This window comes from Bradyrhizobium neotropicale (genome assembly GCF_001641695.1).
GTDB lineage: Bacteria > Pseudomonadota > Alphaproteobacteria > Rhizobiales > Xanthobacteraceae > Bradyrhizobium > Bradyrhizobium neotropicale.
The window spans coordinates 87,222-129,562 of the sequence record NZ_LSEF01000064.1; the positions used below are offsets into that span (position 1 = coordinate 87,222).

38 protein-coding genes and 2 pseudogenes (1 of these 40 only partly in view) are annotated in these 42,341 nt (G+C 64.7%); 14 read left to right on the plus strand and 26 right to left on the minus strand.

Features of this window, described 5'->3' with window-relative positions; translation table 11 throughout:
* Both AXW67_RS22765 and AXW67_RS22770 read left to right on the plus strand, forming a co-directional pair.
* Window positions 1-652, plus strand: the end of a protein-coding gene (locus AXW67_RS22765) for a bifunctional diguanylate cyclase/phosphodiesterase (protein WP_063679682.1). Its footprint begins 2,066 nt before the window's first position; 652 of the gene's 2,718 nt are visible here — the last part of the coding sequence; the start codon falls outside the window, past its left edge; the stop codon is at window positions 650-652.
* 315 nt (window positions 653-967) lie between these two features.
* Window positions 968-1,723, plus strand: coding sequence for an SDR family oxidoreductase (locus AXW67_RS22770; protein WP_063679646.1), 756 nt, complete (start codon window positions 968-970; stop codon window positions 1,721-1,723).
* A gap of 78 nt (window positions 1,724-1,801) precedes the next feature.
* Here the strand turns inward: AXW67_RS22770 and AXW67_RS22775 are convergent, their stop codons facing one another.
* Complete coding sequence (locus AXW67_RS22775; protein ID WP_027550716.1) at window positions 1,802-3,139, minus strand: S41 family peptidase; 1,338 nt, start codon at window positions 3,137-3,139, stop codon at window positions 1,802-1,804.
* Between the two features lie 294 nt (window positions 3,140-3,433).
* Between AXW67_RS22775 and AXW67_RS22780 the strand changes: the two genes are divergently transcribed.
* The 3 genes from AXW67_RS22780 (at window position 3,434) to AXW67_RS22790 (ending at window position 5,584) form a co-directional block, all read left to right on the plus strand.
* Entirely contained in the window at window positions 3,434-4,567 is a 1,134-nt protein-coding gene (locus tag AXW67_RS22780; RefSeq protein WP_063679647.1) for an alpha-hydroxy acid oxidase, read from the plus strand.
* 14 nt (window positions 4,568-4,581) lie between these two features.
* Window positions 4,582-5,205, plus strand: coding sequence for an HAD-IA family hydrolase (locus AXW67_RS22785; RefSeq protein ID WP_063679648.1), 624 nt, complete (start codon window positions 4,582-4,584; stop codon window positions 5,203-5,205).
* A gap of 169 nt (window positions 5,206-5,374) precedes the next feature.
* The gene (locus AXW67_RS22790) at window positions 5,375-5,584 is read left to right on the plus strand and encodes a hypothetical protein (RefSeq protein WP_035683996.1); all 210 of its coding nucleotides are present in this window, start codon (window positions 5,375-5,377) and stop codon (window positions 5,582-5,584) included.
* Window positions 5,585-5,702: 118 nt separating this feature from the next.
* Here the strand turns inward: AXW67_RS22790 and AXW67_RS42085 are convergent, their stop codons facing one another.
* Both AXW67_RS42085 and AXW67_RS40715 read right to left on the minus strand, forming a co-directional pair.
* Window positions 5,703-6,314, minus strand: a complete 612-nt coding sequence (locus AXW67_RS42085; protein ID WP_063679649.1) for a hypothetical protein — start codon at window positions 6,312-6,314, stop codon at window positions 5,703-5,705.
* 2 nt (window positions 6,315-6,316) lie between these two features.
* Complete coding sequence (locus AXW67_RS40715; RefSeq protein ID WP_161491279.1) at window positions 6,317-7,519, minus strand: hypothetical protein; 1,203 nt, start codon at window positions 7,517-7,519, stop codon at window positions 6,317-6,319.
* A gap of 220 nt (window positions 7,520-7,739) precedes the next feature.
* Here AXW67_RS40715 and AXW67_RS22805 point away from each other — a divergent pair, with 220 nt between their 5' ends.
* The 4 genes from AXW67_RS22805 (at window position 7,740) to AXW67_RS43265 (ending at window position 11,807) form a co-directional block, all read left to right on the plus strand.
* The gene (locus tag AXW67_RS22805; RefSeq protein WP_063679651.1) at window positions 7,740-8,867 is read left to right on the plus strand and encodes a helix-turn-helix transcriptional regulator; all 1,128 of its coding nucleotides are present in this window, start codon (window positions 7,740-7,742) and stop codon (window positions 8,865-8,867) included.
* Window positions 8,868-8,994: 127 nt separating this feature from the next.
* A complete protein-coding gene (locus AXW67_RS22810) occupies window positions 8,995-10,206 on the plus strand; it encodes a molybdopterin molybdotransferase MoeA (protein WP_063679652.1) in 1,212 nt (403 codons plus the stop codon).
* A 175-nt stretch (window positions 10,207-10,381) separates the two neighbouring features.
* Window positions 10,382-11,080, plus strand: coding sequence for a transcriptional repressor LexA (lexA, locus tag AXW67_RS22815; protein ID WP_063679683.1), 699 nt, complete (start codon window positions 10,382-10,384; stop codon window positions 11,078-11,080).
* A 295-nt stretch (window positions 11,081-11,375) separates the two neighbouring features.
* Window positions 11,376-11,807 carry a hypothetical protein gene (locus AXW67_RS43265; RefSeq protein WP_063679653.1) on the plus strand — a complete coding sequence of 144 codons (432 nt, stop codon included), beginning with the start codon at window positions 11,376-11,378 and terminating at the stop codon, window positions 11,805-11,807.
* Window positions 11,808-11,818: 11 nt separating this feature from the next.
* Here the strand turns inward: AXW67_RS43265 and AXW67_RS44225 are convergent.
* The 3 genes and pseudogenes from AXW67_RS44225 to AXW67_RS22830 all read right to left on the minus strand — a co-directional run.
* Window positions 11,819-12,064 (minus strand): annotated as a pseudogene (locus tag AXW67_RS44225) (ComEC/Rec2 family competence protein); the annotation flags it as partial.
* Between the two features lies 1 nt (window position 12,065).
* Window positions 12,066-14,094: pseudogene (locus AXW67_RS22825) on the minus strand (ComEC/Rec2 family competence protein); the annotation flags it as partial.
* A 93-nt stretch (window positions 14,095-14,187) separates the two neighbouring features.
* Entirely contained in the window at window positions 14,188-14,421 is a 234-nt protein-coding gene (locus AXW67_RS22830) for a DUF2171 domain-containing protein (protein ID WP_027550707.1), read from the minus strand.
* 386 nt (window positions 14,422-14,807) lie between these two features.
* Here AXW67_RS22830 and AXW67_RS22835 point away from each other — a divergent pair, with 386 nt between their 5' ends.
* Window positions 14,808-16,130, plus strand: a complete 1,323-nt coding sequence (locus tag AXW67_RS22835; RefSeq protein WP_063679654.1) for an MFS transporter — start codon at window positions 14,808-14,810, stop codon at window positions 16,128-16,130.
* 158 nt (window positions 16,131-16,288) lie between these two features.
* On the opposite strand, the gene AXW67_RS22840 is transcribed toward AXW67_RS22835, so the two are convergent.
* Complete coding sequence (locus AXW67_RS22840) at window positions 16,289-16,651, minus strand: SPW repeat domain-containing protein (protein WP_063679655.1); 363 nt, start codon at window positions 16,649-16,651, stop codon at window positions 16,289-16,291.
* A gap of 240 nt (window positions 16,652-16,891) precedes the next feature.
* Between AXW67_RS22840 and AXW67_RS22845 the strand changes: the two genes are divergently transcribed.
* Entirely contained in the window at window positions 16,892-17,074 is a 183-nt protein-coding gene (locus AXW67_RS22845) for a hypothetical protein (protein WP_027550704.1), read from the plus strand.
* Window positions 17,075-17,241: 167 nt separating this feature from the next.
* Window positions 17,242-18,672 (plus strand): type I glutamate--ammonia ligase, encoded by a 1,431-nt coding sequence (glnA, locus tag AXW67_RS22850; RefSeq protein ID WP_063679656.1) that lies wholly within the window; start codon window positions 17,242-17,244, stop codon window positions 18,670-18,672.
* A 72-nt stretch (window positions 18,673-18,744) separates the two neighbouring features.
* Here the strand turns inward: glnA and AXW67_RS22855 are convergent, their stop codons facing one another.
* From AXW67_RS22855 to AXW67_RS22865, 3 genes are all read right to left on the minus strand, one after another.
* Entirely contained in the window at window positions 18,745-19,131 is a 387-nt protein-coding gene (locus AXW67_RS22855; protein ID WP_063679657.1) for a nuclear transport factor 2 family protein, read from the minus strand.
* Between the two features lie 19 nt (window positions 19,132-19,150).
* Window positions 19,151-20,830, minus strand: coding sequence for a glutamine--tRNA ligase/YqeY domain fusion protein (locus AXW67_RS22860; protein ID WP_063679658.1), 1,680 nt, complete (start codon window positions 20,828-20,830; stop codon window positions 19,151-19,153).
* A 78-nt stretch (window positions 20,831-20,908) separates the two neighbouring features.
* Window positions 20,909-21,496: an NAD(P)H-dependent oxidoreductase gene (locus AXW67_RS22865; protein ID WP_063679659.1), complete on the minus strand. Its 588-nt coding sequence runs from the start codon at window positions 21,494-21,496 to the stop codon at window positions 20,909-20,911.
* 67 nt (window positions 21,497-21,563) lie between these two features.
* Between AXW67_RS22865 and gltX the strand changes: the two genes are divergently transcribed.
* Both gltX and gltA read left to right on the plus strand, forming a co-directional pair.
* On the plus strand, window positions 21,564-22,991 hold the full coding sequence (gltX, locus tag AXW67_RS22870; protein ID WP_063679660.1) for a glutamate--tRNA ligase: 1,428 nt from the start codon (window positions 21,564-21,566) through the stop codon (window positions 22,989-22,991).
* Window positions 22,992-23,133: 142 nt separating this feature from the next.
* The gene (gene gltA / locus AXW67_RS22875) at window positions 23,134-24,438 is read left to right on the plus strand and encodes a citrate synthase (protein ID WP_063679661.1); all 1,305 of its coding nucleotides are present in this window, start codon (window positions 23,134-23,136) and stop codon (window positions 24,436-24,438) included.
* A gap of 94 nt (window positions 24,439-24,532) precedes the next feature.
* On the opposite strand, the gene AXW67_RS22880 is transcribed toward gltA, so the two are convergent.
* The 16 genes from AXW67_RS22880 to AXW67_RS22955 all read right to left on the minus strand — a co-directional run.
* Window positions 24,533-25,315 (minus strand): glutathione S-transferase family protein, encoded by a 783-nt coding sequence (locus AXW67_RS22880; protein ID WP_245315683.1) that lies wholly within the window; start codon window positions 25,313-25,315, stop codon window positions 24,533-24,535.
* A 71-nt stretch (window positions 25,316-25,386) separates the two neighbouring features.
* Complete coding sequence (gene lpxB / locus AXW67_RS22885; protein WP_145927795.1) at window positions 25,387-26,571, minus strand: lipid-A-disaccharide synthase; 1,185 nt, start codon at window positions 26,569-26,571, stop codon at window positions 25,387-25,389.
* A complete protein-coding gene (locus tag AXW67_RS22890) occupies window positions 26,568-27,425 on the minus strand; it encodes an LpxI family protein (protein WP_063679684.1) in 858 nt (285 codons plus the stop codon). The genes lpxB and AXW67_RS22890 overlap by 4 nt, the downstream gene beginning before the upstream one ends.
* 19 nt (window positions 27,426-27,444) lie before the next feature.
* Window positions 27,445-28,236: an acyl-ACP--UDP-N-acetylglucosamine O-acyltransferase gene (lpxA, locus tag AXW67_RS22895; RefSeq protein ID WP_027550689.1), complete on the minus strand. Its 792-nt coding sequence runs from the start codon at window positions 28,234-28,236 to the stop codon at window positions 27,445-27,447.
* A gap of 185 nt (window positions 28,237-28,421) precedes the next feature.
* Window positions 28,422-28,883, minus strand: coding sequence for a 3-hydroxyacyl-ACP dehydratase FabZ (gene fabZ, locus AXW67_RS22900; RefSeq protein WP_027550688.1), 462 nt, complete (start codon window positions 28,881-28,883; stop codon window positions 28,422-28,424).
* Window positions 28,880-29,947, minus strand: a complete 1,068-nt coding sequence (lpxD, locus tag AXW67_RS22905; protein ID WP_063679664.1) for a UDP-3-O-(3-hydroxymyristoyl)glucosamine N-acyltransferase — start codon at window positions 29,945-29,947, stop codon at window positions 28,880-28,882. Before lpxD ends, fabZ begins: the two co-directional genes overlap by 4 nt.
* Before the next feature lie 125 nt (window positions 29,948-30,072).
* On the minus strand, window positions 30,073-32,628 hold the full coding sequence (gene bamA, locus AXW67_RS22910; protein WP_063679665.1) for an outer membrane protein assembly factor BamA: 2,556 nt from the start codon (window positions 32,626-32,628) through the stop codon (window positions 30,073-30,075).
* 176 nt (window positions 32,629-32,804) lie between these two features.
* Window positions 32,805-33,956 carry an RIP metalloprotease RseP gene (gene rseP / locus AXW67_RS22915; RefSeq protein ID WP_027550685.1) on the minus strand — a complete coding sequence of 384 codons (1,152 nt, stop codon included), beginning with the start codon at window positions 33,954-33,956 and terminating at the stop codon, window positions 32,805-32,807.
* A 43-nt stretch (window positions 33,957-33,999) separates the two neighbouring features.
* Window positions 34,000-35,223, minus strand: a complete 1,224-nt coding sequence (gene dxr / locus AXW67_RS22920; RefSeq protein ID WP_027550684.1) for a 1-deoxy-D-xylulose-5-phosphate reductoisomerase — start codon at window positions 35,221-35,223, stop codon at window positions 34,000-34,002.
* Between the two features lie 4 nt (window positions 35,224-35,227).
* The gene (locus tag AXW67_RS22925) at window positions 35,228-36,070 is read right to left on the minus strand and encodes a phosphatidate cytidylyltransferase (RefSeq protein WP_145927797.1); all 843 of its coding nucleotides are present in this window, start codon (window positions 36,068-36,070) and stop codon (window positions 35,228-35,230) included.
* Window positions 36,067-36,825: an isoprenyl transferase gene (locus AXW67_RS22930; protein WP_027550682.1), complete on the minus strand. Its 759-nt coding sequence runs from the start codon at window positions 36,823-36,825 to the stop codon at window positions 36,067-36,069. The genes AXW67_RS22925 and AXW67_RS22930 overlap by 4 nt, the downstream gene beginning before the upstream one ends.
* Before the next feature lie 10 nt (window positions 36,826-36,835).
* A complete protein-coding gene (gene frr, locus AXW67_RS22935; RefSeq protein ID WP_063679666.1) occupies window positions 36,836-37,399 on the minus strand; it encodes a ribosome recycling factor in 564 nt (187 codons plus the stop codon).
* A 65-nt stretch (window positions 37,400-37,464) separates the two neighbouring features.
* Window positions 37,465-38,181: a UMP kinase gene (gene pyrH, locus AXW67_RS22940; RefSeq protein WP_027550680.1), complete on the minus strand. Its 717-nt coding sequence runs from the start codon at window positions 38,179-38,181 to the stop codon at window positions 37,465-37,467.
* Between the two features lie 60 nt (window positions 38,182-38,241).
* A complete protein-coding gene (gene tsf / locus AXW67_RS22945; RefSeq protein WP_063679667.1) occupies window positions 38,242-39,165 on the minus strand; it encodes a translation elongation factor Ts in 924 nt (307 codons plus the stop codon).
* Window positions 39,166-39,299: 134 nt separating this feature from the next.
* Entirely contained in the window at window positions 39,300-40,289 is a 990-nt protein-coding gene (locus AXW67_RS22950; protein ID WP_027550678.1) for a 30S ribosomal protein S2, read from the minus strand.
* 209 nt (window positions 40,290-40,498) lie between these two features.
* Window positions 40,499-42,341 (minus strand): caspase-like domain-containing protein (locus tag AXW67_RS22955; RefSeq protein WP_245315684.1); only part of this gene is annotated, 1,843 nt, incomplete at its 5' end.

The following is a 42,341-nucleotide window of genomic DNA, read 5'->3' on the forward strand; positions in this document are numbered from 1 at the left end:
CGAGTTCATCCCGATCGCCGAGGACACTGGCCTGATCAACGAGATCGGCGAATGGGTGCTGACGACCGCTTGCCGCGAGGCCGCGAGCTGGCCCGACGACATCCGCCTCGCCGTCAACGTCTCGCCGGTGCAGTTCAAGAGCGGCACGCTGGTGCTGAAGATCATGGCGGCGCTCGCCGCGTCCAACCTGCCGGCGAGCCGGCTCGAGCTCGAGATCACCGAGGCCGTGCTGATCCGCGACGACGAGACCACGCTTGCGATCCTGCACCAGCTCCGCGCCATCGGCGTGCGCATCGCGCTCGACGATTTCGGCACCGGCTACTCGTCGCTGAGCTATCTGCACCGGTTCCCGTTCGACAAGATCAAGATCGACCGCGGCTTCGTCAGCGACATCGCGGGTCCCGACGGCTCGTCCAGCATTGTGCAGGCCGTCGTCAACCTCGCCAGCGCCCGCCGCATGACCACCACGGCCGAGGGCGTCGAGACCGAGGAGCAGCAGCGCCTGTTACGTACGCTGGGCTGCTCCGAGATGCAGGGCTATCTATTCAGCGCGGCAAAGCCGGCCGACAAGGTCGTGGAGCTGTTCGCGCTGCACCGCAGCCGCCTCGCCCAGCGCCGCGGCCACGAGGGCCGCCGCCGCGAGGCGGGTTAGAGACCCTTGCGCCACCGGGACTTGACGATACTGACCTGCCGACGTATTTCCACGCTTGCAGCTGTCGTTATGTCGCTGCCGTAGGCGTTACCGTCATCCAACGCGTCCTTTGTCGAGAGGATCCCAGCAGGGAGATCTCGATTCACGAGACGCCACGGTCATGCCATCACTCTCCCGTCCTCGCGGTCATTCACTGGTCCATCACGTCCATTCCCGCGGCGCCTGCCCGCGCCGGAATGCATGCCGTCGTGCCAGGATTGTCCGCGCTCGCGCTTGCTGGATTGCCGTGGCTCCCAACTCCATTGAGACGCAACCATGAAGATGACTGGCAACACGATCCTCATCACCGGCGGCACCAGCGGTATCGGCCGCGCGCTTGCTGAGGCCCTCCACGACCGCGGTAATCGCGTCATCATCGCGGGACGACGGCAGGCCCTGCTCGATCAGATCACGGCCGAGCGCCCCGGAATGGTCGGCCAGCCGCTCGACCTCGACGATCCCGCGGCGCCATCGCGCCTCGCGACTGAAGTTCGTGCGCGCTTCCCCGAGCTCAATTTTCTCATCGCCAATGCCGGCATCTCCAAGGCGGAGGACATGACCGCGGATGGCTGGAACGTCTCCGATGCGGAAGCCATGGTGGAGACCAACATTTTGGGCGTGCTCCGCGTAGCCGGGGCATTCCTGCCCATCCTGAAGACGCAGCAGAATGCGACGATCATGGTGACGAGCTCGAACCTCGCCTTCGTGCCGCGCGCCGACTTTCCGACCTACTGCGCCAGCAAGGCGTTCCTGCACTCATGGCTCCAGTCGCTGCGGCATCAGCTGCGCAACATCCCCATCGAGGTGCTCGAGCTCGCGCCGCCTTACGTGCAAACCGAGCTCACCGGCGCACAGCAGGCGAGCGACGCGCGCGCCATGCCGCTTACTGCCTATGTCGCGGAGGTGATGCAACTCCTGGAGCTCGCGGTTCATCCCCGCGGCGAGGTGCTGGTCGAACGCGACCGTACCCGGCGCTGGGCCGAGCGCGAGGGCCGCTACGAGGCAGCCTTTGCTGCGATGAATCCGAGCTGAGATCCTCCCAAAACGAATTCGCCCGGGAGTGGCTATCCACTCCCGAGCGATGCCGGAGGTCACAAGGACGGATAGAGCTTAGTTCGGCACCGCGGTCTTCGGTGCCGGCTTCGCAGCCGCGGCGTTCACGGTGACGCCGTGCAGGAAGTCGAAGGCCGCGTGCAGGGCCTTGTCGTCCTTCTCTTCCGGCGGCACGTAGGACTGCGAACCAGTCTGCTCGGTGCCGTCGGCAGCCGAGAGATGCCCGCGCATCGAGGCCTCGCCCATGGTGTCGACGCGGCCCTTCAGCTCGGCCGGCACGTCCTGGAGAATCTCGATGTCGGGCGCGATGCCCTGGGCCTGGATCGACCGCCCCGACGGCGTGTAGTAGCGCGCCGTGGTCAGCGCCAGCGCGCCATTGCCAGAGCCGAGCGGGATGATCGTCTGCACCGAACCCTTGCCGAACGAGCGCGTGCCGATCAGCGTTGCGCGCTTGTGGTCGTGCAGCGCGCCGGCCACGATCTCGGAGGCCGAGGCGGAGCCGCCGTTGATCAGGACGATCAGCGGCTTGCCCTTGGTGAGGTCGCCGCCATGCGCCGTGAAGCGCTGGGTCTCTTCCGGATTGCGGCCGCGGGTCGAGACGACCTCGCCGCGCTGCAGGAAGGCGCTCGATACCGAGACGGCCTGGTCGAGCAATCCGCCCGGATTGTTGCGGAGGTCCATCACATAGCCCGCGAGCTTCTCCGGCGGGATTTCCTTGGAGATCGACGCGATCGCTTTCTTCAGGCCGTCGGTGGTCTGCTCGTTGAAGGAGGTGACGCGGATATAGCCGATGTCGCCGTTCTCGACGTGGAACCGCACCGGGCGCACATGGATGATCTCGCGCGTGATCGCAATGTCGAGCGGAACATCCGCACCCTTGCGCACGATGGTGAGCTTGGTCTTGGTGTCGACCGGCCCCTTCATCTTGTTGACGGCCTGCTCGAGCGTCATGCCCTGCACGGCCTCGCCGTCGATCTTGCTGATGAGGTCGCCGGACAGAATGCCGGCCTTGGACGCCGGCGTGTCGTCGATCGGCGAGACGACCTTGACGAGGCCGTCCTCCATCGTGACCTCGATGCCGAGCCCTCCGAACTCGCCGGAGGTGGTCTCCTGCATCTCGGTCCAGGACTTGTCGTTCATGTAGCGCGAATGCGGATCGAGCGAGGTCACCATTCCCGTGATCGCGCCTTCGATCAACTTGGCGTTGTCGGGCTTCTCGACGTAGCTCGCCTTCACGCGCTCGAACACCTCGCCGAAGAGGTTGAGCTGGGAATAGGCATCATCTGCAGTTACCGCCGCCCGCGCCGCCCAGTGTCCGCCTTGCGGACCGGTCATCAGAAGGGTCAGACACGCGCCGGTGAGCGCGCCGAGGGGAAACAGCAGGGATTTCCGCATGGATGGGGTGGCCTTTTCGCTTGGGGCTTGGGAGGCGCCATGCAAATGGCGATCCAGCCCGTTTCTCACAATACCATTCTGGTTTCTTCAAGGCCGGCCTGCGACGCCGGCCGGTACACCGTAAAATCCGCTTCGTGGTGGCCTAAATTTTTGGCAACGTTCCGACACCGTTTCGCGCCAGGCGGGACTCGGTCGGCCCGCCCACGCCTTGCAGCTATGCGATTTTAGGATGGTTTTGGAGGGCCGGACGGGATAGGCGATGACTTAAGGCTTCAAATTCTCGGGAGGATAACAATGAACGAAGCGCCCCGCATCCGGCCGGATCGGAACGTCGAACTCGGCGCCAGCAACGAGCCGTTCCAGAACCTGCACGAATTCATCCGGAAGGCGCGCTCCAACCTCAACCAGAACGCCTGGGACTACATCGTCGGCGCGGCCGAGACCGAGACCACCATGCGCCGCAACCGCATGGCGCTCGACGAGATCGCATTCCGCCCGCGCGTACTGCGCGACGTCAGCAAGGTCGATGGTTCCGTCGAGCTGTTCGGCCGCAAGATGCGCCTGCCGGTGGTCCTGGCCCCGGTCGGAGCGCTCGAGATATTCGATCCGGATGGTGCGGCCAGCGTGGCGCGCGGCGCCGGCGCGTTCGGAGCGGCGCACATGCTGAGCTCGGTGTCCGACCCGGGCCTGGAAAAGACCGCCGAGGCCGCGCCCGATGCGCTGCGCTTCTATCAGCTCTATGTTCGCGGCGACGACGCCTTCGTCGAGGATGTCGTCAGCCGGGCCGTGAAGCACACCTATGCCGCCTTCTGCCTGACCGTCGATACCGCTCATTACAGCCGTCGTGAGCGTGACATCGCCAAACGCTATGTTCGTGAAAGCCGGCTGCGCGCCACCGGCGGCGACTTCCAGAAGGGGCTGGAGTGGCGGACCGTGAAGATGATCAAGGACAAGTTCAAGATCCCGCTGATCCTGAAGGGAATCGCGACCGCAGAGGACGCGCTGATCGCCATCGATCACGGCGTCGAATGGATCTACGTTTCCAACCATGGCGGCCGCCAGCTCGACCACGGCCGCGGCGCCATGCATGTGCTGCCCGAGATCGTCGAGGCCGTGAATGGACGCGCCAAGATCATGGTCGATGGCGGCTTCTGCCGCGGCACCGACATCGTCAAGGCGATCGCGGCGGGCGCCGACATGGTCGGGATCGGCCGGCTGCAGTGCTGGGCGCTGGCGGCCGCGGGCGAAGCCGGCGTGACGCGGATGCTGGAGCTCTTGGAGGATGAGGTGCTGCGCTGCCTTGGCCTGCTGGGCGCCACCTCGTTCGCCGAAATCGACAAGTCCTGCCTGCATCCGGCAACCGCTACCAACGCGCCGAGCGTATTCAGCGCGTTTCCTCTGCTCGACATCGAGCCGTATCGATATTGATCTGAAAGGACGCAATGACTTCGCTTTCTCCCGGCAGCGCGGATGCCCTTCTGTTCGATCTCGGGCGCGTCGTGCTCGACATCGATTTCTCCAGGACGATCGCCTGCTGGGCGGGACATGCCGGCTGCAAGCCCGAGGCCATCGTGGCGCGCTACGTGCGTGACGAGGCCTACCGGCTGCATGAGACCGGCAAGCTCAGCGACGAGGCGTATTTCGACTCGCTGCGCTCATCGCTCGGGATCGGCCTTTCGGATGCGCAGTTCCTGGAGGGCTGGAACGCGGTCTTTACCGGCGAGATGCCCGACATTGCTGAGCTGTTGCCACGCGCTGCACGGCACATGCCGCTCTACGCCTTCTCCAATACCAACCAGCCGCATGTCGACTATTTTTCGAAGGAATATGCCGACCTGCTCGGCCATTTCCGCGAGCTGTACCTGTCCTCCAGCATCGGACTGCGGAAGCCCGATGCGGAAGCCTTCGACCACGTGGTGGCCGCGATCGGCGTGCCGGCCGGGCGCATCGTGTTCTTCGACGATCTCGCCGAGAACGTCGAGGGGGCGAGGGCCCGCGGACTGACGGCGGTGCACGTCACCTCACCCGTCGACGTCGGCAATGCACTCAAGGCGCTCGGGATCTGAGCGCGGGCGTCCTGGGGCTTGGTCAATCCTGCCGATGGTTCCCCGGAACCGATTCCCCGCGATGAGGAACCAACTCACTTTGTGCAATTTCGTACAAAGTTCCTGGAACGGAATCCCTGATTCCGGACTCTTAAGAGTCCGTTGGGATTTCTACACCGGACTGATCGTCGTGTTGGGCAAAACCTACCTCACCAAGCAGGCCTCTCTTCTGCTCCAATTCGCCAGAAGCACCTCGGACTCGGATCTCTCGGCCAAGCTCGTCAGCAAGGCCGCCGATCTGAAGTCTCAGGCCGACCCCCTGCCCGACAAGGATCAGAGTCCCAAGGCGCCCGATGTGACGTCCGACGCCAGTCCGAACGAGCCAACAGGAGCGGATTGATGTTGGCCATGGCCCTCGTCGCGCTCGTCCTTGCGATCGCCACGCTGGTGCCAATCTGCCTCGTCATCCAGTCGCGCCGGGCCTGAGGCACGCATTCGACTGACCGCTGGATGGTCCCCTATTCCTTGACGGCTTCCGGCTTCGGCGCGGGCACGGATTTGTGAGCCTGGGCGACTGGTTGCTTCTGGGCCGGCAACGACTGCGGCGCGGAGGATGCCGGCGGCGGTGACGGCGCCGGCGCAGCCGGCGGCACCGGCGCGGCCTGCCCGAGATTGACGGACAGGCCGAACAGCCGCCACTGCCCGCCCACGGGCGCAAACAGCAATTCGAAATTGACCTGCGTCGGCACCGAGGGAAAGAAGCCGGCCATGTGCAGCATGCCGTTACCCTCGATCTGCGGCAGCACGGTCAATTGCGGATCGAGCGCGGCAACGCCGGAGAGGTCGATATTGTCGTTGCGCTGCTTGGCGAAGATATCGGCGAGCTTCGCCGCCGTGTTGACCTGAAACCCGGGCGCCCCGAGATCGCGCAGGACGGTGTAGTTGCCGGTCTTGTTGGCCTGGTCGAGCGCGAGCAGCGACGAGCGGATCATGATCAATACGCCGTTGCGGTCGATGTTGGCCGGGGTCGGCGTCGCATGCGGCGACGGCTTCGGGCCCTCGCTCCGCACCTCGCGCAGCGGAAGCGCGGCCGTCGCAAGGCACAGAATCAGTGCCGCTTTCGATCGCATGCTCACCAGGCGAGCGTTCCGCCGACACGGCCGCCGATACCGCCGCGGGCGAAGCCGGCACCGACGGCGGCGTTGGCGACGAAATTGTTGCTGAGGCGAAGCTGCGCCATGCCGCCGAACGCGTTCTCGCCGCTGAAATTGCCCCAGTTCGCCGAGATCGCGAATCTCTTGTTGTCCGGCAACGCCGCGCCGCCCATCGCGATCGCCACCGCCGAGCCCTCGAAGGCCTTGCGCATGTCGGCATTGAGCGAGCGCACATTGGTCTCGAGATTGGTCACGCGGCCGTCGAGCGCGGAGAGCGCAGTGACGCTGGCGATGTTCGACGCGTTGACGACAGCTAAATTGCCGGCCGCATCCGATGTGACCAGGCTGACCGGGCCTGACTGGGCCGCGAGGCTGGCCGCAGAGGTGATGCCCGCGAGCGTGTAGGTGTTAGCCGCGGTGCCGACCGCGACCTGGTTCGCACGGGTGGTCGCCACACCGGCACCGACAGCCGTCGAGTTCACGAAGGTCGCCGACGTGCCCTGGCCCAGGGCCGTCGCACCAATCGCCGTCGCAGTAGCCGACTGCCCCAATGCGGTTGAGCCGTCCCCGATAGCCCTCGATCCTTGCCCCAATCCAGTTGAATTCAGTCCATCAACCACAGAGCCTTGACCGATGGCCGTATTGTTGGCGGCTGAAGAAGACAGGCCAATTATCGCACCCTCACCAATAGCCGTGCCGTTCGCACCAGCAAAAATCTTCGCCTGCGCGCCCATGATAGTATCATTGGTGTCGCCGTTATTGAATGCCTTGTATCCTACGGCTGTGGAATTGGTCCCCTGAGCCGTCGCAGATGCACCAACGGCCGTGGTCCCAGCGGCACCGGCCAAGCTGGATGCGCCGATTGCCGTGCCATTCGCAATTGGATTGACGAACGCTCCGTCGCCAACGGCCACGCTATTGGAGCCTGCTGCTGTGGCACCAAAACCGACAGCGGTATCAGCGGCACCGGTCGCAATGGCCTGGCAGTTCGCGCTGTTCAGCAAATCAGTGTTGCCCGCGGCTCCCGAATTGCAACCCGCCATGGCCGTTGCCGAGAAGAAAATTGGACCAATTGCCAGAACAAAGGCAGCAGCAAACCGCTGGTTCAATCGACGCAACAGCGCGGCGACAACAATCGCAAATACGAGATTTCGGCCCGATTGGGTTGCTGACGTCGGCATTTTCGTCCCCGCTCTGAATCGATGACATCGTGTCTGCCTCGAAACCTTGCAAACGCCGGACACAGAGGCATCTGACGTTCGTCGGATGCATTGACGACCGCGCCGGGAATGCAGGCTCGGTGCGGCTTTGCGGCAACATCGGCGCGTCTGCCGCTTTTCTGCCCTTGCCCGTGGCGCCGGCGCGCGCTCAAATGCCGCATTGCAATTTGAGGTTTTTTGAATGCAGGCCGGCGATATTTCGGACGACGCCGTATTGGACCTCGTCGGCGCCATTTATGACACCGCGCTCGACGGAAGCCGCTGGGCAAGCGTGCTGACGCGCATCGACGATGCCGTAGGCGGCCGCATCCTGTTCGGCGTCTATGATCCCGGAAGCGGCCTCTCCAGCCTGCTGTCGCCCCGGATCGATCCCGAGCGTGTGCAGAACCTGCTCGGCTGGGCGCCGCGCAACCCCCTGTTGCCGCTCGGCATCGGCAGGGCGCCCGGCGAGGTCTTCACCATCGGCGATTTCATTACGCGCGACGAATTCACCCGCAGCGACTTCTACAATGAATGGTGGCAGCCGGCCGGATTCGACACCGAGCCGCTGACGACCAATTTGCTGGTCGATCATAACGCCACGGGTATTCTGACCATCCACCGGCCGTCCAACCTGCCGTCCTATGGCGGCAAGTCCCGGCGGCTGTTTGCGACCCTGGCGCAGCATCTCGTGCGCGCCGTTGCCATCCAGCGGCGCACACACCAGCTCGACATCACCGGCCGCGCGGCGCTGGCGGGCCTCGACGAACTCGATCAGGGATTCGTGCTCGCGGACGCTCAGGCACGCCCGGTCTTCGTCAATCGCCGCGCGCGTGAACTGCTCGACGTCGCCGATAGCGTCGTGATCGAGGCGGGCGCGCTGAGCGCCGTCAACGGCGAAGACGGCCGCCGTCTGCGGACGCTGATCGGTTCGTGCAGCCTCGACAATCCTGTTCGCATCGGCGGCGAGATAAGCCTGCGCCGGCCGCCCGGCCGCATGCCGCTGCACGTGCAGGTGACGCCGGTCGGCAGCGATTGGACGGAGAGCGCCGTGCCGCTCGCCTCCGGCTGGCGCTCGAGCGCGATGCTGCTCATCACCGACCCGGAGCCCAATGCGCGGGCAAGACTCGAGGCGTTGCGCGAGCGCTACGGCCTCACCCGCGCCGAAGCCGCGTTCGCGCTCGAGATTGTGAAGGGCGACGGCCGCAAGACCACGGCCGAGCGGCTCGGCATCACCGATGGAACCGCACGCAGCCACCTGTCGAGGATTTTTGATAAGACCGGCGTGAGTCGGCAGGCCGAGTTGGTGCGGCTACTGCTGCAGAAATAGATTTCCCGCCTGGTCAACATCGCAGGGACGTGCGCGTGACCTGCGCTTCCGGAGCCCTTTTGCTTCGGCCCCTCCACTCGGCTAGAACCTTGCCGACCAGTCCTTCGATTTGTAGCGGGAGTTCGCCGTGGCCCTCATGCCGGTTTCCGATGCGCTTGCCGCCGTACTCGCGGGTGCAGAGCCTCTGGCCGAGGAAACGATCGCGCTCGACGATGCCTTCCATCGCGTGCTCGCGCGCGATGTTGCGGCCCGGCGTACGCAGCCGCCGCAGGCGATGTCGGCGATGGACGGCTACGCCGTGCGCGCGAGCGATGTGGCCAATGTCGACACGCAGCTCTCCGTGATCGGCGAGGTCGCCGCGGGCCGGCCGTTCGCGGGGACGGTGGGCGCCGGCGAAGCGGTGCGGATCTTCACCGGTGGCGTCGTTCCCGATGGCGCGGACGCCGTCGTGATCCAGGAGGATACGGTCGCTGAGGGCAAGCGCGTCACGATCAAGGAGGCCGCCATTGCCGGCCGGCACATCCGCCCCGCCGGCGTCGATTTTCGCGAGGGCGACGTGCTGCTGCGGAAGGGAACCCGCCTCACCGAGCGCGACCTCGCGCTCGCCGCCGGCATGAACCATCCCCGCCTTCCCATCCGCCGCCGTCCGAAGGTCGCGATCCTCGCGACCGGCGATGAGCTGGTGATGCCGGGCTCGACGCCCGGGCCCGGCCGGATCGTCTACTCCAACGGCTACGCCCTCCACGCGCTCGCCCGCAGCGAAGGCGCCGAAACGATCGACCTTGGGGTCGTCGCCGATACCCTGGAGGCCACCACGGCCGGTATCCGCCGCGCGCGCGAGAGTGGCGCCGACATCCTGCTGACGACCGGCGGCGCCTCGGTCGGCGACCACGACCTGGTCCAGCAGGCGCTCAAGGCCGAGGGCATCTCGATGTCGTTCTGGAAGATCGCGATGCGGCCGGGCAAGCCAATGATGCACGGGCATCTCGGCGCGATGCGCGTGATCGGCCTGCCCGGCAATCCCGTGTCATCCTACGTTTGCGGCTTCCTGTTCGCGGTGCCGCTGATTCGCGCGCTTGCCGGCCGCGCAGTGATTCACCACCGCCGCGAGCGCGCCGTGCTCGGCCGCGACCTCAGTGCCAACGACATGCGCGAGGACTATCTTCGCGCGCGCCTCGAAGTGCGCGACGACGGCACGCTGGTTGCGCTGCCCGTCAACCATCAGGACTCCTCGCTGCTTGCGAATCTCGCTGCGGCACAGGTACTTGTCGTGCGGCCGCCATTCGCGCCGAAGGCCGACGCCGGCGCGCCCTGCGAGGTGTTGCGGCTGCCCGGTTGAACGCAACGGCGACACGTGTTCCGCGAACTTTGTCGCGTTCACGGTAAATTAAGCAGTTGCGGAACACATATCGAACATATAGTGTCCGTTCATGATTTGTTTCGAGCATCTAGCGGCTTGCCGCTGAATTGAGCGTCTCGGAATCGAACGACATCAACCGGGGGATTTGGTCGAGATGTTAACGCGCAAACAATACGAGCTTCTGCGGTTCATCAGCGAGCGTCTGAAGGAAAGCGGCGTGCCGCCCTCCTTCGACGAGATGAAGGACGCGCTCGACCTGCGCTCGAAGTCCGGTATCCATCGCCTGATCACCGCGCTCGAGGAGCGCGGCTTCATCCGGCGCCTGCCCAATCGCGCCCGCGCCATCGAAGTGATCAAGCTACCGGAGCTCCAGGCTGCCGCCGGAAACCGGCGCGGCTTCACGCCCAGCGTCATCGAAGGCAATCTCGGCAAGGTGCGTGGCTCCAGTGCACCGGTGGACGAAGGCGAGCGTCCGGTCGCAGTGCCGGTGATGGGCCGCATCGCGGCCGGTACGCCGATCGAGGCCTTGCAGACCCGCAGCCACACCATCAGCGTACCGCCGGACATGCTCGGCTCGGGCGAGCACTACGCGCTCGAAGTGCGCGGCGATTCGATGGTTGAGGCCGGCATCCTCGACGGCGACATGGCGCTGATCCAGCGCAACGAGACCGCCGACACCGGCGACATCGTGGTTGCCCTGATCGACGACGAGGAAGCGACGCTGAAGCGCTTCCGCCGCCGCGGCGCCTCGATCGCGCTCGAGCCCGCCAATGCCGCCTATGAGGTGCGCATCCTGCCGCCGAACCGCGTGAAAATTCAGGGCAAGCTGATCGGTCTGTATCGGAAGTACTGAGCGCATTCGGCGGAGCCGTGAGCCGATGCTCGTCGCGCGGAGCAACTGACCTCCGCCGCGTGTGGTGCGGCGCCGATGAATCCAGGAATGATGTCGACAAGCGCAGCAGAAAAGAATTCACAGGAGCGCGCTTTGTTCCAAACGCTCTTGATGAACGTAGAAAAGATAAAGTGATCGGCAGGTCTGCACACAAGTCGCAGATTTGCCCTCAAGATCGCATATCATCGTAGCCTTCCTGATAGAGGCCTGGGCCTCCGGGGGCACGGGTCGCTATCTCTGATGAGGAGCACTTGCGATGTGTGACTACAGTCTGCATGCCGTCGCGACCCGTCCCGCCCAGGTCGGTGAGACGATCGTCACGACAACCTTCCGCGGCACCTCGACACGCGGCTTCGCTTCGGAAGCCGATCTCTCGGTCGCGGTCTGCCTGCTGCCGGGGACGGAGCTCGCCTTCGCCGACAATGTCCGCTACGACAATCGCTGGATCTGGACGCGCACCATCAACTCCCGCGTCGGCAAGTTCGGCAAGGTCGATCCGCACATTCCGGACCGCCATCATGATGCGATCGAATTCCCGGACGGCAAGTATGTGCTGGTGACGCAGCTCGTCGAAGGCCAGCGCGCAACCGTGCTGCAATTGCCGGTGACCCAGCCGGTCGGTGAGCACAAGCCGCAAGTGGCCGCCGATAGACCGCAGCCGACCGTGACACGCCTGCCGATCGGCTGACACGATCGATTTCAGTCCTCGGCCTGAAGGTCGGCCTCCGACGGCGTTGCGTCCCTGGAGCGCGGTGTGGCCGGCCGTGGCGCGAGATTTGATTCATAATAACCATCGCCGGCGCCGGCCGGCGACCAGGGGCGGTTTGCGCCCCTCGCCCTCACCGCCTGCACCGCAAAGCCGTCGCCGCGACGCGTGAGCGCCAGCCCGCCCTGTCCTGCCAGACGATCCCGGTCGACCACCATCGCCGCGCAATCGGGCGGCGCNGTGCCGTCACCACCAGCGCGGCCCGGCTGCAATCATCGGACAGCGCGTCGGCGCGCAGCGCCAGGGCGATCAGGCGCCCGTCGGCGAGCGGGGTCACGCATCCGGCCTCGTCGCATGACACGCCGCTGCCGAGCGAGGCGTCACCGGCGCTGCGTGGATCGGCATCGGCCGCAAGCCACTCCTTCGCGAGGAACGCATCCTTGTTCGCCGCGATCAGATGCAGGCGACCGTCGCTGGCGCGCACTGCAACGGTACGCCCGTCGCCGGCGATCAGGATATCCGGCTGGCGCACGGACACCGCCCAGACGATCGCAATGAAAAGCACGAGGGCACCGGACCAGCGTAAGGGCGTACGCAGCAGCCCCATCAGGATGATACCGATGCTCGCCGCGACCAATGGCGCGTTTCCGAAGGCGGCAATGCCGCCGACTGCGCCCGGGAGGTTCGCAACCCACTGCGTGACGGCGATCATCCAGTCGATGCCGACACCCATCAGCCACCAGAACACGCCGTCGAGCCCGAACGGCGCAGCGACCAATCCCAACAGCCCGGCCGGCATCACCAGCGCCGAAACCACCGGCATCGCCGCAAGGTTTGCGAGCACTCCGAACGGCGTGACACGGTGGAAGTGGAAAGCGGCATAGGGCGTGGTCGCAAGCCCCGCGATGAGCGAGGCCAGGAACAGCATCGCGAGCTCGCGGCCGCCCCACAGCGCGATGCGCGCCGTCGTCGAATGATCGGGCGAGGCGAACAGGTTCGGCATGCCGATCTGTACCAGCGCTACCAGCCCGAGCGTTGCCGCGAACGACATTTGAAAACTGGGGTGAACCAGCGCTTCCGGCGCGACCGCGAGCACGATCAGGGCAGCCACTGCAAGCGTCCGGAAGGTAATGGCACGGCGATCGACCATCACCGCGATCAGCACCACTGCGGTCATGAAAAACGATCTTTGCGTGGCGACCTCCGCGCCGGACAGCAAGAGATAGAACGCCGCGGCGACGAGCGCGGCAGCGGCCGACCATTTCTTGATCGGAAAGCTGACGGCGAGGCCTGGGATCAAAGCGAGCAGCGCGCGAACCGCAAAGAAGACGACGCCGGCGACGACCGCCATGTGGTAGCCCGAGATCGAGAGCACATGGCCGAGCCCCGAGATGAACATGGCGTCGTTCACGGGCGTGGTGATCGCATCGCGCCGGCCGGTGAGCAGCGCCGTGGCGATCGCGCGCTTGTCGCCATCGAGCGTGGCGCGGATGCGCGCATCGATGGCGTCACGCAGGCCTTGCATGAACGCAGCGTAGCACAGCCGCAAACCTCCACTGTCGGGCGGCGTCGAGGTCGCGATCGCGCCCATCACGAAACCGGAAGCGCCGATGCCCTGAAAGAACATGTCGCGGGAGAAATCGTAGCTGCCGGGGCGCAGCGGCGAGAGCGGCGGCATCAGCCGCGCCTTCAACTGCACGAAGCTGCCGACCTCAGGCGCCGTGCCCTTGCGCACCGAGAGGCGGACGCGCTCGAGCGTGACGTCGCTGCGCTGTGCCTCCATGCTGGTGACGCGCAGCACGAAACGGTCGGTGCGCTCGCGGATGTCACGGGTCTCGACGAAGCCGGTCAGCGACACCGAATAGAGGGGCTTTGCCAGCACGGTGTGCGCAATGCGCGCGGTCTTCCAGGTCGCCATGGCAAAGCCGGCCGCTATGGCGGCGACCATGATCGCCACGACAAACAGCCGGCTCCGCCGCAACAGAACGGCGCCGACTGTCAGCAGCAGCGCCACGGTGGCGGCAACCGAGAGCACCGGCTCGTGGTCGGCGGCGAAATAGAGCGCGATGCCGGTGCCGAAGGCCACCGGCACCCACGGCAACAGCCGCCCCGCGCCCGCTTCGGCACGCACCCAGGCCTGCAATGTGTCCGCAAGTGACGACCAGAGGCCGAGGCCCGCCGGCACCAGGCCGCCGGCGGGTGCGGCGCGGCCAACCGGCCAAGTCCCGGCTACTCCTTGGGAGCGCACTGGCCGGCCCAGCTCCGCCATTCCCTGCACCTTACGATACGCGACGGGTGCGGAGGCTACCGGAACGTGCAGGCGAGCGAATAGGGTACAGATCGGGAACGAGCGAGACGGGCGCTACTTTTCCTCTTCCATCGTCACGGCGACCGCCGCCTTGGCGGAGAGCCGGACCTTGTTGCCCTCGACGTCAGCGACCAGGCCCTTGTCGATGAAGTGGTGGTGACCCTTGTGGCTGCCCTCACCGCTGTCCTTCCTGGTCAGCTTGATGCGGTTGCCCTCGACACGGTCGACCGTGCCGATGTGGACGCCGTCGGCGCCGATCACTTCCATATGCTCTGCGATGTTCTGCATGGCGGGATCCTTTTCCGGATCCCTCACAACGCCTGAGATGCCTTTCCGTTCGCGGCTCACCAGAAGTCGCTGGGGATTGGACCCAGCGACCTTCCTCGCAGAACGCTCGTGTCCCATCGATTGAGCCGAAAGTCTCATAAGTTACCGGCCCGTTGTGGGACTACAATACGGTTCCCTCCTCCCCGACAGATGGGCAAGGCAGGGAAAGCTCGCGGTTCTGAGACCGCCGGAGCTCTTCTCAGGTGGCGCAAGGCGCGCCTGAGGTCAGACGTTGCCGACGCAACTGTTTGAAATGGCGCCTGCGACGCCGCGCATCACGCTCTTCCCGCGAGAAGATCGACCGCTGAAACAAGCGAGGAGACGTTTTGAAACCATAGGAGTCGCACATGCAGGTACCGAGCGATTTTCGCCGCGTGATCATCGCGGCTTCGGTGGGAAACATCATCGAATGGTATGATTTCTATATCTTTGGCAGCCTGGCCGCGGTTCTCTCGGTCAAGTTCTTTGAGCAATCCCACCCGGTTGCAGCCCTCCTCAGCACGATTGCGCTGTTCACGGCAGGATTTCTCATCCGTCCGCTGGGGGCCTTCCTGTTCGGATGGATGGGTGACCGGGTCGGCCGCAAATACACCTTTCTCATCACGCTCAGCGGAATGGGATTGGGCACCGGGGCGATCGGGTTGATCCCGACCTACCAGTCGATTGGTCTCACGGCCGCGTTCGTTCTCTTCGGCCTGCGCATGATCCAGGGCTTGTGCCTGGGCGGCGAATATGGTGGCGCCATCACTTACGTTGCCGAGCATGTGCCGGACGATCGACGCGGCTACTACACCGGCTGGCTGCAGACCTCGCCTACTCTCGGAATCGTGGTGTCGCTGGCCGTCATCGTCCTCACGCGGACATATGCCGGCAACCAGGCCTTCGACGAATGGGCGTGGCGCGTACCGTTCCTGTTGTCCTTCCTGCTGGTGGCGATTGCGATCTACATCCGCCTCCAGCTCCAGGAGACCCCGATCTTTCAGGAGATCAGGTCCCGCGGCCAGATGACGAGGAACCCCTGGAAGGAGGCCTTCCTCAGCTCGAACATCAAATACATCGGGATCGCGATTGTGGTCCTGATTGGACAGGGCGTGGTCTGGTACAGCGGTCAGTTCTGGGCGCTGTACTTCCTGCAGCAGGTCTCCAAGGTGGACCCGCTGACCTCCGCCTACATCGTGGGAGCCGCCCTGCTCATTGCAACGCCGAGCCTGATCTTCTTTGGCTGGCTGTCGGATCTGATCGGCCGCAAGCCGGTGATCCTCGGCGGCATGCTGCTCGCCGCGATCACGTATTATCCGCTGTATCTGTGGCTGGGGACGGTCACGCAGCCCGGAAACATCAACTATCCGGCAGCGACCTTCATCATCTTCATCCTCGTTTGCTATGTCGGGATGGTGTACGGGCCGGTCGGCGCGTTTCTGGCGGAATTCTTCCCCGCGAGGATCAGGTACACGTCGGTTTCTGTGCCGTACCACATCGGCAATGGCTGGGGTGGCGGATTGGTGCCGTTCATCACGTCGGCGGCGTTCGCCGCGACCGGCAGCATCGGCTACGCGCTGATCTACCCGATCGTGGTGCCCGCGGTGTGCTTCGTGCTTGCCGTCTTCCTGATGCCGGAGACCCGCAAGATCAGCATCTGGCAACCGATCGAGCCCAGAGCCGCAATGTGATGGGGTGAGCCTGGTGCAGGACCGCAAGGCCCTGCACCGGAGTTCGTGTCGAGGTGCAGCGACGATCGTTCCCCTCGGCACCGCCTCCGAGCGAGCCGACCTCGAACTCTCGACCGCCCGCGATGGCGGTCGGCAAAGCGCCCGGCTAACACCTCTTCTCAGCCGGCCAGCCGATGCCAGCGATCGTGCCACCAGGTGCTGAAGTCGCGATCGGTCATCAACTCCCAGACAGCGAACAGGATCACCAGGATGCCGGATAGTACGCTGCTCATCGTGGCCGATACCTGCTCATAACCAATGGTCCACGGTGCCAGCAGCAGAGCCAGGCCCAGCAGCATTTCTCCCCACTCTTCCAGATAGGACGGGATGACAAATGCCTCGATGGCAAACAGCATGACACCGAGCCCGAGCGCGATGGAGACCCAGACAGCCGCCCCGGACAAGCCGAGGATAAAGGACGAAAGGACCACCCACAGGCCCACCAGGAGGCTGGCAGCGTCTTGCCAATGTTGGATGCGCATGATGCTCACCTCCCCTCTTCCAGTTAAATGGGGGCGCAGCCGAGAAAATGCATCCCACCTTCCTGCGCCGTGTTGCCGCGACCGAAACCGCATCCAATCGGCGCGGCCCATGCCCAGGAAAGGACCCTTGCGAGTGCGCTGCACCAGGATGCAGACTGGCTGCGCCTGACAGGTGTCGACGTCTGTCGTTCCCGGCCCCGCCAGGTTGGCGTGGCGCCCCGGACAAGAGGAGGTGACGCCATGCGAGAAATCGAAATCCACGACTATGCGCGGCAGCTGCTGGAAGCACATGGCCCCAAAGCCATTGCGGAAGCAGCCCAGAACGCCGTCGATCTCGAGTCAAAGGGCGAGCTCGAGCTCGCCAAGACCTGGCGGCATATCGAAGACGCCATGAAGTTGATGCGCGGGCCTCACCAAAGCTGAAGTAGCCGGCGTGCCTAGCCGCCTGACGGCAAATGCCGCCAAACCGAATTGAAGCTGGAGGGCGGCAACACAGAGCAAGGACCACAATCCGTCGCAAGCCGTTCGGCTGCGGCTGAACGGCAACGCGACCCGCAAGACGTGCATTTCAATGATGCTGGGAGCGAGCCATGTTTCCGAAATGTGCGACAGCCAAAGATCTCGTGGAGGCGATCGAGGACGAGAAGGTCCAGATGATCGATCTGCGGTTCACTGACCTGCCGGGGCTATGGCAACATTTTTCCGTCCCGCCGAGCGCGGTGAGCGTCGATGCGCTCGAAGAGGGCATCGGGTTCGACGGTTCATCGATTCGTGGATTCCAGGAGATTCAGGAGAGCGACATGCTGGTCGTCGCCGATCCGACGACGGCCTTCGTCGACCCCTATAGTCCGGCAAAGACGCTGGTCCTCATCTGCAACATCCGCGACCCCGTGACCGGCCAATCCTATAGCCGGGATGCCCGCTACATCGCCCAGAAGGCTGAAGCCTATCTCAAGAGCAGTGGGCGCGCCGACACGAGTTACTTCGGCCCAGAGGCGGAGTTCTTCGTCTTCGACGACGTGCGCTACGGTCAGGGCATCAACTATGCCATGCACGAGATCGATTCCAGCGAAGGCAGCTGGAACACCGCCGCGGAGGAAACGCCGAATCTGGGGCACAAGCCGCGCCCGAAGGAGGGATACTTTCCCGTTCCTCCGACCGACAGCATGCAGGCGCTGCGCACCGAGATGGTGCTGACCATGGAACAGCTGGGCATCCAGATCGAAGCCCATCACCATGAGGTGGCAACCGGCGGCCAAAACGAGATCGACATGCGCTTCACCACGCTGACCCGCATGGCCGACAATCTGATGATTTACAAATACGTGGTGAAGAACACCGCGCACAAGCACGGCAAGACCGCGACCTTCATGCCGAAACCGTTGTTCGAGGACAACGCTTCGGGCATGCACGTTCACCAGTCGCTGTGGAAGGGCGAGACCAACCTGTTCTACGACAAGGGCGACTACGCCGAATTGAGCCAGCTCGCCCGCTACTACATCGGCGGGCTTTTGACCCACGCCTGGGCGTTGTGCGGACTTTGCGCCCCAACCACGAACTCCTATCGGCGTCTGGTGCCGGGTTATGAGGCTCCGATCAACCTGGTCTACTCCCAGCGCAATCGCTCGGCGTGCTGCCGGATTCCGATGTATTCGCCGAACCCGCGTGCCAAGCGCGTCGAGTTTCGTACGCCCGATCCATCCTGCAATCCCTACCTGGCCTTTGCCGCAATGCTGATGGCCGGTCTCGACGGTATCGACAATCGGATCGACCCCGGCAGCCCCATCGACAAGAATCTCTATGATCTCCCGCCTGCCGAAGCAAAGGAGGTGAAGTCGACACCGGGATCGCTGGACCAGGCGCTGGACGCACTCGAGCGCGATCACGCATTCCTGCTGCGCGGCGGCGTCTTCACTGCCGACGTGATCGAAACCTGGCTCGACTACAAGCGAAAGAAGGAAGTCGATCCGATCCGGCTGCGACCGCATCCTTACGAGTTTCACCTCTACTACGACATCTGACCGACCGCTGAAGGCGACGGCCCGCGGACGGGAAATGTCGCCCCCTCATGGTGAGCAGTGCGCGGTAGCCTGTCAGATCAGCGGCGCCTGCGACGAGGCGTGGTGATTGACGATCTTCCAGTCGCCATCCTCGCGCACGATGACCCAGCTCATCTTGACGATGAGCTCCGGGCGTTCGCCGGCAAGATCAAAGGACACGGTCGCGACCATGTTGATGATGCCAGGACCGGCCTGCCCTGCCCGCACCTCGGAAAAGGCCGCTGTTGGCGAACGCCAGCGCGGCAGGCCGTTGAAATAGTCAGCGACGCCGTCCCTGCCCCGATAGAGGTTCGGATTTGAGCCGAAGAAGAAGACGTTCTTCGAATAGAGCGAGGACAGCGCCGCTGCATCGAGCCTGGCGAAGCCGGCGCACCATTTGGCGATGATGGCGGACGCGATGGCGCCGGCTTCGTCCTGCATGTCGTCTCCTCAGCCCCTGTCAGCCTTTGGCGACTTCCTTCGCGAACGTGTCGCGCAGACCGATCGTGCGCGAAAACACCGGCTTGCCGGGCGTCGAGTCCTTGTCGCGCACGAAATAGCCCTGGCGCTCGAACTGCATCGGCTCGGTCGAATTGCTCTCCGCGACCGACGGCTCGATCCGCGCGTCGGCCAGGATCTCCAGCGAGTCCGGATTGAGGTCGGCGGCGAAGTTCGACGCATCCGGGCTCGGGTTGGAGAAGAGCTGGTTGTAGATGCGGATCTCCGCCGGCTTCGATGTCGCCGCCGGCAGCCAGTGCATGGTTGCCTTGACCTTGCGGCCGTCGGGCGCGTTGCCGCCCTTGGTCGCGGGGTCATAGGTGCAGCGCAGCTCGACCACCTCGCCGGCATCGTTCTTGATCACGCCGGTGCACTTGATGAAATAGGCGTAGCGCAGCCGCACCTCGTTGCCCGGCGACAGGCGGAAGAATTTTTTCGACGGGTTCTCCATGAAGTCGTCGCGCTCGATGTAGAGCTCGCGGCCGAAGGCGATCTTGCGCGTGCCCGCGGAGGGATCGTCGGGATGGTTGATCGCCTCGAGCTCCTCGACCTGCCCTTCCGGATAGTTCTCGATCACAACCTTCAGCGGCCGCAGCACGGCCATGCGCCGCTGCGACGTGCGGTTCAGCTCCTCACGGATGCAGAATTCGAGCATGCCGACGTCGACCACGCTGTTGGCTTTCGCCACACCGATGCGCTTGACGAACTCGCGCAGCGCCGCCGGCGGCACGCCGCGGCGGCGCATGCCCGCCATGGTCGGCATGCGCGGATCGTCCCAGCCCGCGACATGGCCGTCGCGGACGAGCTGGGTCAGCACACGCTTGGACAGCAGCGTGTAGGTCAGGTTCAGCCGTGCGAATTCGTACTGGTGCGGCTCGGACGGCACCGGCAGCTTCTCGATGAACCAGTCATAGAGCGGCCGGTGATCCTCGAACTCCAGCGTGCAGATCGAATGGGTGATGCTCTCGATCGCGTCCGACTGGCCGTGGGCGTAGTCGTAGCTCGGATAGATGCACCATTTGTCGCCGGTGCGCGGATGGTGCGCATGCAGGATGCGGTACATCACGGGATCGCGCAGGTTGATGTTGGGCGAGGCCATGTCGATCTTCGCCCGCAGCACGCGCGTGCCGTTCGGGAATTCGCCCGCCTTCATGCGGCGGAACAGGTCGAGATTTTCCTCGACCGTGCGGTCGCGGTATGGCGAGTTCCTGCCGGGCTCGGTCAGCGTGCCGCGGGAGGTACGGATCTCCTCCTGGGTCTGGTCGTCGACATAAGCGAGCCCGTCGCGGATCAGCTTCTCGGCCCATTCGTACAGGCGTTCGAAATAGTCCGAGGCGAAGAACAGGTTCTTGCCCCAGTCGAAGCCGAGCCAGTGCACGTCGGCCTGGATGGAATCGATATATTCCTGCTCTTCCTTGACCGGATTGGTGTCGTCGAAACGCAGATGGCAGCGGCCCGGAAACTCCTGGGCGATGCCGAAGTTGAGCGCGATCGACTTGGCGTGGCCGATATGCAGGTAGCCGTTCGGCTCCGGCGGGAACCGGGTCACGATCTCCTTGTATTTGGCCTGATCGAGGTCGGCCTGAATGATGTCACGAATGAAATCGCGCCCAACCTCAGTCGCCACCGGTTCTGTGCTCATCCGAAAATCCTGTAGGGAAATCAGCGGCCCTTCTGCCAAATTCGAGCCTCTAGGCCAAGCCCCATGCCTCCCTCCCGATCAAACTTCGGCGATCCTGGCGCGGACGCGCTCGACAAAGGCAGCCCGGGATGCCGGCGTGGACCGATCCATATCGTAGTGCGCCAGATGGAACGAGCGAACACCAGGTCCGCACATCGGCTTCAGCGCTCGAAACAGCACCTTGCGGCCGGGGTCTTGCATGACGATCCGAGTCAGCCACCACGGCGAGCCGTAGCTCGTCACGACGCCGAACAGGCGGATATTGGTCAGCAGCGGCCTGATGCGACCGCCGCTCAGATCGTGGGCAAAAGCCGTTCCGGGCGCCCAGACCCGGTCGAAATAGCCCTTGAGCATGGCAGGCATCGAGAACCACCAATGCGGAAAGCAGAAGATGATGCCATCGGCCCGCCGCAAGTCCCCGATGAGGCGCGCGACCGCGTCGCCGGCATAGGAGCCCTCATAGTAGCTGCGCCGCTCCGCCGCGGTCATCGCCGGGGAAAACCCCTCGCGGTAAAGATCGGTCGCGATCACCTCGTGCCGGCGCTTCAGCGTCTCGACGATGGTCTGGAACAACGCATGATTGTAGCTATCTGCGAGCGGATGGCTATGAACGACCTGGATTAGCATTGGCAAAATCTCCCAACCCTATGATACACGGTCGCGCCACAACTTTACCGTCCCAGCTCGTTATCGAATGACCACACCTCAAATCGTCACGCGCTTCGCCCCCTCGCCGACCGGCTTCCTCCATATCGGAGGCGCCCGCACGGCGCTGTTCAACTGGCTCTATGCGAAGAAGCACGGCGGCAAGATGCTGCTCCGGATCGAGGACACCGACCGGGAGCGTTCCACCAAGGAGGCGATCGAGGCCATCCTCGACGGCCTTAAATGGCTGGAGCTTGGCTGGGACGGCGACGTCATCTACCAGTTCAGCCGCGCCGCCCGTCATCGCGAGGTCGCCGAGCGGCTGCTCGCCGACGGCAAGGCATATCGCTGCTACGCCACGGCCGAGGAGCTCGCCGCGATGCGCGAGAGGGCGCGCGCGGAAGGCCGCACCCGCCTCTATGACGGCATGTGGCGCGACCGTGATCCGGCGGCGGCGCCAAGCGACGTGAAGCCGACGATCCGGCTGCGCGCGCCGCAGACCGGTGAGACCGTGATCGAGGACCAGGTCCAGGGCCGCGTGGTCTGGCAGAACGAGAACCTCGACGACCTCGTCCTGCTGCGCGGCGATGGCACACCGACCTACATGCTCGCGGTGGTGGTCGACGACCACGACATGGGCGTCACCCACGTCATCCGCGGCGACGATCACCTGATCAACGCCGCGCGCCAGAAGCAGATCTACGATGCGATGGGCTGGGCGCTGCCGAGCATGTCGCACATCCCCCTCATCCACGGCCCGGACGGCTCAAAGCTGTCCAAGCGCCACGGCGCGCTCGGCGTCGACGCCTACCGTGCGATGGGCTATCTGCCCGCCGCGCTGCGCAATTACCTCGTCCGCCTTGGCTGGAGCCATGGCGACCAGGAGATCTTCTCGACCGAGGAGATGATCGCGGCGTTCGACCTCTCTGGCGTCGGCCGCGCCGCCGCCCGCTTCGATTTCGCCAAGCTGGAGAACCTCAACGGCCACTACATCCGCAACGCCGACGATCAATCACTCGTGAAGATGTTCGAGGACGTGCTGGATTACGTGCCTGGTCGGGGCGAGCTTAAGGCCAAGTTAAACGACACCACGCGCGCGCAGCTGCTCAAGGCCATGCCGGCGCTGAAGGAGCGCGCCAAGACACTGATCGAGCTGATCGATGGCGCCTATTTCATCTTCGCCGACCGGCCGCTTGAGCTTGATGCCAAGGCGGCGGCGCTATTGACGAGCGAAAACCGCAAATTGATCGGCCTGCTTCATTCCGCGCTGGAAAAAGTCGAGACGTGGAGCGCGGCCTCTACTGAAGCTGCGCTGCGCATTTTCGCGGAGGAAAATAGTCTCAAGCTCGGCGCAGTCGCCCAGCCGCTGCGGGCGGCGCTGACGGGACGGACGACTTCGCCCGGAATTTTCGAGGTTTTGGACGTCCTGGGATGCCAGGAGAGCCTCGGCCGGCTCGAGGATCAGGCTACGACGTAAGTCGACCACGTGCGCGGCGATCTTGCAGCGCACACAGCAATAATATACCCATCTCACCCGTACCTTCTGGAATATCCGGCCAGCCCCATCATCTCAGGGGTCTCCGGGTCCGGCCCGTTTCACCATACATCGGGGACCTACGATGGACGCAAAACCAAGCAATAAGACCGCTACGCTGACGGTCGGAAACAAGAATTACGATCTCCCGATCCTCAGCGGCAGCATCGGGCCTGATGTCGTCGATATCGGCAAGCTCTACGGCCAGTCTGGCCTGTTCACCTACGACCCCGGCTTCACCTCGACCGCGAGCTGCCAGTCCAAGATCACCTATATCGACGGTGACGCGGGCGTCTTGGAATACCGCGGCTATCCGATCGAGCAGCTCGCCGAGCACGGCGACTTCCTGGAGACCTGCTATCTCCTGCTCTACGGAAACCTGCCGACTGCGGCCCAGAAGAAGGACTTCGACTACCGCGTGACCCATCACACGATGGTGCACGAGCAGATGGCCCGCTTCTTCCAGGGCTTCCGCCGCGACGCCCATCCGATGGCGATCATGGTGGCGGCCGTCGGCGCGCTCGCCGCGTTCTACCACGACTCCACCGACATCAACGATACGAAGCAGCGCATGATCGCCTCGATGCGCATGATCGCGAAAATTCCGACGCTGGCCGCAATGGCCTACAAGTACACCGTCGGCCAGCCCTTCGTGTATCCGAAGAACTCGCTCGGCTTCGCCGAGAACTTCCTCAACATGTGCTTCGCGGTGCCCTGCGAGGACTACAAGGTCAGCCCGGTTCTCGCCGACGCGCTGGAGAAGATCTTCATCCTGCACGCCGACCACGAGCAGAACGCCTCGACCTCGACGGTGCGCATCGCCGGCTCCTCGGGCGCCAACCCGTTCGCCTGCATCGCGGCCGGCATCGCCTGCCTCTGGGGCCCGGCGCATGGCGGCGCCAACGAGGCCGCGCTGAACATGCTCTACGGCATCGGCACGGTGGACAAGATCCCGGAATTCATCGCCAAGGTGAAGGACAAGAACAGCGAAGTCCGCCTGATGGGCTTCGGCCACCGCGTCTACAAGAACTACGATCCGCGCGCCAAGATCATGCAGAAGATGTGTCACGCCGTGCTCAAGGAGACCGGCCATGGCGACGATCCGATGCTGAAGGTGGCGCTGGAGCTCGAAAAGATCGCGCTCAGCGACCAGTACTTCATCGACCGCAAGCTCTACCCGAACGTCGACTTCTATTCGGGCATCACGCTGAAGGCGATGGGCTTCCCGGTCTCGATGTTCACCGTGCTGTTCGCGGTCGCCCGCACCGTCGGCTGGATCAGCCAGTGGAGCGAGATGATCGAGGATCCGCAGCAGAAGATCGGCCGCCCGCGTCAGCTCTACACCGGCGTCCCCAAGCGCGACTACGTGCCGATCGGCGATCGCAAGTAAGATCGGCCTCAAGGCCAAACGAAGCGGCGTCACCATGCGGTGGCGCCGTTTTCGTTTTGCACATGCGTATGTTCGGATGAGCCTGTCCGCCCGCCTATGAGCGTAAGGTTGCGGTCGCGGACCGGACCACCGGCAATGAGTTTCCCACCGGCATCATCTCATAGGGCGGCCGCCAGCCCGCCAGGGCCGCGATGCGCGCGCGCCACGCATCGATCGCCGGGAAAGCCGTGCAAAGATCGAAGCCCGTTTCCTCGACCGGGTAGTACAGATATCCAACGAGCGAGAAATCGACGATCGTCGGCCGGTCGCCCAGGATGAAACGCCGGTTGGCGAGATGCTCGTCGACGATCGAAAAGGCGCTCTGAACCCTCGCTCTCATGTAGGCCAGCACGTCCGTATGCAGCAGCGCCGGCGTCATGGATTGCAGCACCCGGTGAGCAGCAAAATTGCCGGTGAACTTATGGTTGTCGAACAGCAGCCAGCGCGCTGTCTCGAACCTCTCCTCCGCGCTCGACGGACCGAACACGCCATGGGTCTCGGCGAGCCACAGCAGGATCGCACCCGACTGGCTCAAATACCGCCCCTCGACCTCGAGCACCGGGATCTCGCCCATCTGGTTGGTCTCATGACGCCAAATCGCGTCGCGGGTCTCGCCGCCGGCAAAGTCGACGCCGACCGGCTCCCAGTCGATCCCGGCGCAGTTGAGAAAGAGGGCGACCTTGAACGAATTGCCGGACGCCCCCACGCAATGCAGCCGGTATCGTGCCATCAGCAAGCCCCTCGCAGCGTTTCGATTACGGTTGTGATCATCCTCGCCGGCTGCTGACACCGTCATGTCAGTAGGGTGGGCAAAGGCGCGAAGTGCCGTGCCCACCATCGATCCACACAGCTATCCGAAATTGGTGGGCACGCTTCGCTTTGCCCACCCTACGATTTGAGAGCCGGCGCTTAGCGCAACGTCCGTCCCTTCCGCATCGTCGCAAGCACGATGTCGGCGGCGAGCACGCTCGGCGATTTGTTGCCGGTCGACATGATGGTGTCGAGCTCGGCGAAGGCTTCGACCTGCTGCCTCCGCAGCGGCGACTCCGTCAGAACCTCTTCGAGCGCCTGCGCGAGTTTTTCCGGCGTGCAGTTCTCCTGCAGGAATTCGGGGATCACGTCGCGGCCGATCACGAGATTGGCGAGGATGACCGAGGAGACTTGGATCGCCCGGCGCAGGATGAAGGCCTCGACCGCGCCGACGCGATATGCCGTCACCATCGGAATTCCCGACAGCGCAAGCTCGAGCGTCACCGTGCCGGATTTCGCCAACGCCGCGTGGGCGATGCGGAAGGCGGCCCGCCTCTCGGCTTCACCGACCACGATCTGCGGCTTGATTTGCCAGTTCGCTACGCCCTCGCGCACCGTCGCTTCCAGATGCGGCATGGTCGGCAGCATCAATTCGAACGCGCGCCCTTCGGCCTGCAACCGGCCGAGCGCGGCGCCGAACACCTCGAGATGATGCCTGATCTCGCTGCGCCGGCTGCCGGGCAGCACCAGGAGCACCGGCGGCTCGCCATCGCGGCACTTCTGCTCCTCGGTATTCGGCCGCAGCGACGGCAGCTGCTCGATCAGGGGATGGCCGACATAGCTGCATGGCGGCCCGCGCAGCTTGCGGTACTCCTCCGGCTCGAACGGCAGAAGGCCGAGCACGTGATCGACATAGCGGAGCATGACGCGTGCCCTGCCCGGCCGCCAGGCCCACACCGATGGCGACACATAATTGACGATCGGGATCGCGGGATTGCGCGCGCGGACACGGCGCGCGACGCGATGCGTGAAATCGGGGCTGTCGATGATGACGAGCGCGTCGGGCGCGGCCTCCGTCACGGCATCTGCGGTCTCGCGGATCAGCCGCAAAATCTTCGGCAATTGCTGCAAGACGGCGGCGAAGCCGACGATCGACAGCTCCTCGATCGGAAAAAGCGAGTTGAGGCCTTCGCGCGCCATGGTGCGGCCGCCGACGCCCTCGAACTGCACGCCATCGCCGAGCCGCTGGCGCAGCACCTTCATCAGCGCGCTGCCGAGCCGGTCGCCGGATTCCTCCGTCGCGATCAGGAATATCTTTCGTTCTGGATTCCGCCCCTGCATCACGCGGACAGGCCCATGACGAAAACAAATTTTGCGTCGGCAAGCTCGATCATCGCCTGCGGCTCGGCGGCGATGGTGTTGCCGGCGATGACGGCGACGCCGGCGAGCCCTGCGGCGGCGACGCCCGCGATGGTGCGCGGGCCGATCGTCGGCAGGTCGAAGCGTAGGTCCTGCCCGCTCTTCGGCGCCTTCACGAGCACGCCGCGGCCGATGGCAGCACGGATGCGCCCCTCCTCGCGCAACCGCGCGACACGCGCGAGCAGCGCGTCGGTCCCCTCGATGTCCTCGACAGCAACAACATGGCCGTCGATCACCACCGCGGCCTGGCCGATGTCGAACGGCCCGAGCGCGGCCAGCACTGCGCGCCCGCGCTCGATGTCGGCCTTGGCATTATCGGCCGGCCACGCCCGCGTAATGCAGCCCTCGGGCATCAGGAGGTCGGGCGCGACGTCCTTGATGCCGACCATGCGGAATCCGTCCTGCTCGAGGAGGCGCCCGACGCCGGACAACAGATGATCGTCACCACCGCGAAAGGCCCGGATGACGCTGCCGAGCAGCCGCAGCGTCTTGATGTCGAACCGGATCTCGGAGAGCGAGGGCCGCACCAATGTGCCGATGAAGATGAGGTCGCGGCAGCCCTCCTCGCGAAACAACCGCATCGCGCGGCCGAGCTGGCCGACCGAGATCCAGCGATGGCGGAATTGCGCCACCCGCGCCGGATCGCAAGCGCCGCGCAGCGGAAACAATACCGGCGTGATGCCGCGCGCGGCGAGCGACTCGGCGACCGCGAACGGCATGGCGCCGCCGCCTGCGACGACGCCGACGGGAGAGGCAATCTCGGGAGCCGCTGACGTCATGGTGGCGGCCATCCTCGCGTCATTTCGCGATGGCGGGAAGGCAGAGCGGGCGTTTGCCCTTGCCGATGAAGCCGAGGATCTCGGCGATCGCGGGATCCGCGCCGGCGAGCGACTGCACCGCTTCGAGCCGCTCGGCGAACATGCCGGGGCCATGGAACAGCCGCTGATAGAACGCGCGAACGGTCGCGAGGCGCTGCTTGGTGAACTTGCGCCGTTTCATGCCGATGATGTTGAGGCCTTCCAGCACCGCGTACTGGCCGTTGATCAGCCCGAACGGAATGACGTCGTCGCGCACGCCCGAGAGGCCGCCGACCATCACCTGCGGACCGATCCGCGTGAACTGATGCACCGCGGACAGGCCGCCGATATAGACGGCGTCGCCGATCTCGCAGTGGCCGCCGAGCGTCGCCGAGGTCGCGAAGATCACGTTGTTGCCGACCATGCAGTCATGGCCGACATGGCTGTTGTTCATGAAGTAGCCGTCGTTGCCGACCCGCGTCAGGCCGCCGCCCTTGATGGTGCCGACATTCATCGTGGCGCCTTCGCGGATGGTGCAGCCCGAACCGATCTCGAGCTTCGTCGGCTCGCCCTTGTAGCTGAGATCCTGTGGTGCACCGCCGAGCACGGCGAACGGCGAGATCACGCAGCCGTCCCCGATCGAGGTGTGGCCGATGACAGTGACCTGCCCGATCAGCTTGCAGTTCGTCCCGATCACTGCGTTCGGGCCGATCATGCAATAGGGCCCGATCTCGGTGCCTTCGCCGATCACGGCGCCGTCTTCCACCCGTGCGGTGGGATCAATCTTACTCATCAAGAAGGTCTGATTATGTGTTGAAGTCGCTGGGTTTTCCGGTGGTTAGCGCGACTTTGCCCGATCTGTCCAGTGACGTATCATCTCGGCGTGTTTCAAGTGTCGCCCGAAGCGGCCGCCCCGACGCGTGAACGACTTCATCTCGTGGATTAAGAAGCGTGACGCGCGTGATAGCGCCCCAGCGCTCAATCCGTCAGCATGGCGCCGACATCGGCCTCGGCGACGACCTGGCCGTTGACCTTGGCATCGCCGTGAAACCACCACATCGTCTTGCGGCGCCCCAGCGAACGCATGTGATACTCGATGGTGTCGCCCGGCAGCACGGGCTTACGGAATTTGCACTTGTCGATGGTGAGGAAATACACCGCCCGCGGCTTCTCGGTGCCCTCGACCGACGTGATGCCGATCACGCCCGCGGTCTGCGCCATCGCTTCGATCATCATGACACCCGGGTAAACCGGCCGCTCCGGGAAGTGTCCCTGAAAGGCGGGCTCGTTGAAGGTGACGTTCTTGATGCCGATGCCGCTGTAGTCGGTCCGGATGTTGATCACCCGGTCGATCAGCAGCATCGGGAAGCGATGTGGGAGCGTGCGCAGAATCGCATTGATGTCCACCAGCTCGAACCTGATCGGTGCTTCCTCAGTCATTCCCGCCCCTCGTCCTTCGGATCGGCCTTGCTGTCGCGCACCAGACGCTCCACCGCGATGATCTCCTTGAACCACTGCTTGGTCGGCTTGGCAAAGAAACCGCCCCAACGTCCGCCTGCCGGGATATCGTCCTTGACGCCGCTCATCGCGGTGACCTGAGCCCCATCACCGATTTTGAGGTGATTGTTGATGCCAACCTTTGCTCCCAGCGCCACGTTGTCTCCGATCGTCAGGCTACCGGCGAGCCCGATCTGGGCCGCCAGCAGGGAGTGTCGGCCGATGGTGACATTGTGGCCGATCTGGACCTGATTGTCGATTTTGGTGCCCTCGCCGATCACGGTGTCGCGCAAGCTACCGCGGTCGATGGTGGTACCAGCGCCGATCTCGACGTCGTTCTGGATCAGCACCCGTCCGGTCTGGGGCACCTTCAGATGGCCCTCGGGACCGAAGAAGATGAAGCCGTAGCCGTCCTGGCCAATCGAGCAGCCCGGATGGATCAGCACGTTGTTGCCGATCAGGGCGCACTGGATGGCGGTGCGGGCGCCGACATTGCAATCACGGCCAATCTTGACGCCGGGGCCGATCACTGCCCCTACGCCGACCACGGTGCCGGTGCCGATCTCGACGTCCGGACCGATGACGGCCAGGGGATCGACGATAACGCCGTCCTCGAGCCGCGCTGTGGGATCGATGATGGCCGACGGCGCGATGCCGTCATTGCCGACCCAGGATTGCGGCCGGAGCGCATCGCCGTGCCATTCCCGCGCGATCCCGACGAAGGCGCGGAACGGCTGCGCCACCCGCAGCACGGCCACATGCGCGGGCACCCGGGCCTCGAAGCGCGGGCTCACCAGGCAGGCGCCGGCCTTGGTCGCCTTGAGCTGATCGGCATATTTCAGATTGTCGAAGAACGTCAGATGCATCGGGCCGGCTTCGTCGAGCGAAGCGAGGCCCGTAATGACGTGGCCGCCCCGCGAGGGGTCGACCAGTTGCGCTTTCGTCAGCGTGGCAATGTCAGCCAGCGCTGAGGCAGGCGGCTTCCTGAAGAAGGTTGGCTGCGCCATTCCACTCCATCGCGGTCCGGCTTGGGCATGATGCGGCCTGACCGCATCATGCTTCATCTGTTGGATCGGGCACGATCCTCACGCAAACCGGATCAATTCATCCGGATCATGCCCTACTGCTCGAATTAGAACGAGGTGCCGCCGCCGAACCTGAACTCCTGCACACGGTCATACTTGCCCTTGGTGAGCGGCACCGCGTAGTCGAAGCGCAGCGGTCCGAACGGCGAGGCCCAGATCAGACCGACACCGACCGACGAGCGCACCACGTTGCCGTTGTCAAACACCAGACCGGTACAGGTCCCGGGCGTCGCCGGATTGATCGTCGACGGGATGCAGTTCGAGTTCTTCGTCGTGGTCAATTCGTTGGTCGCCAGCCACGTCGTCGGACCCTGGTAGTCGTAGAGGCCGCCGGCGTCGGCGTAGACCGCGCCCTTCAGACCCACTTCCTTGGGCAGGAACCAGAACGGCATCTGCAATTCGAGCGAAGCGCCCCAGTATTTGGTACCGCCAAGCGCGTCCTGCGTACCGAAGGGGTTCAGATCGCGCGGACCAATGCCGTTCGGGGCAAAGCCGCGGACCAGATTCGGGCCCATCTGGAATTGATCGAGCATGCGAAGCTCGTTGTTGCCGATCTTGGTCAGCACGCCGCCCTGGAGATGGACGAGGCCGACGAGATCCGACACCAGCGACTGGTAGTACTTCGCATCGACGGCGGTCTTCAGGTAGGTGACGTCGCCGCCGACGCCGGCGAAGTCCTGCTTGAAGTCGACGAGCAGACCGTCCGTCGGGTTCTTGTTGTTGTCCAGCGTGTTGTAGTTCAGCGAGTAGCCGAGCGCCGAGGTCAGCGTCTTGCCACCCGCGAGTTCCTTGCGGACCGGCAGCGAGGCTTCGCCGTTGGCGTAGCAGCCAAGGCCGTTGGTCGAGGCAAGGCTGATGCCATTGGCATTGGCAAAGGCCGGGCTCGGGTTGAAGGCCGGATTCGGCGTCACGCCATCAGCCAGGAATTGGTTGTTGTTACAGTCCGCCAGATAGGACGGCAGCGTGATCTCCTGCTGGTAGACCGAGTAGCGCACCTGCAGCGCCAGATCTTCCCGCAGGCTGAAGCCGAGGCGCGGGCTGAAGCCGAGCGTCTTGGTGCCGTAGGAGATGAAGCTGTTGGACAGCTGGGTGCGCTGATAGAGGTCGAGACCCAGCGCGACGCGGTAGTCGAGCAGATAGGGCTCGACGAAGGACAGCGAGTAGCCGCGCGCATACTGGCCGTAGGTCACCGCCGCCTTGGCGTACAGGCCGCGGCCCAGCAGGTTGCGCTCGGAGATCGAGACTTCGGCCAGCGCGCCGTCGGTCGTCGAGTAACCACCCGACACCGAGAAGTCGCCGGTCGACTTCTCCTCGAGATCGACGATCAGGACCACGCGGTCGCTGGAGGAGCCGGGCTCCGTGGTGATCTTGACGGTCTTGAAGTAGTCGAGGTTCTTTAGGCGGCGCTCGGCGCGGTCGACCAGCGCGCGGTTGTAGGCGTCACCCTCGGAGATGTCGAACTCGCGCCGGATCACGTAGTCACGCGTACGCGTATTGCCGCGGATGTTGATGCGCTCGATATAGGTGCGCGGGCCCTCGTCGATGTTGAAGACGACGGACACGGAGTGCGCTTCAAAATTGCGATCGCCTCCGGGACGCACCACGGCGAAGGCGTAGCCGCGACGGGACGCCTCGATCTGCATCTCCTCGACCGATTTCTCGACCGATTCGACGTTGTAGAGCGAGCCGACGCTCACGCGCGAGTAGCTACGCATCACATTCGCGTCGAAATTGGCAATGCTGGTGCGGAACTCGACCGAGCCGACGCGGTACTGCTGGCCTTCGTCGATCTTGAAGGTGACGAGGAAACCCTTCTTCTCCGGATCGTATTCGGTGAGCGCGGCGACGACCTGCACGTCGGCGAAGCCGTGCTTGAGATAAAAGCGGCGAATCAGGTCGCGGTCGGCCTCGACGCGGTCGGGATCGTAGATGTCACCGCTGCTCAGCCAGCTCAGCAGATTCGATTCGTGAGTCTTGATGACGTCCCGCAAGCGATAGGACGAAAAGGCGTTGTTGCCGATGAATTCAATCGACTTGACCGAGGTCTTGGCGCCCTCATCGATCGTGAAGATGAGGTCGACGCGATTGTTGGGCTGCTCGATGATCTCGGGCGTGACGCGCACGTCATAACGGCCCGAGCGGCGATAGATCTCGGCGATTCGCAGCGTATCGGACTGCACCATGGCGCGGGAGAACGTGCCGCGCGCCTTGGACTGGACCTCGGCGGTGAGCTGCTCGTCCTTGATCTTCTTGTTGCCCTCGAAGGCAATGCGGCCGATCACGGGATTTTCGACCACGGAAACGATGATGTTGCCACCGGGGCCGCGGTTGATCTTCACGTCCTGGAACAGGCCGGTCTCGATCAGCGCCTTGAGGCCGTCATCGATCGAGGCCTGATCCAGGCGGCCGCCAGGGCCCGGCTTGAAATAGGAACGGATCGTCTCCACCTCGACACGGCGATTTCCTTCGACGGAAATCGACTGGACGGTCTGGGCAAGCGCAGACGAAGACACGAAAACAGCCCCAACCGGGGCAACCACCGGCGCGCCGAACATGATCAGGGTTGCGAGCAAGCCCCCCCGGAGTCGCAGTCCAAACTTCATGCGCAACGCCGCCTTATCATTCCGTACCAGACCCAACCCCAAAGCCGGTCTGGGAGATTCCCCAAGTTCACGCCGCTTGTAGCTAATTTCCCCGACGTCGCAAACGGCCGCGCGCGCCGCAATTTCAATTTCGTTCCAAGACGTTGCTTAAAAACAACGTCACAAAAAAGCCCGTATCACGATGCCGCCATCCGAAGGATGTCGTTGTAGGTCGCAAACACCATCAACATCAGCACAAGTCCCAGCCCGATTCGGAACCCCATCTCCTGAGTCCGCTCCGAAAGCGGCCGCCCACGCACCACCTCCGCCACATAGAACAAAAGGTGACCACCATCGAGCAGCGGAATCGGGAACAGGTTCAAAAGGCCGATCGAGACCGACAGCACGGCACAGAGGTTGATGACGAATTGGAACCCGGCGCTGGCCGCCTGCCCCGACATCTTCGCGATGCCGATGACACCGCTCACCTCGCCCGGATTGCCGGTCCCCACGAACAGCGAGCCCAGGAACTTGAACGTGCTGGAGATGATGAACCAGACCTGCTCGACGCCGATCTTGAGGGCCTCGACATAGCCGACGGGCGTGGTCGAGACTTCACCGGCCTGCGACTTATGCTCGACGCCGAGCACGCCGATGCGATGCTTGTTGCCGAAGGGATCCTTGCGCTCCTGCAGCGCCGGCGTCGCGTTGAGCGTCACGACGGCGCCGTCCCGCTTGACCTGGAAAGCCAGCGCGGAACCCGCGTTCATCGCAACGATCCGCTGCATGTCGGAAAAGCTCTCGATCGGCTTGCCATCGATCTGGACGACGACGTCGCCGACTTTGAAACCGGCTACCGCGGCGACGCCATCGGCCACGACACCGTCCACACGCGCGATCGTGCTCGGTTTACCGTAGTACAGGGCCATGCCCGCGAAAATCAGGGCGCCGAGGATGAAATTGGCGATCGGCCCGGCTGCAACGATGGCCGCGCGGGGACCAACCTTCTTGTGATGGAAGCTACCGGCGCGCTCTTCGGGGGTCATGGCCTCGAGCGTCGCGGCTGACGGCGTCGAGGCCTCGCTCTCATCGCCGAAGAATTTGACATAGCCGCCGAGCGGGATCGCCGAAATCTTCCAACGGGTGCCGTGGCGGTCGTTGAAGCCGACCAGCTCGGGACCGAAGCCAAGCGAGAAGGTCAGCACGCGAACGCCGGCCCAGCGCGCGACCAGGAAATGGCCGAGCTCATGGAAGAACACGACAATCGTCAGGACGAACAGGAAGGGGACCGCGTAGCCAAGGAGCCCATGGCTCAACGTATTGAAACTATGCAGAAAAAAATCAGACATCGATTCTCTCACCCAGCGCCGTAAGGCCCTGGCCCCAAGCCATCTAGGATGCCTTTAAGGCAATTTGAGGCAATAGGGCGGCGGCTCTATTTCGCGCAACATGGTCAACGGAGATGGCATCGTCGGCGGACGTCAGAGGGGCTTGGTTGCCGCCCCGAATCCAGTCGTCCAGCGTGGCTTCGACCAGCCGCGCAATGGCGCCGAACCTGATCTTTCCGGCGATGAACGCCGCCACCGCGACCTCATTGGCGGCGTTGTAGACCGTGGTCGCCCCCTTCCCTGTCCGAAGCGAATCGTAGGCCAGGCGAAGCCCGGGGAAGCGATCGAAATCCGGAGCCTCGAAGGTGAGCTGGCCGATCTTGGCCAGATCGAGCTTGGCCGCCGGTCCCTTGATCCGGTCGGGCCAGCCGAGGCAGTGGGCGATCGGGGTGCGCATGTCGGGCGCGCCGAGCTGGGCCACGACCGAGCGATCGGAAAACTCGACCATGCCGTGGATGATCGACTGCGGATGAACGAGGACATCGATCTCGTCCGGCGTCAGCGCGAACAGATAGGACGCTTCGATCACCTCGAGCCCCTTGTTCATCATCGAGGCGGAATCGATCGTGATCTTCTGGCCCATGCTCCAGTTCGGGTGCTTCAAGGCCTGTTCGAGCGTCGCCTGCTCGATATCGGCAGGCTTCCAGGTCCGGAACGGGCCGCCCGAGGCCGTGATGATGACGCGCACGAGCTCGTCGCGATTGCCCGAGCCCAGCGCCTGGAACAGCGCGTTGTGCTCGGAATCGGCCGGCAGGATGCAGGCCCCTGCCTTGGCGGCGCGCTGCATGAAGAAATCGCCGGCGCAGACCAGACATTCCTTGTTGGCGAGAGCGACATGCGCGCCGCGATCGACCGCAGCCAGTGCCGGCTTCAGTCCGGCCGCACCGCTCACCGCGGCCATCACCCAATCGGCCGGACGGGCGGCAGCCTCGATCACCGCGCTTTCGCCGGCGCCACATTCGGTGCCGGTCCCGGCCAGTGCGGCCTTGAGCTCGGCAAGCTTGGAGGTGTCGGCAATGGCGACGAAGCGCGCCGAAAACTCCTTGGCGAGCTTTGCCAGCGCCGCGACATTGCCGTTCGCCGTCAGCGCCTCGACGCGATAGCGCTCGGGCGCTGCGCGAATGAGGTCCATCGTGCTGTCACCGATCGAGCCGGTGGCGCCAAGGACGGTCACGCTGCGCGCGGCAGCCGCCGCAGCCTTGTTGTTACGCAAAGGAACTGCGCTCATCTGATCACCAAACCATAAGACCGCTTCCAGCGCTATGCACACCATGGCGTAGGAAGCCGATAATCCATGCCATCAGGATGGCAGCGACAAAGCCGTCCAGACGGTCCATAAGTCCGCCATGGCCGGGAATTAAGTGACTGGAATCCTTGACACCGAAGCGCCGTTTCACCGCGGATTCGAAGAGATCGCCGAGCTGCGAGACCACCGACAGGATGGCGCTGACAAGCAGTAGCGGAACCGCCTTTCCGAGCCCGCCAGCCGCAAAGCCCGCCGCAACCACGAGGCTCGCCGCGAAGCCGCCGAGCGCCCCGGCCCATGTCTTTTTGGGGCTCACGCGCGGCCACAGCTTCGGCCCGCCGATGCCGCGGCCGGCGAAATAGCCTCCGATGTCGGTCGCCCAGACCACGAGCAGCACGAACATCAACGCGGCGAAGCCATCGACGGGATCCTGCCGCGCCAGGATCGAGGCGAGCAGCGCCGCCGCTGCGTAGGCAAAACCGGAAGCGGCCCAGACCCGCTTGCCCCCGGCGAGCAACACAATCACAGCGCCCCCGATGCAGCCGATGATGACGGCAAGCTTGAGCGCGCCAAAGGCGACACAGAAGCCCATGATGGCGAGGACGATCGTCCCAGTCCCGGTCAAAGCGACCGCCGTCGCTCCCACCACCATCAGCCATTCCGCGAACAGTCCGATCGACACCAGGGTGACAAGAAACGCCCACAGCCAGCCGCCGGCATAGGCCAGCGCAATGGCGAGCGGCGCCAGCACGATGGCTGCGGCCACCCGCATCACGAGATTGCTGGAGGCCGGCGCCGAGCCGGCCGGTGCGGCGTCGGGCTCGCTCACGAGGCGGTTTTCGCGACCAGGCCGCCGAAACGGCGCTCGCGCCTGGCAAACTCGGCGATCGCGCTTTCGAGCGCGGCCTTGTCGAAATCGGGCCAGTGGATCGGCACGAATACGAGCTCGCTATAGGCGGCCTGCCACATCAGGAAATTGGACAGGCGCTGCTCGCCGCTGGTGCGGATGATGAGGTCGGGATCGGGAATGTCAGGCGCATCCAGATGGGCGCCCAGCGCCTCGGCATCGATCGAGGCCGGATCGCGCCGGCCGTCCGCAACCTCGCGCGCGAGCTTCTGCGCAGCTTTCGCGATCTCCTGCCGCGAGCCGTAGTTGAAGGCGACGACGAGCGTAAGCCGCGTGTTGTCGCGCGTTAGCTCCTCTGCCTCGTTCAGCAGCGCGCAAATATCGCCTTCCAGCCCTTCCCGCTCGCCGATGATGCGCACCTTGACGCCATCGCGATGCAGGGTCGCAAGATCATTGCGGATGAAGCGCCGCAACAGGCCGAAGAGATCACCGATCTCGCTCGCCGGGCGCGACCAGTTCTCCGAACTGAAGGAGAAGATAGTGAGATAGCGGATGCCGAGCTCGTGCGACGCACGCACGACGCGGCGCAACGCCTCCACCCCACGGCGATGGCCTTCGGCCCGCGGCAGTCCGCGCGCAGCCGCCCAGCGCCCGTTGCCATCCATGATGATGGCGACATGCGCGGGCGCCTCGGACCGGTCGGGTCCTTCCGTGACGGGCGCGGCGGCGTTGGGCATAGAGGCTGCTCTAGACGGTGAGAATTTCTTTTTCCTTGGCCGCCAGCAACTGGTCGATCTCGGTGATCGTGCCGTCGGTCGCCTTCTGCACCTCGTCGGCGTGACGCTTCTGGTCGTCCTCCGACATTTCGTGGTTCTTCTCGAGCTTCTTCAGGACGTCGAGGCCGTCGCGACGGACGTGGCGTGCGGCGACCTTGGCAGCTTCCGCATATTTATGCGCGACCTTCACCAATTCCTTGCGCCGCTCTTCGTTCAACTCGGGGATGCGCAGGCGCAGCACCTGGCCTTCGGTCGCGGGCGACAGGCCGAGATTGGAATCGACGATCGCCTTCTCGACCGGCTTGACCATCGACTTGTCCCAGACCTGCACCGAGATCAGCCGCGGCTCCGGCACGCTGACGGTGGCAAGCTGGTTGAGCGGCATGTGGCTGCCATAGGCTTCGACCTGGACCGGATCGAGCATCGAGGCGGAGGCGCGCCCCGTGCGCAAGCCACCGAGCTCGTGCTTGAGAGACTGGACGGCGCCCTGCATGCGGCGCTTCACTTCGTTGAGGTCGAAATTACCCGTGGCCATCACGCTTCTCCTTCAAAAACCTGGCGCCGCGCCCCGCGCCCTCACCGAGGACGCCCGATGGGCCGTCAGCCAGCGACGATCGTCCCGTGGCCGACGCCGCGCAGAATCGCGCCGATCGAACCGGGCTCCGCGATCGAGAACACGATGATAGGCAGCGACGTCTCGCGGGCAAGCGCGAAGGCGGTCGCATCCATCACCTTGTAGCCGCCCTCGATCGCCTGCGAATGCGTCAGGCGGTCGAATCGCTTGGCGGTTGGATCCTTCTTCGGGTCGGCCGAGTAGACGCCGTCGACATTGGTCGCCTTCAGGACCGCTTCCGCGCCGATCTCGGCGGCACGCAGCACTGCCGTGGTGTCGGTCGTGAAGAACGGATTGCCGGTTCCGCCGCCGAGCAGCACGATTCGACCCTCGGCGAGATATTTGTGCGCCGCAGTGCGGGTGAACAGCTCGGAAATCTCGGGCATGACGAACGCCGACAGTGTGCGCGCCGGCGTGCCCTTGCGCTCGATTGCCGCCTCCAGCGCGAGGCAGTTCATCATGGTGGCAAGCATGCCCATGGTGTCGCCGGTCGGCCGCGACACGCCACGGGAGGACACCTCGACGCCGCGCACGATGTTGCCGCCGCCGATCACGACCGCAACCTCGGTGCCAAGATGGCGTGCAGCGATCAGGTCATCGGCAACCCGGTCGACGGTCGGCTGATCGATGCCAAACCCCTGCTGCCCAGCGAGGTATTCGCCGGACAGCTTGATCACCACGCGACGGTAGACCGGATCAGTCATGAGCACTTTCCTCGTCCGGCCGCCGCTTCCGGCGGCACGCCGGAAGGAACGTTCCGGCGTTTACTTCTTGCCGCTGGCCGCCGCGACTTCAGCCGCGAAGTCGCTTTCCTGCTTCTCGATTCCCTCGCCGAGAGCATAGCGCACAAAGCCCGCGATTTTCACGGGGCCGCCGACCTTGCCCTCGGCTTCCTTCACCGCCTGCGCCACCGACTTGCCGGTGTCGTGGATGAAGGCCTGCTCGAGCAGGCAGACTTCCTTGTAGTAGGTCTTCAGGCCGGACTCGACGATCTTCTCGATCACGTTCTCGGGCTTGCCCTGCTGACGATATTTGTCGGCAAGGACGTCCTTCTCGCGCTTCACAACCGCCGGATCGAGGCCGGACGGCTCGAGCGCGAGCGGATTGGCGGCCGCGACATGCATCGCAATCTGGCGGCCGAGCGCGGCGAGTTCGTCGGCCTTGCCGGGCGATTCCAGCGCCACGATCACGCCCATCTTGCCGGCGCCGTCGATCACCGCGCCATGGACGTAGCTCGACACCACGCCCTGGCTCACTTCGAGCGAGGCGGCGCGGCGCAGCGTCATGTTCTCGCCGATGGTGGCGATCGCATCATTGATTGCAGCCTCGATCGTGACGTCACCGACCTTGGCGGCCTTGATCTTCTCGACGTCCGCACCCGCGTCGAATGCGACCTGGGCGATCATCTTGACGAGGCCCTGGAACTGGCCGTTGCGGGCGACGAAGTCGGTCTCGGAGTTGACCTCGACCACGACGCCCTTGGGGCCCCTGGTGAGCGCGCCGATCAGGCCCTCGGCCGCGACGCGGCCGGACTTCTTGGCGGCCTTGGACAGGCCCTTCTTGCGCAGCCAGTCCTGCGCCGCTTCCATGTCGCCGCTGGTCTCGGTGAGCGCAGCCTTGCAGTCCATCATGCCTGCGCCGGTGGACTCGCGCAGGTCCTTGACCATCGCAGCAGTGATCGTTGCCATCGTTGAAAATCCTTCTTGCCTGCCGGTTTGCCGCGGCGTGGCACTCAAATTGCCCCGCCGCGGTCCATCTCAGGAATTCGCGTCAACTGAAATGGTGGCCGGAACATAACCGGCCAACCCATCGCTCTTTTTGACTATTCCGCTTCCGCGGTCAGCGCCTTGGCCTTGGCCACCCAGGCGTCCGCACGGCTGGGCAGACCGACCTCTTCGCCGATCTTGTGCGCGGTGTCGTGGTCGAGCTCGGCGAGCTGCCAGTAGTGGAAGATGCCGAGGTCGTTGAACTTCTTCTCGATCGCGCCCGACACGCCCGGGAGCTTCTTGAGGTCGTCGGCCGTGCCGCGCGGACCGGCAAGGCCCTGGAAGCCGCCGGTGGACGGCAGGTCCTCGGCGAGCGGCTGGGCCGATGCACCGATGTCGATGCCGGAATCGCCCTGAGCCCGCGAGATGCCGTCGATCGCCGCACGCGCGATGAGATCGCAATAGAGCGAGATCGCACGGCCCGCGTCGTCATTGCCCGGCACCACATAGGTGATGCCCTTCGGATCCGAATTGGTGTCGACGATCGCCGCGACCGGGATGTTGAGCCGCTGGGCTTCCTGGATCGCGATGTCTTCCTTGTTGGTGTCGATCACGAAGATCATGTCGGGCAGGCCGCCCATGTCCTTGATGCCGCCGAGCGAACGGTCGAGCTTGTCGCGCTCGCGCTGCAGCGTCAGGCGCTCCTTCTTGGTGTAGGAGTTGGCTTCGCCGCCGGCCAGCACCTCATCGAGGTGACGCAGACGCTTGATTGAGGCCGAGATCGTCTTCCAGTTGGTCAGCGTGCCGCCGAGCCAGCGCGAATTGACGAAGTACTGCGCGCAGCGCTTGGCAGCATCGGCAACGCCGTCCTGCGCCTGGCGCTTGGTGCCGACGAAAAGGATGCGGCCGCCCTTCGCAACGGTGTCGCTGACGGCCTGGAGGGCCTGGTGCAGCATCGGCACGGTCTGGGCGAGATCGACGATGTGGATGTTGTTGCGGGTCCCGAAAATGAACGGTGCCATTTTCGGATTCCAGCGGTGAGACTGGTGACCAAAGTGCACGCCAGCTTCGAGCAGCTGACGCATGGTGAAATCGGGTAGCGCCATAGTTCTAATTCTCCGGTTGGTTCCTCCGGAAACGTGTGAGCAAAACGGAGCGTTCTCGCCCCGGCTGCCACCGGACGGCCTTGTGAGCCATGTTTCCGTGTGAGATGGCGCGCTGTATAGCGCCATTTCGGCCAGAAGCAAGGAAATAAGGGCCTTTCGGGACGTTTACGGTCCGCGAAAGGCCCCTTCCCCTGATACCACCCTGATCCCTAGCATTTCGGCTGGTTGGGCGGGCATTTCTTGGCCGCCGGCGCCGCAGGACGCGGGGGAGCTGCCGGGCGCGGCGGCGCAGCGGCGACCCGGGGCGGCGGTGGTGGTGCCGGTCGAGCAACCGGCGGTGGCGCTGGCCTTGCGGCTGCAACCGGTGGTGGCGCGGGCCGTGACGGCGGAGGCGATGCCACGCGCGGCGGGGGCGCGGCCGGACGCGGCGGAGGCGGCGGAGGCGGCGGCGTGGGCCTCGCCACAGCCTGGGGTCGCGGCGGCGGGGTCGGCCGCGATGGCGGCGCAACATGGGTGACAGGGGGTGGCGGCGAGGTCGGCTTGGCCTGCGTCGGCGGCGCCGCCAGCTTCTCGCGCAGAGCCGGCTTCTCGACCGGCTGCACATTGGCGTGCGACTGCGCAGGCGGCGATGGCGGGGTCAGCTTGGTCTCCCCGGGCTTTGCCGGCGCATTGGCCGTATTCGCCGTGTTCGCGGGACTGATCGTATTGGCGCGCTCCTGGACGTTCGGACGCGCTCCTCCCGTAGGCGGCGCGTTTGACGGCGTCGTCTGCGGCGTGAGCTTGGCGTTGGCAGGCTCAGAGCTGCTGCCGGGTTTGGCGGTGGCGCCAGAGCCACCAGCGGGGTTCGTCGGGGATGTCGACGAAGACGTCCCCGCGGCCGCCGTTCCTGTCTGCGGCGCGCCCTTGATCGCGGGCGCGGTCTGGCCGGGCACGGGCAAGGAGTGGTTGGACGGCGGACCGGCCTTCGTATCCGCCGTGCTCGGCGCGGTGGCCGTATTCGCCGGATTGGCCTTGCCTCCGGCCGTGGGCGCGGTGGCATTGCCGGTGACCGGCGCGCCGGGAGCTCCCGTCTTCGTCGCGGCATTGCCGGTCGCCGCACCGCCGGTCGCTGGTGCGCCTTGCGTTCCCGTGACCGTTGTGCCCTGAGCTCCCGTCTTCGCCGCGGCGTTGCCGGTCCCGGGCGCGCCCGTTGGAGTTCCCGCTGCAGCGTTGCCGGTCCGCGTCGTGACTTGGCTCCTTGCCTTAAAGGCTGCCGATCCCGCCTTCGTTGTCGGATCAACCGAAACCGTGTTGGGGACCGGCGCCTTGTTGTCCCGGATCAGGGCAGCCTTCTGAATCACGGTCGGCGGCACGGCTGTCGTTGCCCCGAGAGGCTTTCCGGATGCTGCCGCAGTCGCGGTAATCGCCGGATCACCCGCCGCTGTTACCGGCGCCTGCTGATTGATCACCGTGTTGATGACGGTGGTGTTGTGGATGTTGTTGAAGATGATGTTGTTCGGCGGCGGCGCGACATAGACCGGCGGCTGCACGAACACCGGGATCGGCACGAACACCGGCTGCGGCAGCACGAACAGCCCGACCACGGGAAGCGGCGGCGGCAGCACGACGAAATCCGGCGGCGGCGGCGGGCAGAAATAGACCGGCGGCGGCGGTGGCGGCAGGAAGCCAAAATCAGGGTCGCTGAAGTACAGCACGGGACGGTCGACATAGACCACCTCCGCCGGCGGCGGCGGCGGCACGTCATAGTCGATCATCGCAAAGCTCGGCGGCGGCTCGACCGGCGCGGTCAGCATCACCAGACGACGGCGTGCATCGGCCCAGTGCGGCCCGCGCGGATAGCGGCGCAGATACGACCAGTACGCCTCGCGCGAGTCGGTCCGGTAGGTCCGCCGCCAGGTGATCGCTTCGCGGCGTGCCGCCACGATCACCGTCACCCGCTTGGCCATGGGGTCATTGGGATAGGCCGAGAGAAATTCCTCATAGGCCGGCAACGTGTCGCGCTCGAGCGCGGCCGCATAGGCATCCTGCACGCCGAGATCGCGGATCGGCTTG

What these genes read in the sequence shown, in the direction of transcription:
- AXW67_RS22770 (WP_063679646.1), top strand. Translation starts at nt 968, where the DNA reads ATGAAGATGACTGGCAACACGATCCTCATCACCGGCGGCACCAGCGGT.
- AXW67_RS22775 (WP_027550716.1), bottom strand. Translation starts at nt 3,139, where the DNA reads ATGCGGAAATCCCTGCTGTTTCCCCTCGGCGCGCTCACCGGCGCGTGT.
- AXW67_RS22780 (WP_063679647.1), top strand. Translation starts at nt 3,434, where the DNA reads ATGAACGAAGCGCCCCGCATCCGGCCGGATCGGAACGTCGAACTCGGC.
- AXW67_RS22785 (WP_063679648.1), top strand. Translation starts at nt 4,582, where the DNA reads ATGACTTCGCTTTCTCCCGGCAGCGCGGATGCCCTTCTGTTCGATCTC.
- AXW67_RS42085 (WP_063679649.1), bottom strand. Translation starts at nt 6,314, where the DNA reads ATGCGATCGAAAGCGGCACTGATTCTGTGCCTTGCGACGGCCGCGCTT.
- AXW67_RS40715 (WP_161491279.1), bottom strand. Translation starts at nt 7,519, where the DNA reads ATGCCGACGTCAGCAACCCAATCGGGCCGAAATCTCGTATTTGCGATT.
- AXW67_RS22805 (WP_063679651.1), top strand. Translation starts at nt 7,740, where the DNA reads ATGCAGGCCGGCGATATTTCGGACGACGCCGTATTGGACCTCGTCGGC.
- lexA (WP_063679683.1), top strand. Translation starts at nt 10,382, where the DNA reads ATGTTAACGCGCAAACAATACGAGCTTCTGCGGTTCATCAGCGAGCGT.
- AXW67_RS43265 (WP_063679653.1), top strand. Translation starts at nt 11,376, where the DNA reads ATGTGTGACTACAGTCTGCATGCCGTCGCGACCCGTCCCGCCCAGGTC.
- AXW67_RS22830 (WP_027550707.1), bottom strand. Translation starts at nt 14,421, where the DNA reads ATGCAGAACATCGCAGAGCATATGGAAGTGATCGGCGCCGACGGCGTC.
- AXW67_RS22835 (WP_063679654.1), top strand. Translation starts at nt 14,808, where the DNA reads ATGCAGGTACCGAGCGATTTTCGCCGCGTGATCATCGCGGCTTCGGTG.
- AXW67_RS22840 (WP_063679655.1), bottom strand. Translation starts at nt 16,651, where the DNA reads ATGCGCATCCAACATTGGCAAGACGCTGCCAGCCTCCTGGTGGGCCTG.
- AXW67_RS22845 (WP_027550704.1), top strand. Translation starts at nt 16,892, where the DNA reads ATGCGAGAAATCGAAATCCACGACTATGCGCGGCAGCTGCTGGAAGCA.
- glnA (WP_063679656.1), top strand. Translation starts at nt 17,242, where the DNA reads ATGTTTCCGAAATGTGCGACAGCCAAAGATCTCGTGGAGGCGATCGAG.
- AXW67_RS22855 (WP_063679657.1), bottom strand. Translation starts at nt 19,131, where the DNA reads ATGCAGGACGAAGCCGGCGCCATCGCGTCCGCCATCATCGCCAAATGG.
- AXW67_RS22860 (WP_063679658.1), bottom strand. Translation starts at nt 20,830, where the DNA reads ATGAGCACAGAACCGGTGGCGACTGAGGTTGGGCGCGATTTCATTCGT.
- AXW67_RS22865 (WP_063679659.1), bottom strand. Translation starts at nt 21,496, where the DNA reads ATGCTAATCCAGGTCGTTCATAGCCATCCGCTCGCAGATAGCTACAAT.
- gltX (WP_063679660.1), top strand. Translation starts at nt 21,564, where the DNA reads ATGACCACACCTCAAATCGTCACGCGCTTCGCCCCCTCGCCGACCGGC.
- gltA (WP_063679661.1), top strand. Translation starts at nt 23,134, where the DNA reads ATGGACGCAAAACCAAGCAATAAGACCGCTACGCTGACGGTCGGAAAC.
- AXW67_RS22880 (WP_245315683.1), bottom strand. Translation starts at nt 25,315, where the DNA reads ATGGTGGGCACGGCACTTCGCGCCTTTGCCCACCCTACTGACATGACG.
- AXW67_RS22890 (WP_063679684.1), bottom strand. Translation starts at nt 27,425, where the DNA reads ATGACGTCAGCGGCTCCCGAGATTGCCTCTCCCGTCGGCGTCGTCGCA.
- lpxA (WP_027550689.1), bottom strand. Translation starts at nt 28,236, where the DNA reads ATGAGTAAGATTGATCCCACCGCACGGGTGGAAGACGGCGCCGTGATC.
- fabZ (WP_027550688.1), bottom strand. Translation starts at nt 28,883, where the DNA reads ATGACTGAGGAAGCACCGATCAGGTTCGAGCTGGTGGACATCAATGCG.
- lpxD (WP_063679664.1), bottom strand. Translation starts at nt 29,947, where the DNA reads ATGGCGCAGCCAACCTTCTTCAGGAAGCCGCCTGCCTCAGCGCTGGCT.
- bamA (WP_063679665.1), bottom strand. Translation starts at nt 32,628, where the DNA reads ATGAAGTTTGGACTGCGACTCCGGGGGGGCTTGCTCGCAACCCTGATC.
- rseP (WP_027550685.1), bottom strand. Translation starts at nt 33,956, where the DNA reads ATGTCTGATTTTTTTCTGCATAGTTTCAATACGTTGAGCCATGGGCTC.
- dxr (WP_027550684.1), bottom strand. Translation starts at nt 35,223, where the DNA reads ATGAGCGCAGTTCCTTTGCGTAACAACAAGGCTGCGGCGGCTGCCGCG.
- AXW67_RS22930 (WP_027550682.1), bottom strand. Translation starts at nt 36,825, where the DNA reads ATGCCCAACGCCGCCGCGCCCGTCACGGAAGGACCCGACCGGTCCGAG.
- frr (WP_063679666.1), bottom strand. Translation starts at nt 37,399, where the DNA reads ATGGCCACGGGTAATTTCGACCTCAACGAAGTGAAGCGCCGCATGCAG.
- pyrH (WP_027550680.1), bottom strand. Translation starts at nt 38,181, where the DNA reads ATGACTGATCCGGTCTACCGTCGCGTGGTGATCAAGCTGTCCGGCGAA.
- tsf (WP_063679667.1), bottom strand. Translation starts at nt 39,165, where the DNA reads ATGGCAACGATCACTGCTGCGATGGTCAAGGACCTGCGCGAGTCCACC.
- AXW67_RS22950 (WP_027550678.1), bottom strand. Translation starts at nt 40,289, where the DNA reads ATGGCGCTACCCGATTTCACCATGCGTCAGCTGCTCGAAGCTGGCGTG.